Annotated in this window: 37 protein-coding genes; 18 read left to right on the top strand and 19 right to left on the bottom strand. The window is 64.8% G+C overall.

Features of this window, described 5'->3' with window-relative positions; all coding sequences use genetic code 11:
• Positions 1-1,251 precede the first annotated feature (1,251 nt).
• On the top strand, positions 1,252-3,420 hold the full coding sequence (locus tag ACXJMY_RS32725; RefSeq protein WP_456623472.1) for a TonB-dependent siderophore receptor: 2,169 nt from the start codon (positions 1,252-1,254) through the stop codon (positions 3,418-3,420).
• 98 nt (positions 3,421-3,518) lie between these two features.
• Here ACXJMY_RS32725 and ACXJMY_RS32720 read toward each other — a convergent pair whose 3' ends face one another.
• The 7 genes from ACXJMY_RS32720 to ACXJMY_RS32690 all read right to left on the bottom strand — a co-directional run bounded on the left by ACXJMY_RS32720 (position 3,519) and on the right by ACXJMY_RS32690 (position 11,487).
• A complete protein-coding gene (locus ACXJMY_RS32720) occupies positions 3,519-5,840 on the bottom strand; it encodes a molybdopterin guanine dinucleotide-containing S/N-oxide reductase (RefSeq protein ID WP_456623471.1) in 2,322 nt (773 codons plus the stop codon).
• A gap of 146 nt (positions 5,841-5,986) precedes the next feature.
• Positions 5,987-6,481, bottom strand: coding sequence for a flavin reductase (locus ACXJMY_RS32715; RefSeq protein WP_456623470.1), 495 nt, complete (start codon positions 6,479-6,481; stop codon positions 5,987-5,989).
• 9 nt (positions 6,482-6,490) lie between these two features.
• Complete coding sequence (locus ACXJMY_RS32710; protein ID WP_456623469.1) at positions 6,491-7,753, bottom strand: Zn-dependent hydrolase; 1,263 nt, start codon at positions 7,751-7,753, stop codon at positions 6,491-6,493.
• Positions 7,754-7,758: 5 nt separating this feature from the next.
• On the bottom strand, positions 7,759-8,640 hold the full coding sequence (locus ACXJMY_RS32705) for an alpha/beta fold hydrolase (protein ID WP_456623468.1): 882 nt from the start codon (positions 8,638-8,640) through the stop codon (positions 7,759-7,761).
• 11 nt (positions 8,641-8,651) lie between these two features.
• Positions 8,652-9,791 (bottom strand): pyridoxal phosphate-dependent aminotransferase, encoded by a 1,140-nt coding sequence (locus ACXJMY_RS32700; protein WP_456623467.1) that lies wholly within the window; start codon positions 9,789-9,791, stop codon positions 8,652-8,654.
• 12 nt (positions 9,792-9,803) lie between these two features.
• Complete coding sequence (locus tag ACXJMY_RS32695) at positions 9,804-10,583, bottom strand: SDR family oxidoreductase (protein WP_456623466.1); 780 nt, start codon at positions 10,581-10,583, stop codon at positions 9,804-9,806.
• Positions 10,584-10,650: 67 nt separating this feature from the next.
• Positions 10,651-11,487 (bottom strand): GntR family transcriptional regulator, encoded by an 837-nt coding sequence (locus tag ACXJMY_RS32690; protein WP_456623465.1) that lies wholly within the window; start codon positions 11,485-11,487, stop codon positions 10,651-10,653.
• A gap of 146 nt (positions 11,488-11,633) precedes the next feature.
• Between ACXJMY_RS32690 and ACXJMY_RS32685 the strand changes: the two genes are divergently transcribed.
• From ACXJMY_RS32685 to ACXJMY_RS32660, 6 genes are read left to right on the top strand one after another with little or no spacing between them, the layout of a single operon-like run.
• A complete protein-coding gene (locus ACXJMY_RS32685; protein ID WP_456623464.1) occupies positions 11,634-12,470 on the top strand; it encodes an ABC transporter ATP-binding protein in 837 nt (278 codons plus the stop codon).
• A complete protein-coding gene (locus tag ACXJMY_RS32680) occupies positions 12,467-13,261 on the top strand; it encodes a class II aldolase/adducin family protein (protein ID WP_456623463.1) in 795 nt (264 codons plus the stop codon). Before ACXJMY_RS32685 ends, ACXJMY_RS32680 begins: the two co-directional genes overlap by 4 nt.
• 23 nt (positions 13,262-13,284) lie before the next feature.
• Positions 13,285-14,301, top strand: coding sequence for an ABC transporter substrate-binding protein (locus ACXJMY_RS32675; RefSeq protein ID WP_456623462.1), 1,017 nt, complete (start codon positions 13,285-13,287; stop codon positions 14,299-14,301).
• The gene (locus ACXJMY_RS32670) at positions 14,298-15,113 is read left to right on the top strand and encodes an ABC transporter permease (RefSeq protein WP_456623461.1); all 816 of its coding nucleotides are present in this window, start codon (positions 14,298-14,300) and stop codon (positions 15,111-15,113) included. The genes ACXJMY_RS32675 and ACXJMY_RS32670 overlap by 4 nt, the downstream gene beginning before the upstream one ends.
• Entirely contained in the window at positions 15,110-15,868 is a 759-nt protein-coding gene (locus ACXJMY_RS32665; protein WP_456623460.1) for an ABC transporter permease, read from the top strand. Before ACXJMY_RS32670 ends, ACXJMY_RS32665 begins: the two co-directional genes overlap by 4 nt.
• A gap of 4 nt (positions 15,869-15,872) precedes the next feature.
• Positions 15,873-17,177 (top strand): LLM class flavin-dependent oxidoreductase, encoded by a 1,305-nt coding sequence (locus ACXJMY_RS32660; protein ID WP_456623459.1) that lies wholly within the window; start codon positions 15,873-15,875, stop codon positions 17,175-17,177.
• Between the two features lie 150 nt (positions 17,178-17,327).
• Here ACXJMY_RS32660 and ACXJMY_RS32655 read toward each other — a convergent pair whose 3' ends face one another.
• Positions 17,328-17,960, bottom strand: a complete 633-nt coding sequence (locus ACXJMY_RS32655) for a hypothetical protein (protein ID WP_456623458.1) — start codon at positions 17,958-17,960, stop codon at positions 17,328-17,330.
• 364 nt (positions 17,961-18,324) lie between these two features.
• Here ACXJMY_RS32655 and ACXJMY_RS32650 point away from each other — a divergent pair, with 364 nt between their 5' ends.
• Positions 18,325-20,499 carry a TonB-dependent receptor gene (locus ACXJMY_RS32650; protein ID WP_456623475.1) on the top strand — a complete coding sequence of 725 codons (2,175 nt, stop codon included), beginning with the start codon at positions 18,325-18,327 and terminating at the stop codon, positions 20,497-20,499.
• A gap of 187 nt (positions 20,500-20,686) precedes the next feature.
• Positions 20,687-23,314, top strand: a complete 2,628-nt coding sequence (locus tag ACXJMY_RS32645) for a spermidine synthase (RefSeq protein ID WP_456623457.1) — start codon at positions 20,687-20,689, stop codon at positions 23,312-23,314.
• A gap of 21 nt (positions 23,315-23,335) precedes the next feature.
• On the opposite strand, the gene ACXJMY_RS32640 is transcribed toward ACXJMY_RS32645, so the two are convergent.
• From ACXJMY_RS32640 to ACXJMY_RS32630, 3 genes are all read right to left on the bottom strand, one after another.
• A complete protein-coding gene (locus ACXJMY_RS32640; protein WP_456623456.1) occupies positions 23,336-23,959 on the bottom strand; it encodes a 2OG-Fe(II) oxygenase family protein in 624 nt (207 codons plus the stop codon).
• A 101-nt stretch (positions 23,960-24,060) separates the two neighbouring features.
• Positions 24,061-24,402: a hypothetical protein gene (locus ACXJMY_RS32635; RefSeq protein WP_456623455.1), complete on the bottom strand. Its 342-nt coding sequence runs from the start codon at positions 24,400-24,402 to the stop codon at positions 24,061-24,063.
• 89 nt (positions 24,403-24,491) lie between these two features.
• The gene (locus ACXJMY_RS32630) at positions 24,492-26,501 is read right to left on the bottom strand and encodes a hypothetical protein (RefSeq protein WP_456623454.1); all 2,010 of its coding nucleotides are present in this window, start codon (positions 26,499-26,501) and stop codon (positions 24,492-24,494) included.
• 293 nt (positions 26,502-26,794) lie between these two features.
• Here ACXJMY_RS32630 and ACXJMY_RS32625 point away from each other — a divergent pair, with 293 nt between their 5' ends.
• The 4 genes from ACXJMY_RS32625 to ACXJMY_RS32610 are packed head-to-tail and all read left to right on the top strand — an operon-like array spanning position 26,795 to position 29,927.
• On the top strand, positions 26,795-27,700 hold the full coding sequence (locus ACXJMY_RS32625; RefSeq protein ID WP_456623453.1) for a peptidylprolyl isomerase: 906 nt from the start codon (positions 26,795-26,797) through the stop codon (positions 27,698-27,700).
• Complete coding sequence (locus tag ACXJMY_RS32620; protein WP_456623452.1) at positions 27,697-28,689, top strand: HupE/UreJ family protein; 993 nt, start codon at positions 27,697-27,699, stop codon at positions 28,687-28,689. Before ACXJMY_RS32625 ends, ACXJMY_RS32620 begins: the two co-directional genes overlap by 4 nt.
• 18 nt (positions 28,690-28,707) lie before the next feature.
• Positions 28,708-29,313, top strand: a complete 606-nt coding sequence (locus ACXJMY_RS32615) for a HupE/UreJ family protein (protein ID WP_456623451.1) — start codon at positions 28,708-28,710, stop codon at positions 29,311-29,313.
• Positions 29,310-29,927, top strand: coding sequence for a HupE/UreJ family protein (locus ACXJMY_RS32610; protein ID WP_456623450.1), 618 nt, complete (start codon positions 29,310-29,312; stop codon positions 29,925-29,927). The genes ACXJMY_RS32615 and ACXJMY_RS32610 overlap by 4 nt, the downstream gene beginning before the upstream one ends.
• A 203-nt stretch (positions 29,928-30,130) precedes the next feature.
• Here the strand turns inward: ACXJMY_RS32610 and ACXJMY_RS32605 are convergent, their stop codons facing one another.
• The 6 genes from ACXJMY_RS32605 to ACXJMY_RS32580 are packed head-to-tail and all read right to left on the bottom strand — an operon-like array spanning position 30,131 to position 36,668.
• Complete coding sequence (locus ACXJMY_RS32605) at positions 30,131-31,018, bottom strand: branched-chain amino acid aminotransferase (RefSeq protein WP_456623449.1); 888 nt, start codon at positions 31,016-31,018, stop codon at positions 30,131-30,133.
• A 28-nt stretch (positions 31,019-31,046) separates the two neighbouring features.
• Positions 31,047-31,907, bottom strand: a complete 861-nt coding sequence (locus tag ACXJMY_RS32600) for an acyl-CoA acyltransferase (protein ID WP_456623448.1) — start codon at positions 31,905-31,907, stop codon at positions 31,047-31,049.
• Between the two features lie 11 nt (positions 31,908-31,918).
• Positions 31,919-33,076 (bottom strand): homoserine O-succinyltransferase MetA, encoded by a 1,158-nt coding sequence (gene metA, locus ACXJMY_RS32595; protein ID WP_456623447.1) that lies wholly within the window; start codon positions 33,074-33,076, stop codon positions 31,919-31,921.
• Between the two features lie 27 nt (positions 33,077-33,103).
• Complete coding sequence (locus ACXJMY_RS32590) at positions 33,104-34,378, bottom strand: O-acetylhomoserine aminocarboxypropyltransferase/cysteine synthase family protein (protein WP_456623474.1); 1,275 nt, start codon at positions 34,376-34,378, stop codon at positions 33,104-33,106.
• Between the two features lie 32 nt (positions 34,379-34,410).
• A complete protein-coding gene (locus ACXJMY_RS32585; protein ID WP_456623446.1) occupies positions 34,411-35,415 on the bottom strand; it encodes an amino acid--[acyl-carrier-protein] ligase in 1,005 nt (334 codons plus the stop codon).
• A 26-nt stretch (positions 35,416-35,441) separates the two neighbouring features.
• Positions 35,442-36,668 carry an acyl-CoA dehydrogenase family protein gene (locus ACXJMY_RS32580; protein WP_456623445.1) on the bottom strand — a complete coding sequence of 409 codons (1,227 nt, stop codon included), beginning with the start codon at positions 36,666-36,668 and terminating at the stop codon, positions 35,442-35,444.
• Positions 36,669-36,905: 237 nt separating this feature from the next.
• Here ACXJMY_RS32580 and ACXJMY_RS32575 point away from each other — a divergent pair, with 237 nt between their 5' ends.
• The 5 genes from ACXJMY_RS32575 to ACXJMY_RS32555 are packed head-to-tail and all read left to right on the top strand — an operon-like array spanning position 36,906 to position 41,458.
• Entirely contained in the window at positions 36,906-37,175 is a 270-nt protein-coding gene (locus ACXJMY_RS32575) for an acyl carrier protein (protein ID WP_456623473.1), read from the top strand.
• Positions 37,172-39,088 carry a long-chain-acyl-CoA synthetase gene (locus tag ACXJMY_RS32570; protein ID WP_456623444.1) on the top strand — a complete coding sequence of 639 codons (1,917 nt, stop codon included), beginning with the start codon at positions 37,172-37,174 and terminating at the stop codon, positions 39,086-39,088. Before ACXJMY_RS32575 ends, ACXJMY_RS32570 begins: the two co-directional genes overlap by 4 nt.
• Positions 39,089-39,122: 34 nt before the next feature.
• Positions 39,123-39,368 carry an acyl carrier protein gene (locus tag ACXJMY_RS32565; RefSeq protein ID WP_456623443.1) on the top strand — a complete coding sequence of 82 codons (246 nt, stop codon included), beginning with the start codon at positions 39,123-39,125 and terminating at the stop codon, positions 39,366-39,368.
• A complete protein-coding gene (locus ACXJMY_RS32560; protein ID WP_456623442.1) occupies positions 39,355-40,740 on the top strand; it encodes a class I adenylate-forming enzyme family protein in 1,386 nt (461 codons plus the stop codon). The genes ACXJMY_RS32565 and ACXJMY_RS32560 overlap by 14 nt, the downstream gene beginning before the upstream one ends.
• Entirely contained in the window at positions 40,733-41,458 is a 726-nt protein-coding gene (locus tag ACXJMY_RS32555; RefSeq protein ID WP_456623441.1) for an SDR family NAD(P)-dependent oxidoreductase, read from the top strand. Before ACXJMY_RS32560 ends, ACXJMY_RS32555 begins: the two co-directional genes overlap by 8 nt.
• Before the next feature lie 113 nt (positions 41,459-41,571).
• Here ACXJMY_RS32555 and ACXJMY_RS32550 read toward each other — a convergent pair whose 3' ends face one another.
• Positions 41,572-41,832 (bottom strand): hypothetical protein, encoded by a 261-nt coding sequence (locus ACXJMY_RS32550; RefSeq protein WP_456623440.1) that lies wholly within the window; start codon positions 41,830-41,832, stop codon positions 41,572-41,574.
• A 697-nt stretch (positions 41,833-42,529) separates the two neighbouring features.
• A partial coding sequence (locus tag ACXJMY_RS32545; RefSeq protein ID WP_456623439.1) for a response regulator transcription factor occupies positions 42,530-42,793 on the bottom strand: 264 nt, incomplete at its 5' end.

Raw genomic sequence — 42,793 nt, 5'->3', positions numbered from 1 at the left:
CCTCCACATCGTCATTGCGAGCGCAGCGAAGCAATCCATGGTGACAGTCTGGATTGCTTCGCTGCGCTCGCAATGACGGAGCATGGGGCATCGGCTTCTTCTCCAACTACCACTGTCATTCTCCGCCACCGGGTCTCGCCTTCGGCGAGCCCGATGACAGGCTCCGGCGGGGAAGCCAGTACGCCGCGACCTCTCGGCTCAATCACAGCCGTCGGAATACTGGATCGCCCGGTCGAGCCGGGCGATGACGGCGAGTGTGTGGTGCAGACACGCCTTCGCATCCTCGCGGCTCAATTCGCCCGAGCTTTGCTTCGTCGCTCCGCCCTCTCAAAGCCAAGAGGGCGCAGGGAAGGCCGGGTGCCGGCTGGCACCCGCGGTCCGCTGCGCGAAAAGCACACGCAGGAAGAACCGCACAGCAGCATACAGGTGTAGCCAATCACTCGGCCTTCCCTGCGCAGTGGGTTGACGGCTTATGCCGTGCTCTCCCGGGAGCCGAGTTCCTTCTGGCCTCCCTCGCCCCGCGAATTGATGATGCCGTCCGCCCGGTTGGGCTCGCGAACATCTCCGCGACAGGCTTGACCGTAGCAACGACGGCCAGGACCACACGGTTTTGCCGTACGCGCGGCCCGCTTGTTCGCCGCATTATCCTCCGGCGTTGTCGACGTTGCCGGAAGAATGCTGGCGAGACGAACCTTTCAGCGCCGCTCATCCGCACGCRGTTTCGGGCTCACAGGGACTACCCGCCCTGCCCGCACCTTTTCGTGCCGACGCTGCCGCGTCCACCGCAACCCGGCTCGCGACACATGACGACACAAGATCGCCCCTCAAGGTCAAGCCGGGATGGGCGACACATACGCCATTTCCGAATTTCGGTAAAGTGGAATATTTTTGCGACGACGGCTCGACCGCCTCGCAGGTGTTTTGCCCGACGGGTCGCGACATGCCGTGGCGCACCGCCTGCAAGCGTTTCAAATTGTCAAAACGCGCTTTGAACCATTCCAAAATCGCTCACCGCGGATTCAAGCAATTCTATTTTGCGCGTGTGGAGTTTCCGTCGCTGCACCAATAGAAGTCCGCATCGATCAACGCGCGTCAGCATGCAGCAACGCGCGTTCGTGCCGATATCAGTGCGAACGGAATTGGGAATCATCGTCGGTGGGAATTGCTTCGTTTGAGAGGAGACATCGCTGGCTTGAAACCACAGCCGCGATCAACGTAACGCTGTTTGGTTCGGTCCTGTTCGGATCCGTCATGCCTTCCCAAGCACAGACCAGCAACCTGCCGCCGGTCACCGTCGAGGCGCCGACCCCGCCGAAGACCCGCAGCACCGCCGCGTCCAATCAGCGCACACGGTCGTCGCGTGYGGCCGCGGCGAACCGGCGCGCCAATTTGGCGGCCGATCGGAATCCGGCTCCGCAAGCGGCAGGACGCGCAGCTGGAGCGACAACCGGTTATGTCGCGACCACCAGCTCCGCCGGCACCAAGACCAACACGCCGTTGCTCGAAACGCCGCAGTCGCTCTCGGTCGTGACCAGGAAGGAGCTGGAAGATCGCAACGTCCAGACGCTCAAGGACGCCGTCAACTACACGCCCGGCGTCACGACTTCGGCGTTCGGCTACGATCCTCGCTTCGACAGCTTCTCGATTCGCGGCTTCGACGTGACTTACACCGGCATCTATCGGGATGGCCTGCGTCAGGGCGGCGGCAACTTCGCCATTCCCAAGATCGAGCCCTATGGGCTCGAGAGCGTGTCGATTCTTCGGGGACCGGCCTCCGGCCTGTATGGGCTTGGCTCCCCGGGCGGCATCGTCGACGTCACGACGAAGCGGCCGCCGATGACGGCGTTTGGCGAGGTCCAATTGCAGGCCGGCACTTACGACCGCTACCAGGGCGCCTTTGACGTCGGCGGACCGGTGCCCGGCAGCGATCAATTGTACTACCGGCTCACGGGCCTGCTGCGCGACGCGAAGACCTGGTTTCCCGGCAATGATGACGACCGCGCCTATATCGCGCCGGCCCTGACCTGGAAGCCGAACCTCGATTCGACGTTCACGATCCTCGGGGAATATCAGACCAGCCGGACCGCTGCGAGCATCGGAAACGCTCGCACGGTTGATGGGAAGCTGACCAACATCTACTCGAACGATCCGGCGTTCAGCGCCATGGGCCAGAAGCAGTACCGCATCGGTTATGCGTTCGAGCACAACGTCAATGACACCTGGACCGTGCGGCAGAATTTCCGATTTTATCAGGTCAACACCGACGCGAAATACACCCAGATCGACAACATCGACTATGCGACCCAAACCGCGTCGCGCTCCGCCTGGCGAATCGTGGATAATTTCAAGACCGCGACCCTCGACAATCAGGCCGAAGCCAAGTTCATGCTCGGCTCGGTCAAGAATACCGCTCTGTTCGGCGTCGACTACAGTCACTCCTACTACGACGACAAGATCGGATGGGGACCGGCGCCCGATCTCAATCTCCGGACCATGAACTACGGCGCCCAGGCGATCGCCTCACCGGCATTTTCGATCTTCACCAAGCAGTCGACCGACGAGGTGGGGGTCTACGCCCAGGAGCAGGCCAAGCTCGGAGGATTCATTCTGACGCTCAATGGCCGTCAGAGCTGGGTATCGCAGAGCACGACGACGACCCTGGACGGATCTCCGGTCACCCAGAAGCCGTCGGCCTTCACCGGTCGCGCGGGCCTCAGCTATCTCTTCGACAGCGGCGTGGCGCCCTATGTCAGCTACGCCACCTCGTTCAGCCCGCAAACCGGCGTGGACGCGACAGGGTCCACCTTCAAGCCGACCACCGGCGAGCAGACGGAAGCGGGCATCAAGTATCAGATGCCTCATGTTCCGTTGCTGTTGACCGGTGCCGTCTTCGACATCAAGCAGGACAATGTCCTGCGCACCAATGCCGACAACATCGCGTTCCAGGCGGCGACCGGACAGGTCGAGTCCAAGGGCCTCGAGCTCGAGGCCAAGCTGGCACTCAAGCCGGGCTTCGATCTCACCGCGGCCTATACCCACCTCAACGTCGTGATCACGCGAGGCAATACCGATACGACCGGCAATGAGTATTCCGGCATTCCCCGGGACTCGTTCGCAGCTTTCGGCAAATACACGTTCCAATCCGGCACGCCCGTGGAAGGGCTCGGCTTCGGCCTGGGTGCGCGCTATATCGGCGCAAATTTCGGCGACGATCAGAACACGTTCGAGAATTCAGCGGTCACATTGTTCGATGCCGTGATCGACTATGATCTCGGCAAGCTCGATCGGAGCTTCCGCGGCGCCTACATGCGCGTGAACGCGACGAATCTGTTCGACAAGAAGTATAACACCTGCCAGGCCGGCTATTGTTATGCTGGCGAGCGGCGTCAGGTGATCGGCACGTTGAGCTACCGCTGGTAGCCGCCGCCTCGCATCGGTTCGCGCCTGCGCCCGTGGTGAAGCGTGATGGGTTTCGCAAGTGCTCTACCCATCCTACGCTCCACCTCAAGAGCGGTGCCCTACACCGGATCGAACGCCCGGATCGGCGGCAGATTGCCCGTGAACTTCTCCACCTCCACCGCCGTCAGCTGGCCGGTGCAGCCTTGCGCGAAGGATGAGGTGCCGATGTCGCGGGTGAGCACGTTCGGGTTGCCGTGAACGCAAAGCGGCGCCTCGTCCTCGGGGTCCATCGGGTCGTACCAGGCGCCGGTCGGCAGCTGCACCACGCCGGGCGCGATGCCGTCGGTGACATGGACGGCGGCGAGACAGGCGCCGCGGTCGTTGAACAGGCGGATGATGTCGCCGTCCTTGATACCGCGAACCTCCGCATCGCGCGGGTTCATGCGCGCGACCTCGCGGCCGCGATGCTTTGCAGCCAGCGAATGCCCGCCGAAATCGAGCTGGCTGTGCAAGCGCGTCACCGGCTGGTTGGCGACGAGGAAGCACGGCGCGCCGGGCTTCGGCATGTCGGTCTTCTCCAGCCAGACCGGATGGCCGGGACAATCCGCATCGCCATGGCCCGCGATCTTCTGCGAGAAAATCTCGATGCGTCCGCTCGGCGTCGGCAGGGCATGGGCGACCGGATCCTCGCGGAAGCGGCGCAGCCTGCCGCCGTCGTCGGGCTGCTGCGGCACGACCAGGCTGCCGCGCTGCCAGAATTCCGCGAAGCTCGGGGCCTCGAGGCCGCGCGCTTCGAGCGAGGCGCGGGTCGGCTCGTAGAGATGTTCGAGCCACTCCCGTGACGTGCGGCCTTCGGTAAAGGGCTCGCGGGCGCCGAGACGGTCGGCGAGATCGGCGAAGATCTCGTAGTCGTCGCGCGCCAGCCCAAACGGCTCGGCGATGCGGTGCATCGCCACCATCAGGGGATCGTTGCTGGAATAGCCGATGTCCTCGCGCTCGAGCGTCATGGTCGAGGGCAGGACGATGTCGGCGTGCCGCGCCGTGGCGGTCCAGGCAAGCTCGTGCACGACCAGCGTGTCGACTTTCGCGAAGGCCTTGCGCAGGCGGTTGATGTCCTGGTGGTGATGGAAGGGATTGCCGCCGGCCCAATAGACCAGGCGGATGTCCGGATAGGTGCGGGTCTCGCCATTGTAGCGATAGGTGGCGCCGGGATTGAGCAGCATGTCGGCGATGCGCGCCACCGGAATGAAATCGCGGACACCGTTGCGGCCCTGCCCCAGCGTCGGCCCCGGCACGTCGTTGACGCGGCGGCCGTAATAGCCGATCGCCCCCAACGAATAGGCGTAGCCGCCGCCGGGCAGACCGATCTGGCCGAGCGCTGCCGCCAGCACCATGCCCATCCACACCGGTTGCTCGCCATGTTCGGCGCGCTGGAGCGAATGGGAGACGGTGATGAGCGCCCGCTTCCCGGCAAGGCGGCGGGCGAGCTTACGGATCGTCTCCGCAGCAACGCCGCAGATCGCGGCGGCCCATTCGGCGTGCTTTGCCTGCCCGTCGCTCTCGCCGGTGAGATAGCGCAGGAAGACCGGCCAGCCCTCGCTGTAGCGATCGAGAAAGGCCTGATCATGCATGTTGTCTGCGACCAGCGTGTGGACGATGCCGAGCATCAGCGCGGTGTCGGTGCCGGGCAAGCAGGGCATCCATTCGGCACCGGCCTCGACCGGCAGATCGTCCCGCAACGGGCTGACCAAAACGAACTCGCAGCCCCGCCGGCGCGCCGCGTCCATGGCGCCGCGCTCGACATGCTTGCTGATCGAGCCGCCGGCCACCATGGAGTTTTTCAGCGCCATGCCGCCGAACGCCAGCACGATCTCGGTCTCGGCCGCGATCTGCTCCCAGGTGATGTTGCGCTTGGTGATGTCCTCGTAACCCGCCAAGATCTGCGGCAGCAGCACCGAGGACGCGCCCGAGGAATAGGTGTTCACCGAGCGCACATAGCCGCCCATCGCGATGTTGAGGAAGCGATGCACCTGGCTCTGGGCGTGATGGAAACGGCCCGCGCTCGACCAGCCGTAGGAACCGCCGAACACGGCCCCGGGGCCGCGTGTGTCGCGGATGCGCGACAGCTCGTCGCCTAAGAGATCCAGCGCCTTCTCCCAACTGACGGAAACGAATTCATCGCGGCCGCGGCGGTCATCGGGACCGGGACCGCGTTCGAGCCACCCGCGGCGGATCGCCGGCTGGGCGATGCGCGCCTGGTGGCGCAGCGCGCCGGGGAAATTGTCGATGATACCGTTCGGATCGGGATCGCCCGCATAGGCCCTGACCTCGAGCCCGGCCGCGCCTTGACGCGCCGAGAACACGCCCCAGTGCGAGGTGTGCGGCTTGAAGCCGTCCGACAGGTCGAGGCCGGGATCGGGGAAGCCAATCGTCTCGCTCATCATCACGTCCTTATTCCAGCCCGGGGGGAAGGCAGGAATGCCGTTCCCGTCGCAATGCGCCGGACCAGTATACCGACCCGACCTTCCCGTGTCGTCGGGATCAGGACTGACAGAAACGCAGGGCGGCCGGGGCCAAACGGGCAACTTCAGTCGGAGGACGTCCCAACAGAGTGATAGGCGCGACCGAAATAGATCAGGTTGTCCGGGCGGCTGGATCTTTTCAGCGCCACGACCGGGCAGAACAGGACATCATGCGTGCCCACGGTGGCGACATCGGCAATGCGGCAATCGAACGCAGCCGCGCAGTCCGCGAGAACGGGCGCGCCGGTTTCGAGCGTCGACCACGTTGCCGCGGCGAACCGTTCCTGAACCGGCACCTTGCCGCCGAACAGCCGCGACAGCGGCTCGTGCCGCGCCGCCAACACATTCACGCACACGACGCCGTTCTGTATCACGCTCGCATAGGCCGATGACGTGCGGTTCAAACACACCAAAAGGGTCGGCGGATCGTCGGTGACACTGCACGCGGCCGACGCGGTGAAGCCGGCGCGGCCGGCGCGACCATCGGTCGTGACGATGTTGACCGCCGCGCCGAGGCACGCCATCGCATCGCGGTAGTCCTGGCCGCCAATCTTCGTCATTGCAGTTTCTCACATGCCTGGGGCAAAGAGCTGCCCGGCAAACGCAAGCCCATGCAAGACCTCCGCCAGGACCGAGGCACCGGCGGCGACATGGGCAGGCTCCGCCCATTCGTGCTCGACATGACTGGCACCGTCCCGGCAGGGGATGAAGATCATTGCCGCCGGACACAGCTTGCTCAGATGGCGCGCGTCGTGGCCGGCCGCCGACAGGATGGCCATGGCCGGGACGTCCTGGTCGCGCGCGGCCCGTGCGATCCGCGCCCGCAAGCGCGGATCGAACGCATTGGAGGGCGCGTCGACCAGCGGCGTCACCGTGACCCGGCACGGCGGCGCATGCCGGCTGCAGAGCGCCGCGATACGCGCGCCCGCCGCCCCAAGGACAGCATTGTCCGGATGGCGCAGATCGATGCTGAAGGTCACCCGCGACGGCACCACCGACGGCGCGTTGGGTTCGACCGTGACGCGGCCGATGGTGAACTTGATGTCGGCATCGATCGCGCCGATCTCGGCATCGAGTGCGGCCGCCATCCGGGCGAACGCGGCGAGCGCATCGCGCCTGTCCTGCTGAGCCAGGGTCCCGGCATGTCCTTCGGCGCCTTCGACCACCACCTGAAAGGTCTTCTTGCCCTGGATGCCGGTGACGACGCCGATCGTGCATGCCGCCGCTTCCAGCAAGGGGCCCTGCTCGATGTGCAGTTCGAGATAGGCGCCGACGGCAAAGCCGAGCGGCCTGTGCGGCAGATCGGGAAAGGCCGCATGGAGCCGGTCCAGCGCCTCGCCGACGCTGATGCCGCTGGCATCGCGCGCAGCGCGAATGGCCGCAAGGCTGCGCTCGCCCGCAAACGCTTCCGAGCCCATCATGCCGGGGGCGAAACGACAGCCCTCCTCGTTCATCCAGGCGACCACGATGACGTCACGCACCGGCATCTCGCCCCGCGCGGCGAGCGAGGCGACGACCTCGAGCGCCGCCATCACGCCGGCCGCACCGTCGAACTTGCCGCCGGTCGGCTGGCTGTCGAGATGGCTGCCGACCAGCAGCGGCGGCGCCGCACGGTCACGTCCGGCGAGCGTGAGGAACAGATTGCCGGCCGCGTCGGTCGACGCCGTCAGGCCCGCTTCCACCGCCCAGGCGATCACGCGATGCCAGGCCGCGATTTCACCATCGCTCAGGGCCTGACGGTCGACACCACCGGCGGGCGTCGCCCCGATCTCGGCCAGCGCCATCAATCGCGTCCAGAGCCGATCGGGATCGATCAGGGAGTTGGCAGCCATCGGTCTTACTTCGTGCGCATGATCTGGCCCGGCAGCGCGCGCGGATCGCGCGGCAGCCAGCGCCCGGCCTCGACCTGGGCCAGGAATTCGGCGAGCAGCGCGTTGAACGCCGCGGGCTCCTCGAGATTGAGGGTATGGCCGGTCTTGGGAAACACCGACAGGCCACAGGCCGGAAGCGTCTTCTTCAGGAAGATGCCCGGCTGCAGGCAGTGGTCGTCCTCGTCGCCGACGACGACCAGCGTCGGCACCATGATTTTCTTCAAACCGTCTTCGAGATCGTAGAAAGACGGCCGCCGCGCCTGCACGCCGCGCATGGTGTTGGCAGCACCACGATCGGAATGGGTGGCGAGGCGATCGGCGAACTCCTGCCAGCCGCGCGGATCCTTGTTCTGGAATTGTACGCGGCTCGCGCCCAGCGCGTAGATCTTGGAGAATTCCTTGGCGCCCTGCTGCTCGAAATTGTCGGCAACCTCGAGCGAGACGCCGCGAAAATAGTCTTCGTGCTCCTTCTCGCAGCCATAGCCGGCGCCGGCGACCGTGAGCGACAGCGCACGCTCCGGCGTGCGCAACCCGAAATGCACCGTGCAGAAGCCGCCCATCGAAAGCCCGACGATGTGCGCCTTCTCGATCTTCAACGCATCCAGCACCGCAACCGCATCGTCCGCGGCGAGCGCCTGCGAATAGGCCTCCACGCTCTCCGGCACATCCGATGGCGGATAGCCGCGTGCGGCGTAGGTGATGCAGCGGTGACGGCGGCTGAAGTAGCGGAGCTGCGGCTCCCAGCTGGCGTGATTGCCGCCGAATTCATGGATGAACAGGATCGGCGTGCCCTCGCCCGCCTGCTCGACATAGAGCTTCACGCCGTCCTTGGTCGTGATCATCGTCATCGGCATCGTCCCTAGAATTGCGGCGGCAGGTCGTTGAGCATGCGCGCCTGCGCCACCATCTCCGGCAACAGCGTACAGAACTTCTCGACCCAGCCTGACGGCACGGAGGTCGAGACCTTCACGAACCGGTCGCCGAAACGCTGCGTGTGGTAGGTACCCTGGCGGATCATGATGCCCTGCCGGCGATAGCATTCGACCAGCGCCTCGGGGCGGATCCCCGCCGCGATGGTCTCCAGCACCAGGAAATTTCCGTGCGACGGCATGATCGGCAGCGCCAGCCCTTCGATCGCGGCAGCGGCTTCACCGATCATGGCCTTGTTGGCCCGGTCGATGCTCCGCACCCTCTTCATCCATTCGGCCTTGACCGAAAGACCCGCCTGCGCCGCGCGCTGGGCAATCACACTGGCACCGAGAACGCTGGTGGAGACCTGTGCCAGCTCCTCGAACAGGTCAGGCGCGGCCACGAGTGCGCCGATGCGCAAGCCGGCGAGCCCGAGCCATTTCGAAAAACTCATGGAGACGACGGCGCCTTGCGGCGCCACGTGCAGCGCCGGGGTGTGGCCATCGGCGAAATCGCGGTAGGTGCAGTCATGCACCAGCAGCGCGCCGCAATCGCGCGCGATCGCGGCAAAGCTCTCGATCTCCTCGCGCGTATAGCGGATGCCGAGCGGATTGTTGGGATCGACGAGATAGATGATCGCGGTGCGCTCGTCGACATGGGCCTTCAGCGCCGCGGCCGTCAGCCGGTAATTGCAGGCGGGATCGTAGATCGGGATCTCGATCACCTCGGCGCCCTGCTGGCGGGCGAACAGGCACGGCCATTTCCAGGTCGGATCGGTGGTCACCAGCGTGGTGCCGGGCTTGCAGCGCGCCCGGCAGATCATCGCCAGCGCATTGACGCCGCCTTCGGTGACGAGCGCCTCCGCACCGGGCGTGCCGAGATCGGCGACGATCGCGCGGCGCAGCGCCTCGAAGCCGAGCGGCGGGGCATAGGCGTTGAACTCGCCCTGCTCGATCGAGCGCAGCATCGCCTCGCGCACCGCGGGGTGGCTTTCGATGTGGTTGGTGTTCTGGCCGAGCCAGTAGAGCCCCGGCGTCGCCGACAGCTCGTCGAAATAACGGTTGCGGATCAGTGCTGCGGATTCAGGCATCGCTACGCCGCCTCAGATCACGGAGCCGCGGGAGGCGATGCCGCCATCGATCGTCACCACCGTGCCGGTGATGTAGGCGGCCCTTGGCGAGGACAGGAAGGCGACCAGATCGGCGACCTCCTCCGACGTCGCCGGACGCTTGCCGGGATATTTGTCGAACAGCTCCTCCCAGCGGCTCTCGTCGCCGAGCATGTCGATGGATTTGCGCTTCATGATCTTGAGCATGCGGTCGGTGGCGACCGGCCCCGGATTGACGGCGACGACGCGCACGCCGTGATCGAGGCTCCTGCCGCCGAGCGCCTTGGTAAAGGACATCAGCGCCGCATTGCCGGTCGAGCCCGCGATGTAGCTCGCATCCCAGTTCTCACCGGAATTGCCGATGATGTTGATGATCACGCCGTCCTTGCCCTTCATGCGCGGATAATAGAGGCGCGACAGCGTGATGTAGCCGAACACCTTGAGGTCGAAGCCGCGGCGCCAGGCGGCATCATCGAGGATCTCCAGCGATCCGGCCGGGATATCGCCGGCATTGTTGACGAGGACGTCGATGTCGCCGACCGCGGCGGCGAGCTGCTCCATCGCCTCGGTGCTCGACAGGTCGAGCGCATGAACGGTGACCTTGATGCCATGGCGCGCCTCGAGGTCCCGCTTGGCCTGGATCATGGCCTCGCCGTTCCGGGCCGCCAGATGCAGGTGGCACCCTTCGGCGGCGAACACCTCGGCGACCGCAAGCCCGATACCCTTGGACGCACCGGTGACCAGCGCCGTCTTGTTCGTGAGCTTCAGTTCCACGCAACGTCTCCAGAATGCAAATCTTGATATACAATATCAAGCAATTTGCATACCAAGAGCCGGCTGGTCATTCGAAGGCGGCCAGGAAGTCCAGCAGATTGTCGCCGAGCAGGTTGACGTGATCGCGCATCGCGCTGTGCGCCCGCTCCGCGTCATGGGCGAGGATCGCCTGCATGATCGCCTCGTGCTCACGGATCGTATCGGCGATCCGGTTCGGCATCCGCGTCACCCGGCGCCGATAGGCCGCCACCTGATTGCGCAGCTTGCGGGTCTGGTCGGCCAGGAAGGCGTTGCGCGAGGCCTCGTAGATCGCCTCGTGGAATTCCTGATTGATATCGTAGAACAGATCGATGCCGCCGGTCTCGCTGGCAGATATAAGTCTCTGATGGATCTCTGAAATCTCGTCACCCCAGGCCTGCGATACGCGCCGTGCGGCAAGCCGGGCGCAGAGCCCTTCGAGCTCGGCCATGACCTGGAACATCTCGATCAGCGCCTGCGCCTTGATGGCGCGGACGGTCGCGCCCTGCCGGCCGCGCAACTCGACCAGATTGTTGGCGGCCATCAGGCGGAACGCCTCCCGCACCGGCGTGCGCGAGACCCCGAAGCGCTGCGCGATCTCCTGCTCGTCAAGCCGGCTGCCAGGCTCCAGATGTCCCGCCGCAATCGCGCCCTCGAGCTTCTGACGCAGGCTCTCCGCGAGCGTCATCCCGGCCCCCACGGACAGCAGATTGTCACCATTTTTGGCACGACCGCCTCCGCTTTGTGCACCAAGGCCCGTCATCTTGTTCCTCAATATTCGATTCACGTATACAAATTCAGGCCAAACTCCACCGAACCGACCTGATTTCGCGCCGGGAAGCCGGCGACTCATCCGCATTAGACAGCGAAGTCCGGCAAATTTCATGCCTATTCCGCCGAAACTGCCGCTGGCACACGAGTTGCTAAGAGATTTCAGGACCGGCGGCCTTCGTATGCGCAAGGCGGCCATCATTATACAAGGCAGCCAATCCAGTGCCGGCCGCGCGCCAGACCCAAGCCCAGACCCAAGCCATGCCCGATGGGGCCTCGCCGAACGGGGCGCAAAAGCCCGCGCCGCTGCTCGAGCTGGGCGCGGTGAGCAAGACCTACGGTGCCGTGACCGCGTTGGCGGGCCTGACCGCCAGCATCGCCCCCGGCGAGTTCGTCACGGTGGTCGGTCCGAGTGGCTGCGGCAAGAGCACGCTCTTTAATATCGTCGCAGGACTGGAAGAGCCCGATGCCGGCGGCATCCTGCGCTTCGAGGGCAGGAGCTGCCATGCCGCCGACCTGCTCGGCCGCGTCTCCTTCATGCCGCAGCGCGACCTGCTGTTTCCCTGGCGCAACGTGATCGACAACGCCATCCTCGCGCTCGAGGTCGAAGGCGTGCCGCGGGCGGAGGCGCGCGCCAAGGCGCTCAAGATGCTGCCCGAGTTCGGCCTCGCCGGTTTCGAGAAGCAATATCCCCATCAATTGTCCGGCGGCATGCGTCAGCGCGTGGCCTTGATGCGCACCTTCCTGTTCGAACGCGACTTGATGCTGCTCGACGAGCCGTTCGGCGCGCTCGATGCGCTGACGCGGGCGATGATGCAGCGCTGGCTGCTCGACGTCTGGCAAAAGTACCGGCGCACCATTCTGTTCATCACCCATGACGTCGACGAGGCGATCTTCCTCGGCGACCGCGTGCTGGTCATGACCGCCCGCCCCGGCTCCGTGAAGCTCGAGCAGCTCGTCGATCTGCCGCGGCCGCGCCGGCCCGATATCGTCACCGCTCCCGAATTCATCCGCCTCAAGCGCACGCTGCTCGACGCGATCGAGGAGGAGAGCATGAAATCGTTCCAGTCCACAATCGCACAGGAGAAGGCGACGTGAATCCCTCGTCAGCGAGCCCGGTGCTCCCGGCCGCCGCGCGGCGGTTCGATCCGGCCGAATGGGAGGCGCGGGTCAGGCTTGCCGCCTGCTACCGCATGGTGGCGAAGCTCGGCATGGACGATCTGATCTACAATCACATCTCGCTGCGCGTTCCCGGCCATGACGACCAGTTCCTGATCAATCCCTACGGCCTGCTGTTCGACGAGATCACCGCCTCGAGCCTGGTGAAGATCAACACCAAGGGCGAGACGCTCGACGATACGCCGCACAGCGTCAATGTCGCGGCGTTCGTCATCCATGCGGCGATCCACCAGTCGAGCCATGACGCCGCCTGCGTGCTGCACACGCATTCCGACGCCAGCGTCGCCGTCTCCGGCCAGGAAAAGGGCCTGCTGCCGCTCAGCCAGTTCGCGATGCGCTTCTACGAACGGCAGGCGTTCCACGACTACGAGGGCGTCGCCATCGATCTCGACGAGCAGGCGCGGCTGGTGCGCGATCTCGGCCCGCACAAGGTCATGCTGATGCGCAACCACGGCATCCTGACCGTCGGCCGGACCGCGGGCGAGGCCTTCATGCTGCTGTATTATTTCGAGCGTGCCGCCCGCATCCAGCTGCAGATGCAGGCCGCCGCCGCGGCAGGCGCCAGGCTCGTGATCCCGCCGCACGAGGTCTGCGAGAAGGCCGCGCGGCAGTTCTGGGAGTTGCAGGGCGACATCCTCGTTCCCGGCGAACGCGAATGGCCCGCTCTGATGCGCCAGCTCGACCGCACCGATCCATCTTATCGCGATTGATTTTCACCGTCTGGAGTATGACCATGTTGAGCCGACGCCACGCCTTCTCCGTCCTCTCCGCCATCGCACTGGCAACCGGCTCGCTTGTCGCGGCGGCGCCCGCGGCCGAGCCGCAGAAGGCGAGCCTGCGCCTGAAATGGCTGCCACAGGCGCAGTTCGCGGGCTTCTATGTCGCGGCCGCCAAGGGCTACTACAAGGCGGAAGGAATCGATCTCACCATCAATCCCGGCGGCCCCAACCTGCTGACGGAAAATCTGGTTGCAACCGGCGCCGACACGTTCGGCCTGTCGGGCGGCACCGACAGCGTGTTCGCGGCCCGCGACAAGGGACTTCCAATCGTCTGCATCGGCGTGTCGCACCAGATCACGCCGTTCATCTTCGTCACCCGCAAGGACGGACCGGTCAAGACGCTCCAGGACTTCAAGGGCAAGACCGTCACCACCTGGTTCACCGGCGCCAACCACGTGCTGAACGGCATGCTGGCCAAGGAAGGCATCAAGGCCGACGAACTCAAGATCCAGCCGCAGCAGGTGTCGGTGACGCCGTTCGTCGACGGCAATGTCGATGTGATCACCGCGACCTATTATAACGAGTTCTACACGATCCAGTCGCGGATGCCGAAGGACAGCCTGAAGACCTTCGTCGCCGAGGATTACGGCATCACCTTCCCGCGCGACACACTGATAGTCTCGGAGACGACGGCGAAGGAGAAGCCGGAGCTTGTCAAGGCGTTCCTGCGCGCGTCGCTGAAAGGCTGGAAGGACGCCTTCTCTGATCCCAAGGGTGCCGTCGATACCGTGATGGCGGTAGCCCCGACGCTCGACCGCGCGCAGCAGGAGTTCATGCTCACCGAAGTGAAGCGTCTGATGACCGCAGGCGCGGCCGCGAAGAACGGGATGTTCTGGATCGACGCCGATGCGGTCAAGACCGCCCACGACTTCTTCCTCAAGTACGGCGTGATCTCCAAGCCGCTCGATCTTGCCGCCGCCTATGACGCCAGCTTCATCCAGAGCATCCCTGCGGCGGACCGGCTGCCGTGAGCAGCCCTGCGGCGACATCGCTTGGTGACGGCCGCGCGAGTGCGCGGTCGATCACGATACCGGATTGGCTGCGCAAGCTGATCCGGCTCCTGCTCGGTCTCGCGGTCGCGGCAGTCGTCTGGGAAGGCGCAGTGCTGCTGTTCGGCATCCGGCCCTATTATCTGCCGCGGCTGAGCACGATCCTGATGACGATGGCGGCGACGCCGCGCCCCTATATCGACGGCTTCCTGCGCACGCTCGCCGAAACGCTGATCGGCTTTGCCGCCGGCGGCGCGTTCGGCGTGCTCGCCGGCATCGCGTTCTTCCGGGCACGCGCGCTGCGCGAGATGATCTTTCCGATCTTCGTGGTGTCGCAGACCATTCCCGTGATCGCGTTCGGCGCGCTGGTGGTGCTGTGGTTCGGCAACACGCTGCTCGCCAAGGCAGTGATCGCGTTCTACCTCACGTTCTTTCCGGTCACCGTCAACACGTTGCTCGGCCTCGAGACCGTCGATCCCAGGCAGGTGGCGCTGATGCGCAGCTTTGGCGCCTCCAATCGCCAGCTCCTCATGCGCCTGCAGCTTCCGACCGCGCTGCCGCAGATCTTCGTGGCGCTGCGGCTCGCCGCGTCCCTGAGCCTGGTCGGCGCGATCGTCGGCGAGTGGTTCGGCGACACCACCGGCCTCGGCGTCTTGCTGCTGCAAGCCATGTTCACCGAGAACGTGGTGGCGATCTGGGGCGCGCTGCTCGCAGCCGCCCTGCTCGGCACCGGCTTCTATGCAGTCGTCGCCGCGATCGAGCGGCGCCTGGTGTTCTGGAGCGCCGAGCAATGAACGGCGCGCTGACGTCCTCCTCGCTCGCCGTGCAGCGCGGCATCCTCGGCGCCGTCATCATGGTCGCATGCTGGGAAGGCGCGGCACGCGGACTGCATCTTCCGGCCTATATCCTCCCTGCCGTCAGCGACATCCTGGCCGGCGTCTGGTCGAAGCGCGCGCCGCTCGCGGATGCCGCCGGCTACACCCTGCTCGAGGCGCTGGTCGGCTATGGGCTCGGCTGTCTGATCGGCATTGGCCTCGCGGTTGCGATCGCGATGCTGCCAGCGCTCCGCGCGGTCATCCTGCCGCTCGCCACCGCGATCAACTCGGTGCCCGTGGTCGGCTATTCCCCGCTGATCCTGCTCTGGTTCGGGATCGGCATCAGCTCGAAGGTCGTGATGGTGGCGATGGCGGTGAGCTTCACCGTGCTGCTGTCGACGCTGGCGGGGCTCGATCGCGTCGATCGCCGCGCCATCGACCTGATGCGCAGCTTCGGTGCCGGCCGCCTCGGCATCCTGTGGCGGCTGAGGCTGCCGACCGCGCTGCCGCTGCTGCTCGCCGGCATGCGCGTCTCGACCGTCCGCAGCGTCATCGTCGCGATCGTCACCGAGATGCTCGGCGCCGAGGGCGGCCTCGGCTGGGTGATCTACCAGGCCGTGCTGCAGATCGATTTCGTGCAGGTCTGGTCGGCGATCTTCGTGGCATCGGCGGCGAGCCTCGCCTTCTTCGGGCTGATCGGCTTCCTCGAACGCAGAATCCTGTTCTGGAGTTAACGCCATGAAACGGCAAATGCATCTCGGGCTGTTCATCCTGGGCACCGGCAGCCACGTCGCCGGCTGGCGCTATCCCGGCGCGGTCGACAGCTTCCAGGATTTCGCCGCGATCCAGGAGATCGGCCGCACCGCCGAGCGCGGCAAGTTCGACCTGATCTTCATGGGCGACAATCTCTACGCCGATGCAAGCGCGCATCCCTCCTACACGCTGCGGCTGGAACCGCTGACGATGCTGGCTGCGCTCTCGACGTCGACCAGCCATATCGGGTTGGGCGCCACCGTTTCCACCACCTACAGCGATCCGTTCACGGTCGCGCGCGTGTTCGCCTCGCTCGATCATATCAGCAACGGCCGCGCCGCGTGGAATGCGGTGACGACGGCAAATCCGGCAACCGCCGCCAATTTCGGCACCACCCATCCCGACCACGCCCGCCGCTACGAGATGGCAGGCGAATTCCTCGATGTCGTCAGCGGGCTGTGGGACGGCTGGGCCGACGACGCGATCGTCGCCGACCGCGCCAGCGGGCTCTACATCGATCCCGCCAGGCTGCGATCGATTGATCACGACGGCACATTTTTCAAGGTCAAGGGCCCGCTCAACATCGGCCGCAGTCCGCAGGGTCATCCGGTCGTGCTCCAGGCCGGCGGCTCCGAGGCAGGACAGGCGCTCGCCGCGCGCACCGCGGATATCGTATTCTCGGTGGTGCAGGACATCGGCGAGGCCAAGGCCGGGTATGCGTCACTGAAGGACCGCCTGCCGGCGTTTGGCCGCAAGCCGGAGGACGTCACCGTGTTGCCGGGCGTGATGCCCATCGTCGGCCGCACCGACAAGGAAGCGTTCGAAAAGCTCAATGTGCTACAGAGCTTCGTCAGCGGCAGCAACGCAATCGCCATTCTTTCCGATCGCTTCGGCCGGGACATGTCGGCCTACGACCTGGATGGACCGGTTCCCGATCTCGAGCCGTCCGACAGCTATCACAGCTTCGCCAGCGTCATGCTCGCCAAGGCGCGGCGCGAGAACATGACGTTGCGCGATCTCTACAATCTCACCGCCGCCGCACGTGGCCATTGGGTGCTGTGCGGCTCGGCCGAGCGCATCGCCGATACGCTCCAGCAATGGTTCGACGACTACGCCGCCGACGGCTTCAACGTGATGCCGCCGTATTTCCACGAAGGTTTCGAGGATTTCGTCCAGCTCGTGGTGCCGATACTTCAGGAGCGAGGCCTGTTCCGCACCGACTATCAGGGAACGACACTGCGCGACCATTTGGGCCTGTCGCGACCGAGGAATGCGCTTTTCCCAACATGAAGGCGAGCACGAAGACCTTGAACCTGGGACCCGCCGATTAAGAGGCAGCCACGGGTTCAGAACAATCAATGACTTTCCGGTCGCACCCGTGGTCGCACCTTTGGGCTTATCCGACCGACAAAGGCATTCATTGCACGAACGCCGGGCCAGTTAGTCATATTGCGGCGTGTGCGAGCTTCCATGTCTCACCGCGCTTTCCACAACCGTTTGCCCGATTGGGGGCGCGCCCTCGCCTTGCTTTGGGAGTTTCAACGTCTCGCTGACGTCGCCGCGCGCCATTGTCACCTCGCGGCCATCCACCGAACGAAGCCTCCAGCCTTGATAATCCTGGCCGACCTTCAGACGCAGCGTGGCCTTGCTTGCCGGGTCGACAAATATCCCAATACTCTGGTCGCCGCCGCTAACGGTTCCGACCAGCGAAAGCTGCAGCTCAACTTGCGGCGGGCTTGGCGGCGGTGACGCCGCCTCCGGCGCAGCTACCGAAACGGCGGCCGGCGGCGGCCGGCGCGATGCCGAAAAGATCGGTCGCTCGCGCGTGTCCGACAGGGTCGCGAACGGGACTGCCCAGAGCGGATTGCCCCTCATCGCGTCGCGCCTGATGGGAGGCTGCGATAGCGCGGCAGGGTTGACTGCCGGTGCCGACGTCGCGGGTGAATCCCAGAGTGGGCGGCCGGACTCCGGCCCGACGAGGCCTGGCACGTCGACATCCGAAAAATCCGCCGGCAGCGCCGAGGGTGAGCCGGAAACACCGAGCAAAGGCGCCAGCACAAGCGCGAGCCGCACGGTTATCCGCCGCGCCGCCCTATGCCCTCTCATGTTCCTCGTCATTGGCCAGTCGACAGCAACGCGCAAGATTCTCAGTCAAGAAAGCTGGCGGCCTGGGTACGCAAGACAAGCGGGGGCTTGCCAGGCAGAGCTCGCCGAGGGGAGCAAGCTTATCGGTTGCCGATGTGACACCTGTGCGAAGCGCCGGTCACCTCCTTGATGTTTCCACGGCCTGTTGCGATCCCGGCATTCCGCTGCTTCACATGGCCGTCTGGGGCCAGTATGATCTTGTTGCTGCATCGTCATACTCACCCGCTATGATCTGACCTTGCTGAACTGGTTGTCGTGCGGAGGCGTGGAAGTGCGTGGGGCCTTGTTGCGGATGTTTTCCGCCGCTGCATCGTCCGCGCTGTGCGCGCTTCCGGCCGCGGCCCACGAGCGCAGTGCCGGCGCGCCCGCCGAGCTTCCGCCGGTCACCGTTGCGGCGCCAGACCATCAGCATCCCAAACGGCTCGCCCGCAAACGACCGCCGAAAGGCGGGGATCCGCGCAATCAGCCCGCCGCTCGCACCGACAACACGGCCGAGGGCGGCGCCGCGGCCGGTGCGGCGTCGGTCGGCTCGTCCACCTTGCAGCCCACCGCCGCCAGCGCGATCCGCATCAGCGGCCGCGAGGTCAACGCGGTGCCGTTCTCGCGGCCCGGCGAGGCACTGGAAGTGGTGCCGGGCCTGATCGTCACCCAGCACTCCGGCGAGGGCAAAGCCAACCAGTACTTTCTGCGCGGCTTCAATCTGGATCACGGCACCGATCTTGCGATCAGCGTCGACGGCATGCCCGTCAACATGCCGACGCATGGGCATGGGCAAGGCTACGCCGACATCAATTTCCTGATCCCCGAGCTGATCCAGTCGGTCAACGTCCGCAAGGGACCGTATTTCGCCGACCAGGGCGACTTCGCATCCGCCGGCGCCGTGGCGATCGACTACGTCAACAAGCTGCCGAACAACATCGCGGAGATGACCTTCGGCAGTTTCGGCTATCGCCGCGCACTGGCAGCGGGATCGACCGCGGTGGGTGCCGGCACGCTGCTGGCGGCGATCGAAGCGAACAAGTATGACGGACCGTGGGACGTGCCGGACGATGTCCGCAAGCTCAACGGCGTCCTGCGCTACAGCCAGGGCACTGCTACCGACGGGTTGACGCTGACGGCGATGGCCTATTCCAACGGCTGGAATTCGACCGACCAGGTTCCGCAACGCGCGATCGACCAGGGCCTGATCAACCGTCTCGGAACGCTCGATCCGACCGATGGCGGCACCTCCAGCCGATTCAGCCTGTCCGGTAACTGGGCGCAGTCGAGCGAGTACGGACAGACCAGTGTCAGCGCCTATATCGTGCGCTCCGACCTGCGGCTGTTCAACAATTTTACCTACTTTCTCGACAACCCCGTCAATGGCGACCAGTTCAGCCAGCTCGACGGTCGTACTCTCGGCGGCTTCGATGCGCGGCATGCGTTCGACTGGCGCTTCGCCGGCCTCGAATCGCAGACCCGCGTCGGCGTGCAGAGCCGCTATGACGATATCCATGTCGGCTTGTTCAAGACCGAGCAGCGCTCATGGCTCTCGACCGTGCGCGACGACCGCGTGCAGGAGGGCAATGTCGGCCTCTGGACCGACACGACCACGCGCTGGACCGACTGGCTGCGCACCACGGTCGGCATCCGCGAGGATTTTTTCGCCGGACACGTCCTCAGCGATACGCCGGAGAATTCGGGCAACGCGCAGGCGTCGATGGCGAGCCCGAAGGCCGGTCTCGTGCTCGGCCCCTGGTACAAGACCGAGTTCTACGGCAATGCCGGCTACGGCCTGCACAGCAACGACATCCGCGGCGCGACCATCTCCGTCGATCCCAACGACAAGGTAACCCCGCTCGACCGCGTGCCGCTGCTCGTGCGTTCTCGCGGCGCCGAACTCGGCATTCGCACAAGGGTGATCGAGGGTCTCACCAGCTCGCTGGCAGTATTCGTGCTCGACTTCGACTCGGAGCTGTTGTTCGTCGGGGACGCCGGCACAACGGAGCCGAGCCGGCCGAGCCGCCGCGTCGGCATCGAGTGGACGAACCAGTACAAGCCGTTGCCGTGGATGACGGTCGATCTCGACGTGGCCCAGACCCACGCCCGCTTCACCGATTTCGACCCCGCCGGGGCCTATATCCCCGGCGCACCGGCGTGGGTGGCCAGCAGCGCGATCACGCTCGGCGGCGACACCGGCTGGTTCGGTGCGCTGAAGGCGCGCTATTTCGGTCCGCGTCCTCTCATCGAGGACGACAGTGTCCGTTCGCGGTCGTCGCTGATCTTCAATGCGCGCGCCGGCTACAAGTTCGACAATGGCCTGCGGGTGCAACTCGACGTGCTCAACCTCTTCAACGCCCAGACCAACCAGATCGAGTATTATTATCTGTCGCGATTGCCCGGAGAGCCCATCGACGGCGTCGCTGATCGCCACGTCCATCCGGCCGAGCCGCTGGCGGTGCGGCTGACGGTGGCGGCGAGATTCTGATCGCATCAGACTCGCGGGGCCACGCCGACCGGCTTTCAAAGCAACCGGCACCGACCGGCCGTCACAAATACTATAAAAATCTGACACAGCGCGGATGCTTTGATTGACTGAGAGCACGAGTTCGGCCGACCCAAGACCCCGGCTCCGACCGCCCAGCCGGTCGCGTTCGAAACAGGAGTGAGGGGGAATGCAATCTGAGCCGGACAGCACCGCGGTCGCTTCGGCAGAGCGGTTCGGGTACGTGGTGCAGGACGAGGCTGCATCAGTGCGTGCTCGTCAGGCTGCAAGCCACGGCTGGGCGCTGATCCCGATCGTGACGGCGTCGGGCTTTGCGGGCCTGGGCTACGAGATCGTGTGGACGCGCCAATTGAGCCTTGCGCTGGGCACCGAGATGATGGCGGTGCTTGGCGTCATTGCCGGATTTTTCGGCGGCCTGGCCCTGGGCGCGTTCGCGCTTGATCGGCTGATCCGCCGCTCGAGATCGCCATGGCGCGTCTATGCGATCGTTGAAGCCGTCATCGCTGTTTGGGGCCTGATCAGCGTCTGGCTCCTCCCCGCAGCCGGCCGGGCCCTGTCACCTCTGCTCGGCACCGAACCGTCTCCCGTCCTGCTCTGGGCCGGCAGCCTGGCGCTGCCAACGCTGGCGTTGCTCCCCGCAACGATGGCCATGGGCGGGACCCTGACCGCCCTGGAACGGATGACGCGCGAAGCGCGCTGCGAGGCCCGCGTCACGGCAGGCGTGTATGGGGCGAACACGGCCGGGGCCCTGGCCGGAACGCTCGCCTCCACATTCCTGCTGATCCCGGCGCTGGGATTTTCGGGAACGCTGCTCTGCCTCGCCGGCGTCAACGCGTTCTGCGCCCTGGCCGCGCTCGCGCTCGGATCGAGGGCGGGCCAAGCCGATGCCGAAAACCAGCGGCCGGAACGAATTCGAGACTTGCGGCTCACGATCACCCTGTTTGCCACGGGACTGTTCGGAATCGCATTCGAGGTCCTCGTGGTCCGGCTCGCCGCGCAGGTGATGGAGGACACGGTCTACACTTTCGCTGGCTTGCTGGCCGCGTACCTGCTCGGCACCGCCGCGGGGAGCCTGCTCTGGCAGCGGACCGGGCGAGATGCGAATGATGCAAATCTCCGCGGACTGCTCGCCGCAACGGCGTTCGCCTGCATCACGACTGCGGCGCTTGCGCCCTATGCCGGCCGCCTGGCCGAGATCGCATCGCCTGCGGACGTATACGGCGAACTGGCCGTGGCGATATCGCTCTTCCTGATACCCGCGACGGCGATGGGCGCACTGTTCGGCCTGCTGGCGCAACGGGTGAGCGATCAGCGTGGCTCCGTCGGAGCGGCGGTCGGCATCAACAGTCTTGGCGCCTGCATCGCGCCGCTCGTGGCGGCGCAATTCCTGATTCCGGCCTTTGGCGCATGGATGGCGCTGCTTCCCGTCGCGCTGGGCTATTTGCTGCTGCTGCCGCCCGGCCGACCGGCATTGCTGTGGTCCGCCGCACCGCTGGTCTTCGCGCTCGTCCTCTGGCTCAATCCTCCGCCATCATTGACGCGCGTGCCGCCGGGTGGAGCGCTGCTTGCGGTCCGTGAAGGGCCGATGGCGACGGCCAGCGTCGTCGACGATGCCGCAGGTACGCGCTACCTCGAGGTGAACGGGCATTTCCGCATGGGCGGGACGAGTTCAACGCGATCCGACTACAGGCAGGCGATGCTGCCGCTGTTGCTTCACGAGGCCCCGCACCGGGCCTTGTTCCTGGGCATCGGTACGGGCGCCACCCTGGTCGGCGGCGCGCAGATGCCTGGTGTCAGCGCGCGCGGCGTCGAACTCTCCCGGGAAGTGGTGGACCTGCTGCCCTGGTTCGTCAATCCGCCGCCGGCTTCCGCGCCGCGGGTGACCGTGGCGGATGCCCGCCGTTACGTCGCGGCGGATACCGGCCAGCATGACGTGATCATTGCCGACCTGTTTCATCCCGCGCTGGACGGCAGCGGCGCGCTCTACACCATGGAACATTTCGGAGCCGTGAAACGCAGGCTGGCGCCCGGAGGGATCTTTTGCCAATGGCTGCCGCTGTATCAGCTCGATCTGCCCTCGCTGCGCACCATTATCCGCGGCTTTCTCGACGTCTATCCCGACGGCTCGGCCTGGCTCAATCACTACAGCGTCCGCACACCGATGCTTGCGCTGATTGGAACGAGGGATGGCGGCCGTCTCGATACGGAGGCGCTCGCCGCGCGGCTCCGCGATCCCGCGATCAGGCACGTTGTGCGCCCGCTTGGTTTCGAGACACCGATCGATCTGCTCGGCCAGTATCTCGGCGGCCCGCACGCGCTCTCCGCCTTCGCCGGCGAAGGTCCGCGCAATACGGACGATTATCCGTTCGTGACGTTCGATGCGCGGCGAAACGTCCGTGCACTCAGGGCAGAACCCTGGTCGCTCCTGCTCGCCATCACGAAAGACATGCAGCCGGATCCGAATGAACTCCTCCCCGGCGGAGCCGAGCGCGATGCGTTGAGCGTGCGCCTCAACGCCTACTGGGCCGCACGCAACCGCTTTCTCGAAGCTGGCGCGTCTCTGCCGGGCGATCCGCGCGGGAGCGCCTTGATCGAAGCGGCTTCGCCGGGCCTCATCGACGCGCTTCGCCGGAGCTCCGAGTTCGATCCGGCCTATGGCCCGCTGATGGGCATGGCGAGATCCTTGATCAGCTCAGACCGCGCAGCGGCCGCGCGCCTGCTGCATCAGATAGACGAGGCAGCACCATCGCGCGGCGAGGCGCGGGAGCTTCTGCTGCGCGAATTTGGCGAGCGATGAGGGGCAATCGGCCCGTCCCACTCAGGGCGCGAAGTTGACGCGATAGCCCCAGCAGTCGAGATGATCGGGAATGGCGTTGAAGGCGATCGTAATTCGCTGCCCGCCCTGATTTCTCGGCACCTCGTGATAAAGGTAGCTTGGAAACAGCACGAGATCGCCGGGCTCGGCCTCTGGCAGGACGTACTTGCCCGCATTGAAGGGCCCAATGGCGGCGCTTCGCGTGTGATGCCGGAAGGAGAAGTCAAAGCCGCCGGGCGGCCGCACGAAGACCGTCTTGCAGGCCGCATGCGAGGGCGTCAGATAAATGATGCCCGAGACGAAACTGTTGGCGTGGGAATGCAGTGTCTGGTTGCCGCCGGTCTCGAGCATGTTGGTCCACATCTCCTTGACGGTCCAGCGCAGCTCTTCGCCGAACAGAAGGACGCCGAAATCGACCAGCTTCGGGACGGCAAGCTCGGCGATCTGGCGGAACAGCTCGTTGTCGCGGGGATCGGCAACTTCGGTGTGGAACAGCTGGCCCGAGCGCAGATTGCCTTCGACGCGGGTGCTCCGGATCGCGGCCACGGCGGCTTCGTTCAGCGAGGACGGAAGCAACCCGGGCGAGCGCAGCAGGGGAATCGGGAAAAGCGGCTCGATCTGATCCATGTCGCAACGTCTACCTGTTCTTGAAACGCAGGCAGACAATGCCCGGGCAAAGATGACGCCGCGATGACAGCATGCAGGATCTGCAAAATTCTGGGGTCCTGCTATTCGTCGGGCCCAAGCACTTTCAGCCTCTCGCCCGGCCGCAGCTCATGGCGCCGTTCGCGCACCTCGTCAGAGGCACGCGCGGCCATGTCCAGGCATTCGTCGAATTCGCCGTTGCCGGCTTCAGCCAAGGCCTGGTGCAGGTGCCGCTCGGCAAAGTAGCGGGAGAGATGGTCCGGCGGCAAACCCGCGGCCAATGCGCGCGCCTCCGCGACCGCAGCGTGGCACTCTTCCCGGGTGGGTTCGTCCGTGGCGGGCACGGCAGCACCAGGTGCGGCCACACCGCAGCCGAGGCCAGCGAAGAGGCCCAGTGCGCAGATGGTGATGCGAAACAGATACATCGAGGGCGTGCTGGCGGGATGAGTCATTTCCAAACAAGTACGGCGGGACACATCGCACGATGCGTCCCGCCGGATGGCCTCACGTCACGTCAGTGGTGGTCGTGATGATGATGATCGTCGTGATCATGATCGTGGTCGTTGTCGGCCCGCTGCCCGAGTCGCCGCGCCAATTCCGCGTTGGTCTCGACCAGGAGCTTCGGCGAGCCTTCCGGCCTGATGAAGATCGGATTGGCGTGGAACCAGACGTTCGAATAGGCCTGAACGTCGTGGGTCACCTTCTTGGCGCCATTCACCGTCTCCAGATGCGCCGGGCACGCCGGATCGGTACAGCTGACCTGCGCGTTGTTGGCATCCAGCAACGGATTGCCAGCGGTATCGCTGACGTTCGGCGTGCCGTTCGGAATGTTGGTTCCGCGCGCGCGGATGTAGAATGGCTTGGTGCCGGCGACAAAGGTCGTCGTGAACTTCAGCCGCACGCCGTCAGGGTCCCCCCGATGCGACCGGTGCATCTGCGTCGCGGAGATCTGCCGGGCGATGGTGGCCGACGGATTGTACACGATCGCCGCGCCGGCCGTGCCTGCGGCATTCGCCACCGCATAATTGGGCGCGTCGGGCGCAACGACGCCGGTGATCTGGCCAGTGATCAGATCGACGTGGTCGAGCGCCGGCTTGTTGAGCGGCTGCTTGATCCCCACCGGCACCAGCAGCGGATTGTCGAAGCTGTAGGGGCTGTTGTTCTCGTTCGGGACGGTCAGCTCCATCTCGACCGTGATCTTTTCGCCGGGCCTCACGACCAGCGTCTCACCCATGGTCTTCCAGTCGTCGCCGCGCGCCTTGGCGCGGAACACCATGTCCGGGCCGATCAGGTCCGCGTTGACCGAGTACGAGTTGCCCGAACGCATGCCGTCGATGACGTGCTGCGACGAGAACCGTCCCGCATTCGGAACATACAGCTTGGTGTACTCGCCGGGAATGAAATCGGCCGTCGTGAAGGAGTCGCGCGCGCCGCCCGCGCCGCGGCTGTGCCAGTCGGAGCTCACATACATGAAGAAGTTGCGGCCTTCGCCAAGCAGGCCGTCCCACAGGCCCCCGACCTTCGCGGTGTAAATGCCGCTCATGCCGTAGGTGCCGCCGCCGACCGCGTTGGGCGTGTAAGAACCGGAGCCGCCATTGGCACCGCCTTCGGCAAAGTGACCAGGCGATTCGATGCCGAACGCAACCGTCGGTCCGGCATTGTTGAAGTCGCGGAAATGCTCGATGTTATAGCCTTTGTTGGCGGTCGAGCTGAACGGTCCCTGGCGTTCGGTGTGGGTCGGGATGACGTAGGATTGCAGCGGATAGCTGGCCTGCAACCACTTGATGCCGGAGAGCGCCTTCTGGTGGCCCGCCGTGCCGGTGTTGTTGACGTTGTCCTTGCCGGTCCAGAGCTGATTGCCACCGGCGTCGATGACGGGGCCGATCGCATCGGTGTCGGCGCGGTCGAAACGGTATTCGAATTCCGCCATCTTGTCCGCGTTGCCGGTCCCCCTCCGCGGGTGCTGCCCGGTGATGACGGCGACGTCGACGTGTTCATGGCCGGGCGCGATCCACTCGAGACCCTCGATCAGCACCTTGTCGTACTTCGCCGAGCGATCGACGATGGTCGGATACTCGACCTCGCGGATCGACTGCCAGCGCCACATCTGCGCACCGGTGCCGCTGCCGTTCGGGGTGCCCTTCAGGCTGGAGATCGTGATCCCGTCGATGGTCTGGCCGAGCGTCTGGCTCCAGGTCGTCGTGGTTTGTCCCGGAAGATTGGCGCTGGTGTCGCTGAAGCGGCAGTCGCGATTGCCGGAACCGCCGTGGTTGCCGAGCGTGAACCAGTCGAGGTCGAAATTGTTGCCACCGGCGGACGCGGTGCCGCGCCCGACCGCGCGGTCGATCGTGTAGCCGGCGGCAACCGAACCATCCGTGCAGGTATTGTGATTGTGCATGTCGCCGGCGACATACGGATTGCCACGGCGCTCGTCGCGCCCAAAGCCCTCGGCTGCAGCGCTCTGCGTCAGCGCCAAGGATGCCGATGCGGCGGTCAACAGGATCGTCTTGCCAGATGGAAACATCTATCGCCCCTCATTCAAGTCAGAAATCGCGAAACCGCAGAGCCCCCGGGAATTGAGCACCAATTCACCCGGCCGCGTGAGCGGAATCCCTGCGGGCGCGATCATGACCAGAGTTACGATACAACTTCGTGAAGGATTTGTGTTGGACCGGAGCAAGCCCGCACTTTCCGTGGAGCATCTTGCCTCTCGCGCACGTCCGTTGCATTTTCCGCCTCGCGTGTGCGAATGAAGATGACAGATGAAATGCCCTGCCGCATAAAGCGGCGGCGCGTGCGAGAGTTTGTGACAACCACATGTCAATGCCGGCGACACCAGTTGAAGTGCAGTCCTTTCCGATATCGCGCGCCGGAGGTTCGGATCCGGACGCCGTCGCCCGTGGCGCGACCAAGCCTTCGCGTACTCTAGTTTCCGTGCTTGTGCGGCTCTCGCGCGAACCCTTGCTGCACTTCACTCTGCTGGGAGCGATCATCTTCGGCATCGATGCGGTATTGCACCCGCCCGCCAAGGACGAGAAGGTCATCACCGTGACCAAGGCGATGCGCCAGTCCTTCATCGACAATTTCGACGAGGACAAGGAACGCGCTCCTTCCGACGCACAGCTCCAGAAGATGATCGACAGCTGGGTCGCGAGCGAAATCCTCTACCGCGAAGGCAAGGCGCTTGCCGTGGACCGCGGCGACGAGACGATTCGCGATCGGATTGCCTACAAGATGCAATTGCTGATCTTCGACCAGATCCGCGTCCCGCGCCCCTCGGACGAGCAGTTGCAGGCGTGGTTTGTGGAGAACCACGTCCGCTTCGACGAGCCGGAGCGCGTTTCGTTCTACATCACCCCTCCGACGGATCAGGCCACGGCACAGCGCCAGCTCGACGACATCACCCAGCAGCGCGAATCCGAGGAGCTGCAGAATCTCACGCGCGCCATCCTCGCCCGGCCGGTCGCGAGTCTCGCGGCATCGTTCGGCGAGGATTTCCGTGACGGGCTGCTGACGATGCCGCAGGGGGAATGGAGGCTGTTGCAATCCAAGGACGGCTGGCACGTCGCTCGGCTGGACTCCCAGCGTCCGGGAAATCTTGCCAGTCTCGACAAGGTTCGGGATGAGGCCGCCAGGATTTGGCATACGGAAGAAACCCGCAAGCGTGCCTGGGAAGCGGTCAAGCGGCTCAAGGCGTCCTACCAGGTGCGGTACGAACAGTGACGGCGATCCGGCATCTGCGATTGGCGCTGCTGGCCTTGACCCTGGTCCTGGCCGCGCTCATCCGGCCATCGGCGCTCAGCGCGCACGAAGCGGCGATGGGCGTGCTCGAGTTTCGCGAGGTTCGGCCCGGCGCATTTGTCGGCCGCTGGAGCATAGAGCCCTCGATCGGCGCCTCGCGGGTCGACCTGCGGATGCCACCCCACTGCTTTCTCCGCCTGCCCGAGATGAACTGCGGCCAGAAGGGGCTGGTTGGCTCGATCACCATCACCAATCTCGGCTCCAACATGTCGGTCGTCCTGATCAAGGTCATTCCGATCGAGGGCGAGCCGCGCAGCTACACGATCTCGACGGCCAATCCCGTCGTCTCCGTTCTTGGCACCGGCGCGCCGACGCTGGAGGCCTGGGTCGAACTGGCCAAGACCTATGTGAACTACGGAATCGATCACATTCTGCTCGGCGCAGATCATTTGTTGTTCGTGCTGGGTCTGATCTGGATCGTCGGCGGCGGCTGGCGTCTGGTGAAGACGATCACCGCCTTCACGATCGGACACAGCGCTTCGCTTGCTGCGGCAGCATTCGGCGTGATCGGCGTACCGGAACGTCCGCTCAACGCCTGCATCGCACTCAGCATCGCGTTCGTCGGGGTGGAAATCGTCAAACAGCAGCGCGGCGAAATCGGACTCACCGCCCGCTATCCCTGGGTCGTGGCGTTCACCTTCGGTCTGGTTCACGGCATCGGCTTCGCGAGCGCCCTGGCGGGACTTGGGCTCGAAAACCGCCTCCTGCCGGCGGCATTGCTGTTCTTCAATATCGGCGTGGAGATCGGGCAGCTTGCCTTCGTCCTCCTCGTGCTCGCGTTGATCTGGGCGCACCGACGACTTGATGCCGTCGTTCCGCGCTGGGGCGAGGCCCTCCCGGCCTATGTCATCGGGTCGATATCGATGTTCTGGTTCTTCGGCCGCCTGGCGCGCGTATTCGCCGCAATCTGAGCGAGAGTCGCACACACAATGTATCTACGCATATTCCGAGCCCTCACGACTGCGATTGTTGCCTTCGCACTGACGCAACCGGCGCTCGCGCACGAGCAGGCTGGCGTCGCCGGCGGCCTCGCCAGCGGTCTGCTCYACCCAATAACAGGCATCGACCACCTGATTGCGATGGTGGCCGTCGGGATCTGGGGTGCGCAACTCGGCGCCCCGGCAATCTGGATCCTGCCGATCACCTTCCCGCTCGTCATGGCGATCGGCGGGGTCCTTGGCGTGCTGCATGTCCCGCTTCCGGTCCCGGAGGTGATGATTGCCGTTTCGGCTGTGATCCTGGGGGTGGCTGTCGCCGCCCGACTGCGGCTTCCCTTTCCCGCTGCCGCCCTCGTCGTTGCGATCTTCGCGATCTTTCACGGTCATGCGCACGGGGCCGAGCTTCCACGCGCAGCGAATGCGCTGGCCTACGGCGTCGGCTTTGTCACCGCCACCGGCCTCTTGCATCTGTGCGGCATCGCGATCGGCACGTTGACGCGCTGGCCCGCCGGCGAGCGCGCCATCCAGGGACTTGGGGCCGGCATCGCAGGGATCGGCTGCTACTTCCTCGCGCACGGCCTCGGAGCCGTTGCATGAAACGGAGAATTGGCCAGGTATTGATGTGCGCCGCCGTCCTGCTCGCGCAGGCGAACCCAGCCGAGGCACATATCGTCGCGGCCCGGCTCGGCGACTTCTATATGGGGGCCCTGCATCCCTTCACCGATCTTCAGGACGTCATTCTCTGGATCGCGATGGGCGTGCTGGCTGGCTCGCTCGGCGTTTCAAAGGGGCGCTGGCTTATCCTGGTGTTTCCGCTTGGGCTGCTGGCCGGGCTGCCTCTCGGACACATTTTCGGCGCGGCTTCGGCGGGACTTGCGGACGCCACGATGATGCTGGTGATAGGTTTGATGCTCGCGGCGGCAGCGCGAATTCCCACATCCGCGTTGTGCGCAATTGCATTCGGATCGGCCGTCATTCGCGGCGCTGCGAACGGCGCAGACCTCGGACCCGACATCGACCGAATGCTGTTCGCGGCAGGATTGGTCTGCGTCGGCTACACCATGATCACACTCACGATGGCTCTAACCGTCGTGTTCAGACAGGCCGAGCCGGACGGCTCGGCCTCTTGGCGGACGATCACCGTTCGCGCGCTCGGAGGCTGGATCGCGGCCATCGGCCTGATGATGGCGAGCCTTGCTCTCGCTTCATGAGGGAGCACGGCGGTTCAGCTACATTGCGATATCCACTATTCCGTCTCCTCTCACGGAAAAAGTCTCCAAATTGAGCGGCGCGAGGTTTGCGGCTGGCACGCAATCCTGAGTTCGCGGAGGGCCCGTCCCGGCTCCAAGCGACCGCGAAAGCCGTCCTGATAGTCGTGACCTATCCTCTCCCAATGTTGCTCCGTGATGTCCTCTCACGCAGCAAGCTTCACCTCGTGGGCAAAATCCCAATACAACTTTCGCGCCCGCGCATAAAAGCGCCCGGGCATGAGTTGCCGGCCGTCGATCCGGATCACCGGCGCGACCTTGGCGAAATTTCCGGTCGAAAAGATCTCGTCCGCACCGACGAAATCGGCATAGCGCAGCGTTGCCTCTATCACCGTGACGCCGTCACTGCGCAAGAGCTCGATCACGCGCTGCCGCGTGATTCCGTTCAGGAAGGTGCCATTCGGCGCCGGCGTAAAGACAACGCCGTCTTTCGCCATGAACACGTTCGAATTGCCGAACTCCGCGACGTTACCGAGCATGTCCAGCATCAGGCAATTCTGGAAGCCGCGCGAGGCAGCCTCCATGAGCGCCCGGGAACTGTTCGGGTAAAGACAGGAGGCCTTGACATCGGCCGGCGCGCATTCGGCGGTCGGTCTGCGGAACGGCGACAGCGTGATCGCGCTGCCGACAGGCTGCGGGATCGGCGATTCGTAGATGCAAAGGCACCAGTCGGTCGTTTCCGGATCGAAGAGCACGCCGCCGCCGACGCCATTCTGCGGCCAGTACATCGGGCGGATGTAGAGTTCGGCATTGGCAGGGAAACGGGCGATACCTTCACGCACCAGTCCGAGCCACGTGCCGAGATCGACGACCGGTTTAAGCCCGAAGTTGATCGCAGATTGATTGACGCGGGCGCAATGACGATCGAGGTCGGGCATCACACCTTCAAAGGCGCGCGCGCCATCGAAGATGGTCGAGGCGAGCCAGAGCCCATGGGTGCGTGGCCCCATGATCGACACGTTGCCCTCGTGCCATTGGCCGCGAAAGAATGTCCATGTCCGCGAATGGTTGACGGAACTGGTGCTGGGAACCACGACGAACCTCCATTTTCGAACGACTGAGTTATGGTCCGTAGATCACCAGCTCGGAATCCGACAGATCGGCAAGCCGGGGACAATGCGGGCCCTTGAAGTATTTGCGGCCGATCGGCTCCCTGTAGATGCCGGCGAGGCCAGGCACAGGGCCATTGGCGTCGAGCGCAATCGATATCCGGCCACGCCGCAGCAGGAAGCGGCCGATAGCGCCGGCACACACGACGTAATCGGCCACATCGGGGCAATAGATCATTTGCATCGCCGGCAGCCTGATGCGGCCGACGCGCATCGGCTGCAGGACGAACGGAAAGGCGCGGCCATCGGCGGCGCGGCACACCAGGCAGAGGCAGCCGTAGGCTGCGTGACGCGCCAGCAGCACGACGTCGGCTTCGGACAAGCCGTCGATCGCCTGGACGTCCTGCCGGACGACCTCCACGCGCATCGCCTTGACCGGATGCGACACCGCCGGAAAGGAGAAGAACAAGCCGCCGCAATAGCGGCGGAATCCCTGCGCTTCGATGGCTTGCCAAGTCCATTGCGCCGGACTGATATTGACGTAGGTGACGTCGTTGTGGCGCTGCGCCACCTTGGTCAGCATCGGTGCGTAGCTGCGAAAGGCAGGCTCCACATACCAGCTGGAGAGATTGCAGCGGATGGAGGTGCTTCCACCGTTGTTCCTTGCGGTGTGGATCAACAGCAGAGCACCGACGGGCGCCCGGTCGTGCTCGAGCATGTAGCCGAAGCGCGGGAAGCTGTCGGGCGTCTCGCGCACAGACAGGCGCCGGAGTCCGTCGATCCAGTAGTCGCGCGAACGGATCGGAAAGCCGCGTGTCAGGAGATCGGCGATGGCGTCAAGATCGGCTATTCCTATCTCACGGCATCGGATCATGGTCCGAACTCTCACTCGTAGTATCCGAGCCGCCTCTTGGTCACCGGGTTTGGCGAGCGCGCCAGACGAGCGGATCGAGCGGCAACCAACTTGCGTCCATGGCGATGGACCGGAATTCCGGCCGCAGAGAGAGCCGCTTCTCGCGCTCCCAACGGCTTTGAACGTCCATCTCGCTGCGACGCCATGTACAGCAACCAGTTGCGGTATATGCGCTTGGCAGGCAGATGCCAGACGTTGCTCAGGTCCTTCGTCAGCTGATCGGCCGGAAAGTCGGCAAAAAGCTCGGGACGTCTGTCGGAAAGGGCTTTCTGTCGGAAAGCGATCAGTATCTCTTCCCCGCCCTCGTTCAGATAGCCCCTCGGTATCGTCGGACAGACCTCGTTCTCTCCCCGGAGGAAGCGACCCATATCCCTTCGATATTCACCTAGCAGGCTCTGGGTTTCGTATTCCGGGTGGCCCTGGAAATGGACGAAAAGGCTGTTCTTCTGCTGCTTGACGAAGCAGTCGGCGCCGGCCTCCGCCGACCAGGTGAGAACCGAATATCCGCAGTCCGAGAGATCTTCCTCCTGCACCTCGTTCCACCGGGCGTGCGGAATTCGGAAGGTCCTCGGCACATCCTGCATCAAGGGGTGATGTCTCGTCTTTGTTTGAGCGAAGACACCGAAGCATTTGGTAGGCAGCTTGTGGCGCGTAACGCCGTCCAGGTGCAGGACGGCCCCATGGACGGCCAGACAGGAAAACACCGACGACACGGTATTCTCCCGGGCCCAGTCAACGATCTCGGCGAAGGTGGTCCAGTATGGCTCTTCCGTCAGACTGGCGGCTCTGGGTTCGGCGCCGGTCACGATCACTCCATCCAGGCGTCTGTTCAGCAGATCGTCGATGCCACGGTAGTATCGACGCACGTAATCCCGCCCCCATTCCGAACGGGGGGTCGCCTCCATCGTATAGAAATGCAGTCTGACGCAAAGTCGTCCGGCAGCCGCAGCGAGCAGGTCGAACAGCTGGCGCTCGGTCGACATCAATGCGGCATCCGACATGTTGTTGATGAGCCCGATGTCGAGGCACTCCGCCCGGCTTCCCGGTGACACCATCGCATGGGCGCCTCGGTCCGGCGCTCTCGATAAGAGGTGGTGCTCAGGCGAATCTACGTCGATCAAGACAGTCATGCGAGTGCCTTCATGGTTGGCGAAACCTCAATTCGCGGCGCCGAGGGCCTGATCGAGATCCGCGACGATGTCGTCGATGTGCTCAATTCCGACGCTCAGCCTGATCATCTCGGGCCGCACGCCGGCTCTCTCCTGTTCTTCGGCCGACATTTGCCGGTGCGTGGTCGATGCGGGGTGGCAGGCGAGCGTTTTCGCGTCGCCAATATTGACCAGCCGCTTGCAGAGCTTCAGCGCGTCGTAGAACCGCTTGCCCGCCTCGAAGCCTCCAGCCACGCCAAAAGTCAGCAGCGAACACGCCCGACCACCTAGATACTTCTGTGTTAGCGCGTAATAGGGGCTGTCGTGAAAGCCCGCATAATTCACCCATCCGACACGGCGGTCATTGCGCAGGAACCGCGCGACCTTCTCGCCATTCTCGACGTGCCGCTCGATCCGCAGCGCGACGGTCTCAATGCCCTGGAGCAGCAGGAAAGCGTTCATCGGCGCCAGGACGGCGCCGGTGGTCCGCTGGGAAACGGCGCGGCAACGCGCAATGTAGGCGGCGGCCCCGTAGCGCTCGGCGAAGACCAGCCCATGATATGATTTCTCCGGCTCGTTCATCATCGGGAAGCGCCGGCGATGCTCGGCCCACGGGAACCTGCCGCCGTCGACGATAATTCCACCGAGCGTGGTGCCATGCCCACCCATGAATTTCGTCAGCGACTCCACGACGACATCTGCGCCGTATTCGATCGGCCTGAGCAGGATCGGTGTCGGCACCGTGTTGTCGACGATCAGCGGGACGCCGTGCCTGTGCGCCACCTCAGCCATCGCTTCGATGTCGCAGACGTTTCCGGCCGGATTTCCGACGCTCTCGCAGAACACCGCCCGCGTATCGTCGTCGATCAGTCTCTCGACGCTCGCCGGCCGGTCGTCTTCCGAAAACCGGACCGTGATACCCTGCCTCGGCAGGATGTGCGCGAACAGCGTATGCGTGGTGCCGTAAAGCTGCGGAACCGAGACGATGTTGGTGCCCATCTCCGCGATGTTGACCACTGCATAGTTCACCGCGGCCTGACCACAGGCCACGCTGAGTGCCTCGATGCCTCCTTCCAGGGCGGCGACGCGCTTCTCCAGCACCGCGTTGGTCGGATTGCCGATCCGCGTATAGCGGAAGCCGTCCACTTCAAGATTGAAGAGCGCGGCTCCATGGTCGGCGCTGTCGAATGCATAAGAGGCCGTCTGGTAGATCGGCACGGCAACGGCCTTTGTTGCCGGATCGCAGTCAAAGCCGCCGTGGACGGCGAGAGTTTCTCGCCTCATGGAGGCTGGCCCTTCGGCTCTCCGATTCCGGGCTAGCTCCCGACTTCCCTGGCGCATCGGAACTCCTCGAATGCTGACGGCGCCCGGCGGTCGGTCTGCGCCAGGCCAAGCAGCTCCCGCACTGCGATCGGCCACAGGGTGACGTCCTTGCCGTGGGTATGGAACATGGCGACGGCGAGACGGTCCATTCCGAAGGCCACGCAGGCGGTGTGGGCCGGCTCGGAGGCCGCATCCACGATGCCCCAGGTGGTACCGAAATGATCCCGGTGGTAGTTGAAGCTCATGCAGGCCGTGGGTCGCTCCTCGGAGCGCAGAGGCACCAGCAGTTCGAACTTCAGCGCCTGCTGCTTTTGGCTCACTGCCATCATCTGCCCGACCCGGCCGAAGAACGGGTCGTTGGCATAGTCGACCCTGAAGGTTAGCCCGAGATCTCGGGCGATCTTCTGTGCACGTATGATCCAGCGCTCCCGGAACGCCGAGACGTGATCGGCGCTCCCGATGCAGACGAATTCGCGCATCCTGAAGGACTGCAGCCGGTCGAGATGGCGCGAGGGCTCGCGACGGAAACAATCGGCGGCCACGTCGAAGCTCCAGCCGCCTGCCGGCACGGGCCCTCGGCTCGCCGCGATCGGATAGACTGGATAGCAGGCGGCCGGCGACAGAACGAGATCGGCCGGCGAGAGCGACGCGGTCCAGTCACCGCCCGCATCGAAGCGGCTGACGGCCGCGTCGATCTCGCTCTCCGTGCCGTGCAAGCCACAGACGCAGCCGAGAAGGTTGGGAAAGCTCTTCAGATAGCCCGACCTCTCGAGCTGGGTGCGGCTCATGACGGGCGGGAAGCGCATCACCTCGGTGTTCGGTTCGCGATTACGTGAGATCACCGCCGCAATCCGCTCCACGACGTCTTCATAGAGCGCGGTACGGCCATAGACGCCGGGAGAGCCCATCTCGTGGAACAGCGCGTCGGCAAGGTGATCCAACGGATCGCCCGGTGGCGGAGTGGAGTCCGCCGGTGCTTGAACAATGGCCACTTTCATCAGGCCGTTTCCTTTTCAGAGGACAATCAATCGCACAGAGAGTCCGGGACCGTGCTCATCAGCGTGGCGGTACCCATGCTGGCGAGGATGCGATCGTTGTTGATCATGATCGGAGCGGAAAGCACGTCACGCAGGTGGCGGCCGATACTTACGTCGGTGTCGTTGCGGTATCCGGACAGCCCGCAGGCGCGCATCGCGTGCATGACGGTCGCAACCGCGAGCTCGGAGGCCTCCACCTTGAGAAGATTGATCGAGGACTGGAACTCGACGGACGACAGTGCGCGCTCGTCCCGTTCGCGAGCTTCATAGAACTGGAGATTCGCGGCGATGATGGCGCGCAGTTTCGTCAGCGTCATTTTGGCGGCGGTGAAATGCGCCGCGCCGGGAGGCATATTGCCGCCAGATCCGCGGGCGGCCTTGCGGATGAAGAGCTGCGCCCGGCCCACGGCCGCAGCCGCGATCCCCGCCCAGACCGAGGACCAGCACAGGTGGGCGACGGGCGTCATTGTCTGCRCATGGATCTTTTCGTATGCCACGGGAAATATCTGGTCCGCGGCGCCCCTGAAATTCAGCTTGAAGCCGGCGCTGCAGGTCCCACGCATGCCGAGCGTCTCCCACCCGAGAGTGGGCTCCAGCGTATATTCGTCTCGGGTGATGGCCAGTAGCACCTGATCGGATCCAGCGGCCGAGTCAGAGCGGCGGGCGACGGTGATGATGCCGTCCGCCTCGGCGCCGTACGAAATCACCGTCGCGTCGCGCACCAGCGAAATCTCGGTGCCGGCGCTCTCGACGGCGGCCGAGCTGAAGCGTATGTTTCCGCCGTTCTGGCCTTCCGTGGTCGACGATGCCAGCAGCAGCTGCTCGGCAGCCACGCGGCGCATGAGACTTTCGTGCCAGCCACTGCCCGCGCCGTGGCGAACCAGGCACGCGACCTTGGTCTGATGCATCGCGAAGATCATCCCGACCGAAGCGCAGGCACGGCCGAGCGCGTAACACATATCGGCCACCTCGGAGATAGACGCACCGCCCCCGCCGAACTCGATCGGAATCTGAGCGCCCAGAAGTCTCTCCTTGCGCGCCGCGTCGATCGCCTTCCGCGGGAAGCGCGCCTCGCGATCGACCGCCTCGGCCTCCGCCGCAGCGACCTCCGCGACATTTGCCGTCCGCTGCTGGAACGAGAAGCCGTCGGGAGAGAACGCTATCCGGCCGATTTCCGTGGCGACGTTGCGGAACTGAACTTCCTGCACAGTCATGGGCCAAAGCCTCCCGTTTCATGGTTGGACGGCGCGCAGCCGGATCGAGAAGAATTCCGCTCAAAATTGACAACTAGCCCACTTCCCTCGCCGCGTCGTTGGCGCAGAAGTGGGTGTCAAGGAGCTTCCGCTCCCGGGCGAGGTACCTCCGAAGCAGAGCTATTGACCGAGGGAGCAGTTGGGTATCGTCGCCTCCGGATTGTGATCAGCCCGGTCACGGCGAGGGGGGCAGTCGAAATGCACGACCTTACCGTCAACGTCCAGAATCGTGTTCTATCCGTCGTCAGAAGCGTCCTCCAGCAGAACGCGATCACCGCCGATCTTCACCCGGAGTCACGGCTGGTGGATATCGGGCTGAACTCGATGGGCATGGTCGAGCTGATGCTCAAGGTTGAGGCCGAGTTCGATCTCATCCTTCCCCAATTCGAGATCACGCCGGAAAATTTTCAATCGGTGAAGGCGATGGAGCGGATGATCCTCAACCAGCTCGGACCCGGGTCGGGATGAAGCCAGTTGAACAGAGGTTCTGCTTCGGCAACCAAGCGAACCGCATCGAGCGGGTGCGCGCGGACGCCGATCCAGCCCAGCCGCATGATCCCGTCGCGAAGACAACCGTGATCCAGCGAGCGACCAGACCCGACGTTCCGCGGCGCAGACAGTCCGCCGCCAAGACCTGGTTGCAAGCCATCGCACTCACCGCACGGCTCGAAGCCCGGCCGCATCGGTTGTTCGCCGACGTCGTGGAGGATTGGGCACAGCGTCAGCCCGGGCGGCCCGCCCTGCTCTCGGATGGCCAATCCTTCACCTATGGCGAACTCACCGCCCGGATCAACCGGTATGCGCGCTGGGCGCGGGACCTCGGCCTCCATGCCGGCCGCACCGTCTGCGTGCTGATGCCGAACCGGCCGGACTACCTCGCCTGCTGGCTCGGCATCACCAGCGTCGGCGGGACGGTGGCACTGATCAACACCAGGCTGGTCGGCCAGTCGCTCGCCCACTGTATCGACGTCGCGCAGGCCGATCACCTCATCCTCGCGGCCGATTGCGTCGATGCGTTCGAGAGCGCACGTCCGCACCTGCACCGCGTGCCGCAAATTTGGAGCCTCGGCACCGGCGATCCAGGCGGCGGTCTGGATGCGGCGCTCGCCGCCTTCGAGCCAGGTCCGCTGTCCGCCGCCGAACGTGGCGACGTCACGATCGATGGACGCGCGCTCCTCATCTACACCTCGGGCACCACGGGCCTACCGAAGGCGGCGAACGTCAGTCATCGCCGCATCCTCGCCTGGGGCGGCTGGTTTGCCGGACTGACGGACGCGTCCCCCGACGATCGCCTCTACGATTGCCTGCCGCTCCATCACTCGGTGGGCGGCGTCGCGGCTCCCTGCAGCATGCTCTGCGCGGGCGGTTCGGTCGTGATTGCGGAGAAATTTTCCGCCGGCAGCTTCTGGAACGACATCGAGCGTTTCGACTGCACCGTCTTCCAGTATATTGGTGAGCTCTGCCGCTATTTGCTGAAGGCGCCAGCGTCTGAGCAAGAGGCGCGACACCGGCTGCGGCTGGCTGTCGGCAACGGATTGCGCGGCGACATATGGCAGATGTTCGCCAGCCGGTTCGCGATTCCGCAGATCCTCGAATTCTATGCCGCAACGGAAGGCAATTTTTCGCTGTTCAATGTGGACGGAAAACCGGGCGCGATCGGCCGGATCCCGCCGGTTCTGGCGCATCGCTTTCCCGCCTCGATCGTCAAGGTCGATGCCGACAGCGGTAGCCCAATCCGGAGCGCCGCAGGGCTGTGCATCGCCTGCGCCCCTGGCGAAACCGGCGAGGCTATCGGACGTATCGGCAGCGCCAGTCGCGACGGCGGACCTTTCGAGGGCTACACGGATCCCGCCGAGACCGAGAAAAAGATTCTGCGCGACGTCTTCACTGCGGGCGATGCCTGGTTCCGCACCGGTGATCTGATGCTGCGCGACGAGCAGGGGTATTTGCACTTCATAGACCGCGTTGGCGACACCTTTCGCTGGAAGGGCGAGAACGTCGCGACCAGCGAAGTGAACGACGCAATCAGGGACTGCCACGGCGTTCTCGACGCCTCGACCTATGGAGTTGCGGTGTCCGGGGCCGATGGCCGCGCCGGCATGGCGGCCCTGGTGGTGGACCGGGATTTCGATTTCGGGATATTCAGAGAACACCTTTCGTATCGGCTGCCGCCCTATGCAGTTCCGGCCTTCGTCAGGCTGTGCCGGGCGCTCGATACGACCGACACCTTCAAGCAGCAGAAACAGCGGCTGATCCGCGAGGGATTTGATCCCTCGGCGGTGGACGATCCGCTGTTCCTGCGTGATCCGGCGACCGGTGACTATCGTTCGATCGACCGGGCCGTCTACGCGCGCATCGTTGAGGGCGAAATCAGACTCTAACATCGGCCCGAAAAGCCGAAATGTGAGGTGTACAATGTCGGTCAAGTCGAAGATCTTCTCCGCGATGAAGCAGATCGCCGAAGAACAGAAGGTCACGCTTCCGCCGTTTGAGGACGACCTGCCACTGAACGACATCGGGTTCGATTCGCTGGCATTCGCCATCCTGGTTGCGCGGCTGGAGGACGAGCTCGGTATCGATCCCTTCACTGTCGCCGAGGACGCAGCCTTCCCGTCTACCCTCGGTGAGTTTGTCAGAGCCTACGAGAATGTCCCCGCCTGACATCATCGCGTTGCGCCAATATCTCGGCGCGGGGTCGAAGCACCGCTCGATTTCCGATGCCCGGCACAGCGTGTCGCTGACCGACATGATCGAGCACAGCTGCCTGACTGGCGGATCCTTCGCGTTGTCCGGCCGCTCGGTGCTGCTCGCGACGTCGCGACAGCTGCTGTCCGCGCTTGCAATGATCGAGCTCGACGGCGTCGCCCGCCGCATGCTTCTATGCCCGCCCGACCTCGATTGGGATCTCCTGCAGGTCCTGCTCGAGCAGGCCGGGATCGACACCATCGTCACCGATCGGCCGCTACACCGATGCAGTGCCGGCAAGCGCACTATTATCGGCATCGACCTGCCCGAACGGAGGGCCGTGGGACGGAAGATCGACCATGCGACCGAATGGTTGATGCTGACCTCGGGGACGTCGGGGCTGCCGAAGATCGTCCGACATACGCTCGATGGACTCGCTGGCGCGATCATCGCCGACGGGCCTGCGCGCTACCGCGACGCAACCTGGGCGACGTTCTACGATATCCGCCGCTATGGCGGCCTGCAAATCTTCCTGCGAGCCGTGATCGGCGGCGGATCGATGGTGCTTTCCGAGCCCGGGGAAGCCATCGCGGCCCATGTGGCGCGGCTGCGCGCCGGCGGCGTCACCCACATCTCCGGGACGCCGTCGCACTGGCGCAAGCTGCTGATGAGCGGCGCGTCCGCCAATTTCTCGCCGCGCTATGTCCGCCTGTCGGGCGAAATCGCCGACCAGGCCGTGCTCGACGGCTTGGCCCGGGCATTTCCGCAGGCGTCGATCGGTCACGCCTATGCCTCGACCGAGGCCGGCGTCGGTTTCAGCGTCGACGACGGGCGCGAGGGGTTTCCTGCCGACCTGATCGGGCGGAGTCGCGACGGCGTGGAGATGAAGGTGGTCGACGGCTCGCTGCGAATCCGCTCCCAGCGTACCGCGCGCGCCTATGTCGGGGCCGATGCGCCGCCGCTCGCCGACGCCGATGGCTTCGTCGATACCGGCGATATTGTCGAGCTGCGCGGCGAACGATACCACTTCGTCGGCCGGCGCGGCGGCATTATCAACATCGGCGGGTTGAAGGTGCATCCTGAGGAGGTGGAGGCCGTGATCAACCGGCACGCCTCCGTCCAGATGTCGCGCGCGCGATCGCGCAGGAGCCCGATCACCGGCGCCATTGTGGTCGCCGACGTCATCCTCGCCGACGGCACCGATGGGGAGCGCCATGAGGCGATCCGCGCGGAGATTCTCAGCCAGTGCAAGGACTGCCTGGCAGTATGGAAGGTGCCCGCGGTGATCCGTTTCGTCGAGCGGCTCGACGTCACGGCAGCGGGGAAACTGGCGCGCACCGATGCATAACGTCCTCGTCACCGGCGGCAGCCGCGGTATCGGCCTTGCCATTGCGCGCAGGCTCGCCGCATCCGGCGACTACAATGTGATCGCGGTGGCGCGCCGTGAGAGCGGGGAACTTGCGGCTGCAGTCCGGCAAGCGCAGCGGCGCCTGCACTTCCGCGCCTGCGACCTTGCGGCGATCGATGCGATCCCGGCCTTCGCAAAATCGGTGCGCGACGAATTCGGCGCGATCTACGGCCTCATCAACAATGCCGGAATCGGCACCGATGGGCTGCTGGCCACCATGCACAATTCCGAAATCGAGGCCCTGATTCGCCTCAACGTCCTGTCGCCGATCATCCTGACCAAATACGTGGCGCGCCACATGATGGCCGACGGCGCGGGACGGATCGTCAACATTTCCTCCATCGTTGCCTCGACCGGCTACAGCGGCCTGTCCGTGTATGCCGCGTCCAAGGCCGCGGTTGCCGGCTTCACCCGTTCGCTGGCCCGAGAAGTCGGCAGGGTCGGCATCACCGTGAACGCGATCGCGCCTGGCTTCATCGATACGGAATTGACCGGGTCCCTGGACGACGAAGGCCGCCGGCGCATCGCTCGCCGCAGCGCATTGCGCCACCTGCCCGAAGCCGACGATGTCGCCTCCGTGGTCGAATATCTTCTCGGCGAAGGCGGCCGGAACATCAGCGGCACCGTGGTGACGGTCGACGCCGGCAACACCGCCTGACGGCTGGACGTGCTGATCGGCAGCCTGGCCTTGGGGCCGCGTCGATCTGGCGGCCCTCCTCGCGGGCCAGAACTGCTCGAATGCCGACGTCGCTTGACTGCAGGTCGCACAGTTCATTTCGGCGACGGCCCCTGCAGATGCCCAAGCATCGCGTTGCAGGCCTGCTCGGCCTCCGCGAAAGTTGCAAACGCCGAACCGCCGATCTTGATCGCGCCGTTACCCTGATAAAGCTGCCGCCACGACGCCACATAGCCGGCACGTCCATGAAAGCCGGCACCGGCAGGGCTCTCATACGTGATGACAAAGGAAAAGCCGTCGCCGGTCGCGCTCCAAATTTCCATGTCCTCGACGGCACGGTGAAACTGAAGGGACATCAGGATGCGCCCGCGTACTTGCTTTCAGCTCAACCACAGAGTTCCGGTCCTGCTGGCAGGCCGTCCGGAGAGAACGACCCTGACCACTGGGGGGGCAGGAAGGAAGGGCCAGGGCCGTCGCTCCGGATGTGCCAAGATCCAATCGGCACATCTCTGCGATCATGTCTGGAACCGTTCGTTATAGCCCGCGACTACGTTTTACCTGACAGCGGACAAACTGCGATCGACCCAGAGCCGCAGATGACGAATATAATACACTTCCCGCCCGATGCCTTGGCTGCGATTTTGGATCAGGCGCCAAGCCTGAGGGACTACCCCATTAAGCCTCCCGGACATCGACCTCGCCAAACAAGCGGCGCCTGAGATCAGTCTTCGGCTGCTAAAGTTGCTTGTTCCCGACCGATTGGTTGCGTTGCCGGGGGCGTCGCCATGACAGACGCACCGTCATCATCGTCCGCCAAGGAGATGGATGATGGGCCGGGTGGTCGCTATCGATCACGGCTTGGGACCGGCTTAGTGGCCGTCGATGTTACGGAAGGCCTGCCGCACGCGCGACTGAACCAGGGCCTCCCGGCAAGAAAGCCGGCGTCGGGCGGGCTCACGAGGATCTTTCCGGCCGGGTCGGCGCATCCAATAGAGGCCGCCTGCCCATTGCAGTGGGAGCATCGACCGGGAATGGTGGTGCGTGACGAGCCTCTCAGCGCTCCTCGCTTGTCGATCCCGGATGCGGCGCCTTCTCCCGGGGGACGGCCGCACGATCATGTTCCGCGATGGCGAGGGCCGCGAGCACCGTCCGATTGCTGATTTCAAGTTTTTGAAAGATGTTGTGAAGGTGCACCTTGATGGTGCCGTCGGCAATGTTCAGCCGCCGCCCGATTTCCTTGTTCGACAACCCCTCGGAGACCAGACGCATGATCTGGCGCTCGCGGTCCGTCAGCGTTGTCAGCACGCTCTCCGAATT

The organism is Bradyrhizobium sp. P5_C12, assembly GCF_054049735.1.
This window is presented reverse-complemented; position numbering and strand designations above follow the sequence as displayed.

Bases quoted from the DNA above. Each gene is read 5' to 3' on its own strand.
- ACXJMY_RS32660 (WP_456623459.1), top strand. From the start codon at position 15,873: ATGAAACGGCAAATGCATCTCGGGCTGTTCATCCTGGGCACCGGCAGC.
- ACXJMY_RS32665 (WP_456623460.1), top strand. From the start codon at position 15,110: ATGAACGGCGCGCTGACGTCCTCCTCGCTCGCCGTGCAGCGCGGCATC.
- ACXJMY_RS32635 (WP_456623455.1), bottom strand. From the start codon at position 24,402: ATGTATCTGTTTCGCATCACCATCTGCGCACTGGGCCTCTTCGCTGGC.
- ACXJMY_RS32570 (WP_456623444.1), top strand. From the start codon at position 37,172: ATGAAGCCAGTTGAACAGAGGTTCTGCTTCGGCAACCAAGCGAACCGC.
- ACXJMY_RS32690 (WP_456623465.1), bottom strand. From the start codon at position 11,487: ATGAAATTTGCCGGACTTCGCTGTCTAATGCGGATGAGTCGCCGGCTT.
- ACXJMY_RS32630 (WP_456623454.1), bottom strand. From the start codon at position 26,501: ATGTTTCCATCTGGCAAGACGATCCTGTTGACCGCCGCATCGGCATCC.
- ACXJMY_RS32565 (WP_456623443.1), top strand. From the start codon at position 39,123: ATGTCGGTCAAGTCGAAGATCTTCTCCGCGATGAAGCAGATCGCCGAA.
- ACXJMY_RS32700 (WP_456623467.1), bottom strand. From the start codon at position 9,791: ATGCCTGAATCCGCAGCACTGATCCGCAACCGTTATTTCGACGAGCTG.
- ACXJMY_RS32610 (WP_456623450.1), top strand. From the start codon at position 29,310: ATGAAACGGAGAATTGGCCAGGTATTGATGTGCGCCGCCGTCCTGCTC.
- ACXJMY_RS32600 (WP_456623448.1), bottom strand. From the start codon at position 31,907: ATGATCCGATGCCGTGAGATAGGAATAGCCGATCTTGACGCCATCGCC.
- ACXJMY_RS32585 (WP_456623446.1), bottom strand. From the start codon at position 35,415: ATGAAAGTGGCCATTGTTCAAGCACCGGCGGACTCCACTCCGCCACCG.
- ACXJMY_RS32555 (WP_456623441.1), top strand. From the start codon at position 40,733: ATGCATAACGTCCTCGTCACCGGCGGCAGCCGCGGTATCGGCCTTGCC.
- ACXJMY_RS32560 (WP_456623442.1), top strand. From the start codon at position 39,355: ATGTCCCCGCCTGACATCATCGCGTTGCGCCAATATCTCGGCGCGGGG.
- ACXJMY_RS32575 (WP_456623473.1), top strand. From the start codon at position 36,906: ATGCACGACCTTACCGTCAACGTCCAGAATCGTGTTCTATCCGTCGTC.
- metA (WP_456623447.1), bottom strand. From the start codon at position 33,076: ATGACTGTCTTGATCGACGTAGATTCGCCTGAGCACCACCTCTTATCG.
- ACXJMY_RS32720 (WP_456623471.1), bottom strand. From the start codon at position 5,840: ATGAGCGAGACGATTGGCTTCCCCGATCCCGGCCTCGACCTGTCGGAC.
- ACXJMY_RS32705 (WP_456623468.1), bottom strand. From the start codon at position 8,640: ATGACGATGATCACGACCAAGGACGGCGTGAAGCTCTATGTCGAGCAG.
- ACXJMY_RS32715 (WP_456623470.1), bottom strand. From the start codon at position 6,481: ATGACGAAGATTGGCGGCCAGGACTACCGCGATGCGATGGCGTGCCTC.
- ACXJMY_RS32675 (WP_456623462.1), top strand. From the start codon at position 13,285: ATGTTGAGCCGACGCCACGCCTTCTCCGTCCTCTCCGCCATCGCACTG.
- ACXJMY_RS32550 (WP_456623440.1), bottom strand. From the start codon at position 41,832: ATGTCCCTTCAGTTTCACCGTGCCGTCGAGGACATGGAAATTTGGAGC.
- ACXJMY_RS32625 (WP_456623453.1), top strand. From the start codon at position 26,795: ATGTCAATGCCGGCGACACCAGTTGAAGTGCAGTCCTTTCCGATATCG.
- ACXJMY_RS32685 (WP_456623464.1), top strand. From the start codon at position 11,634: ATGCCCGATGGGGCCTCGCCGAACGGGGCGCAAAAGCCCGCGCCGCTG.
- ACXJMY_RS32590 (WP_456623474.1), bottom strand. From the start codon at position 34,378: ATGAGGCGAGAAACTCTCGCCGTCCACGGCGGCTTTGACTGCGATCCG.
- ACXJMY_RS32650 (WP_456623475.1), top strand. From the start codon at position 18,325: ATGTTTTCCGCCGCTGCATCGTCCGCGCTGTGCGCGCTTCCGGCCGCG.
- ACXJMY_RS32640 (WP_456623456.1), bottom strand. From the start codon at position 23,959: ATGGATCAGATCGAGCCGCTTTTCCCGATTCCCCTGCTGCGCTCGCCC.
- ACXJMY_RS32645 (WP_456623457.1), top strand. From the start codon at position 20,687: ATGCAATCTGAGCCGGACAGCACCGCGGTCGCTTCGGCAGAGCGGTTC.
- ACXJMY_RS32710 (WP_456623469.1), bottom strand. From the start codon at position 7,753: ATGGCTGCCAACTCCCTGATCGATCCCGATCGGCTCTGGACGCGATTG.